Raw genomic sequence first — 57,671 nt, 5'->3', positions numbered from 1 at the left:
CAGATTCAGACCAAGTTTCGCGATGAGATTCGGCCCCGCTTTGGCCTTATGCGCGGCCGCGAGTTCATTATGAAAGACGGCTACTCGTTCCATACCGACGAGAGCAGCCTCAAAGAGACTTACCAGGAAATGTACACCGCCTACAGCAACATTCTGCGCCGCTGTGGCCTGGAGTTTCGGGCGGTGGATGCGGATTCGGGGGCGATCGGTGGGTCGGGCTCGACCGAGTTTATGGTGCTAGCTGAGGCGGGCGAAGACGAAGTGCTCTACACCGAAGACGGCAAGTACGCCGCCAACGTAGAGAAGGCCGTGTCGCGCCCCGTCGATGCAGTGCCTTCAACCTTTACTAAGTTTGAAAAACTCGATACGCCCAATACCCCCACGATTGAGTCGCTGGCCACGTTTCTCAAGTGCTCGCCCACTCAGATCGTGAAGAACGTGCTGTACCAGGCGGTATTTGACAATGGCCGGGTGCTGCTGGTGATCGTCAGCATTCGCGGCGACCAGGATGTCAACGAGGTGAAGCTCACCAATGAGCTAGCCAAATTGGCCACTGACTACGGCGGTACCGCCGTGCTGTCGCTGGCAGTGCCCGACGAGGAGGCCCAGCGCCAGTGGGCGGCCCAGCCCCTGCCCCTGGGCTATATGGCCCCCGACCTGGGCGACGACTATATTAAGGGCGGCAAAGATATTGAGCCTAAGTTTCTGCGACTGTGCGATCGCACCGCTGAACCCCTGAAAAACTTTGTCACCGGCTCCAACGAGTCGGGCTACCACACCGTGGGCGGCAACTGGGGCAAAGACTTTACCCTGCCCAAAATCGTGGTCGATGTGCGCAAGGCGGCGGCGGGCGATCGCGCCCTGCACGACCCCAGCCAAACCCTGCAAACCGCGCGCGGTATCGAGATTGGCCACATTTTTCAGCTGGGTACCAAATACTCCCAGGCGTTGGGGGCCACCTACACCAGCGAAAGCGGCGCTGAGCACCCCCTGGTGATGGGCTGCTACGGGGTGGGGGTGTCGCGCCTGGCCCAGGCGGCGGTGGAGCAGTCCTACGACAAAAACGGCATTGTGTGGCCGGTGGCGATCGCGCCCTACCAGGCGATCGTGGTGATTCCCAACATGGGCGACGACCTGCAGGTCGAAGCCGCCAAGGCGATCTACAAAGAGCTGCTGGCGGTGGGAGTCGAGGCGCTGCTCGACGATCGCGACGAGCGAGCCGGGGTCAAGTTCAAAGACGCTGACCTGATTGGCATTCCCTACCGCATTGTCACCGGGCGCGCCCTGGGCGATGGCAAGGTTGAGGTGGTCGAGCGGTCCACCGGCATTGTGCAAGAAGTAGCCCTGGCCGAGGTCGTGGCCCTGGTCAAGGGCTGGATTGACGACGAACTGCTGGCCAGTCGCTAGCCCCACCTACCTAGGACGGACTATGGAACTGATCACCATAATTCTCTCGGCCCTGCTGGGGGTGGTGGGTAGTGGAGGCGTGGTGGTCGACACCCTGGCCGAGGCTGCCCTGCGCGATCAGCTAGCCGGGGCCGAAACCTTAGAGGTGCGCATCGACAATGTGCCCAACTACCAGCTGGCAGGCGGTCGCATCGACCACACCCGGATCGCCGCCCGGGGGGTCGAAACCCGGCAGCTGCCCGGCCTGCGCATTGACTCTATAGATATAGAAACCGACGCCGTAGATGTCGATCTCGGTCGCCTGCGCCAGGGCGAACTGGTGCTGGATGAACCGGCCCAGGCGGCGCTGCGTCTGCGCCTGAACGACGACGATTTGAATGCCTTCCTTCAGTCGCCCCTAGTGCAGGGCTGGCTCGATACGCTGCAATTTAACCTGCCGGGGGCCGTGGGGGAGCGTGAACAAAACCGCTACGGCCTGGCCAACCCGTCGCTGAAGTTTCTAGAGGGCGATCGCTTTCGTGTTGTGGTCGATCTCCAAGATCGGGTTACCCAGGAAAACATTGCCATTAGCATCGACCTGGGGCTGACTGTTCTCAACGGCCATCGGTTTGCCCTAGTCGACCCCATCATTACCGTAGACGGCGAAGACACCCCGCCCCAGCTGCTCGAATCGTTTGTGCAGGGGGCACAGGAACGCCTTACCCTGCGGCGGCTAGAGGCGCTGGGCGTGGTTGCCCGCGTGATCAACTTCAAAGTGCGTGACAATGAGCTAGATATTGCCATTTTTGCCAGAATAGATCCAACCTCCCCCTTGTTATCTCGACAGCCAGCTCAAGAAGCTGTCCCTCCTCTGCCCTAAGCTCGCTTGGGGTGACCTAGGCTTAGAATGTGACTTCCGTTTGGTAACTCACCATGCACTACAGAAATAAGCTACGGCAAATTCCCCTCGGCATTCTGGCTGGTTTGACCACCCTAGTGCTGGCCTCGGGCGGATCTGTGGCCTGGTTTACCTGGCGTGCCCTCAACCCAACGCCCCCGGTAGCCGAGTTTCCAAATATCGACATCGAGACCGATCCTATGCTGGCGCTGCCAGAGGTTTCGGCCCCATTAACGACCCCCAGCGTTGAAGAAACGGCTCCCAAAGACCCTGTCACCCAGCCCGCCCCAGCCGAAGTGACCGGCCAGGTCTACTGGCTCAAAGACAACGGGACAAGCTTTGAACTGGTGGCTCAGCCTATTACCGTCGCAGCCAGTGCCTCGCCCTCAGAGCAGGTTACCGCAGCCTTTGGCGATCTGCTCTCCAAGTCAGGCGACCCCAGCCAGCAGGCGTTTAGCACCATTCCTGAACAAACCCAGCTGCTTGACGCCTCCGTCGAGGCCGACGGTGTCCACGTCGATTTGTCGAGTGAGTTTGAAACCGGCGGCGGCAGCGCTGCGATGATGGGTCGTTTGGGCCAGGTGATCTACACCGCTACCGCGTTTAACCCCGATGCTCCCGTGTGGATTTCGGTAGACGGCAAACCGCTGACCCTGCTGGGCGGCGAGGGGCTTGAAGTCAGCCAGCCCATGACCCGCAGCGACTTCGACGAGAGCTTTGCGCTGTAGCCCGCTAACTCTGGCTAAGCGAAGTCGAAGCCCGGTAACTGAATGCAGCCAAAGCCTGGTGACTGAGCGAAGTCGAGGCCTAGTGGCTGAATGCAGCCGAAGCCTGGTGGCTGAGCGAAGTCGAAGCCAGCGTGCTCACCTGCGGCGGAACGGTCTACAATGAGTACCCATGTTCCACCCCTAGAGCGCCCTATGGATTTGTTCGCTACGGCCCTGCCCCCCTGTCGCCTTGGCAAAGTGGTGAAGTCTAATTCCCACTGCGACTACGTGGTACAGGTTGACGATGCCCAGGATGTCTGTTCGCCGCCAACGCCGGAAGACTGCGGCTTTGGTCAGTTCGTCAGCTTTGACAACGACAGCCGTCACTGGGCCGTGGGGCTGGTGTACAACTCGCAGTTATTCAATCCGCTATTCTTTAACAGCGGACCTCGGCTCTCTAGCGAACCCGACCCGCTGTTTACCCCCGACCTGGTGCAGGAAACTCGCACCCTGCTGGGGGTAGTGCTGGTGGGTACCCTTGAGGGCGAGGGCAACCAGCGCTACGGCAAACACGGCATTCCTCGGGTGGTGGTGCCAGCCAACACGCCTGTGTACTGCCTATCGCCGGAGCAGGTTCACAGCTTTCACTGCAATCAGGATGGGCAAACGCAGTTCAGCTACTACAGCCACCTGCTTCGGTCAGGGGGTATGTTTGCCGCCCAGCTCGCCCAACAAGTGCTGGCCGAATTGGTAGACAGCGGTCTGTTTACCGGGGCCGACCAAAAGGCGCTGATGGTGCTGGGCAAAGAGCTAAGCTGGAAAAATACGCTGGGGGCCATTCGGTAGATTAAGCCGCCGTTTAGCCCCCGTTTGGTTATCGTATCAGCAGCCTAGAAGCCCAAGGATGCAGACAGATCGGCGATCGCAGCATTAAGCTCAGCTTCCGTTGGCAGCAGGGCCGCCAGGTCAACAGTGCTGCTCGCAATAGTCGATCCCAGCGCTGCCAAGTCCTGCCCCAGCGGCGACATAGACAGAGTGTCTAACAGGTCTCTCAGGTTGTCGATTATCGCTGGCCCGCCGGGAATCCCCTCGGGCAGGGGTAGTTCCACACCGCCATTCCCAGGGTTGGTCAGATCGTCGGGCTTCTCGCCCACCACTGGGTTGGCCATGGCCACGAAACCAAGCAGATTGCCAACGCCACCGCCAAGGGTGCCCAGGCTGGTGGCGGCTCCAGTCTCAAGGTCGATGGCGTAGAGGGTGCTGTCAGACACCGCAAAGGCAGCGTTGTCACCCTCGGCGGTGGAGAAAATATCGAACCCGCCGACCACGTCAAAATCAACTCCTAGATCCCCCACCGTCACCAGGGTGCCGTCGTTCGGGGGGCTTTGCAGCAGCAGCTGGTCGAGCAGCGGATCGATGTTGTACAGCGCCGTGCTGGTGGTGCCAGCAAAGGAATTGGTATAGGCTGCCGCCGTTACGTTAGGGTTAACCCCAGCGTTGGCGTCCTCCATAGCAAAGGCCAAGGTGCCGTCTTCAATCACCGCTCCAGTCTCCACATTGATGCGGAAGTTCTGGTCGTTGTCGCCCACCAGCCGCAGGCGATCGGCTACGGGGTTAAAGTCAAAGCCCGACACCACGCCGCCTTCGAAAGGCACCGACAGGGTGCTAACCAGAGTGGCCACATCATTAGTAGCGGCAAGGTTGCGCACAATGGGGCCATTCTCCCCGGCCATACCCTGGTGCAGGTGAATGGCACTCTGAGGATTGCCCTCACTGTCTGCCCCACCGACAGGCAAGAGAGGGGCACTCAGACCAGCAAAGGTACCCTGCACCCCCAGCTGGCCAGTAGCAACGTCATAAATAGCATCAAAGGAGCCGGTAGCAGGCCCATCGGGTACTGCAGTGCCCACCTGCTGAGCTTCTTCAATCGGCACCCCCAGCTCAACTACATCGCCCTCCACGGCGACAGCGACTTGACCGCGCAGTTCGCCCCCGCCAAAACTGTCGGTGTGGAGATTGACGTATAGAGCCTGATCGAGCAGCAGAGCCTCTTCTTCTTCCGTCAGAGTAAAGGTGCCGCCGAAGCTGCCGTCGTCATTTACGGTAAAGTTGCGCAGAATGGGGCCATTTTCACCCGCTACCCCGCGATGGAGATGAATAGAACTTTGGGGGTTACCTTCGACGTCAGTGTTGCCAACGGGCATGAGCCCTGCGGTTAAATCACTAAAGGTGCCGCTGATCTGCAGGGTGTTGGAAGCGTCGTCATAGACCACGTCGAAACGGCCCATGGCTGGACCATCCGGCGGCGGTGCCATAGCGCCAACTTCCTGGGCTTCCTCTAGGGGCAGGCCAAAGGCAACGATATCGTTTTCGGGTTGAACATTGAGCTGCCCGCGCAGTTCGCCGCCGCCAAAGGCTGCGGTGTGCAGGTTGAGGTAAAAGCCGTCGTCTAGCAGCACGGCGGCTTCGTCTTGAGTTAGCGTGAACAGACCGCTGAAGTCGCCAGAGCTAAACCCATCGGGGTTGAGGGTATAGAGCTGATTGGCTGTAGTGAGACCGTAGATCAACCCGTCGGCTGGGCGGGTGTCAATGCCAATTAGGGTGCCATCAATGCCGGTGACTGGAGTAGACGTTGCTGAGCTGAGATCTTGGGGGTCAATAGAAATCAGCGAGTTGTTGTCAGTCAGAGCAATAAGACGTTGCATAGATGTCCTCGTTTGTAGACGCAGCATCGAAACGTTGATTGGGCTTTCAATTGCCTTGAGCAATCTCGCGGTGCTGTTAGGGCCATAGCCAGCAAAGTTTAAGGAGTGGCGCAAGCTGACCAGCACAACGCCAGGACAACCTACAGCCCAGCTGTTTAAGGCTCAGCCTGACGATGTCACAACCGAACTGAATACTAGGGCCGAGGGGCCGGTAAAGCTCTAAGTCGGCTGCCACAGAGGTATGACCAAAGGCAGCGCCAGAGGACATAACTTTGCTAGGCAATAGGCCAAACCCAGCACCGCCCTCAGTACGAAGAAGGACAGCAATTGGTTTCTCCAGCCAGCGTTTCTCTATCTAGAGAAAGAGAAGGAAGAGTTAGACAGCGCTTTGAGCGATCGCGACAGATCCAGGCTCAAGCCAGCGTAGCCAAGCACAGCAGCAGTGTTTCCGTCCATTCCACCGTGGCCCCGTAGGTATCGCCAGTGTGGCCCCCCAGGCAGCGATCGAGCCAGGCCCCGGTAGCTAGAGCCAGACCCAGACCACCAACTAGGCTAATCCCAACCAGCAGCAGTTGGTCAGGACACCTCCAGGCCCAGATACCGTGAACCGCCAGCGCTAGTCCTAACCCCAACAGCCAGTCCTGGGGCGATCGCAAATGTTCCCGATGCAGCGCCCCCTTGCCTTCGGCTCGCAGGTAGGGGTAGCGGGCGATCGCCACCACCTGCCCCCAGCGACCCCACACCATCGCCGCCACCAGCACCCCGCCGCGCCCAGTGGCTAGCTCGGCCAGGGCCAAAGTTTTAAGGCCGAGAATGGCGATCGCCGCCATCACCCCAAAGGCCCCGCTGTGGCTGTCGGCCATTGCCGCCAGTCGCCGCTCAGGGTCCATGACCGCTAGCCCATCGGCGGTATCCATCGCCCCATCCAGGTGCAGGCCGCCCGTTACCCACACCCCCAGCCCAATTACTAAAGCGCTGCGGGTCAGCGTCGGCATACCCAACTGCCCCAGGGCAAAATCGACGCCCACTAAGCCGAGGCCCAAGGCCAGTCCGACCACCGGAGCCAGCGGGGCGATGCCCTCAAAGCGCGGCTGCCACCCCGACGGCAACGGCAGCTTTGTGTAGAATAAAATGGATCCTCCCAGGCGAGCAAACCAGCCGGGTCGGGGGGAAGTTTCGCCGGGTTTCGCTGGGGGCAATGGAGTCATGGATCCACCTCTGCGCAGGGCAAAACATTTCAGCAAAATTACGCAGACTTCAGCATTCTCGCGGAATGCTTGGCCGTAGGGCTTTTGGCAGAATTAGCTCAGAATTTTCCACAGAGCTGAGCGATCGCCGGACAGATCATTCCCAGCGATATCGAGTATCGTGGATATAGACCCACAGGAGCGATCGCCGCGAGCCTCGCTCCAACCGCCAACGTAGCGTGGTTAAAAACCCATGAATCGCGAGCGTGCCAGCAATTTGAGCATCCCCGCTCCCTGTTTAATCGATAGCGGGGTCGTTGTCAACAAAACCGACATGCTCAGGCTACTGCAAGACCTGGGGCAGGTGCGATACCGGCACCTTCAAGACAGCATTCCGCTCTCTGAGGGCCAGGGGTTGGTCATGGAAGTGTTCGCTGATAGCCAGCAGGCCACACTCGTGGCTAATCATACACTCTATATCAACGTTTACAGCTTCGATTATCTTGAAATTGGTCAAACCGATGCCGATGGCAGCCACTTTGATCTAGTGCAAGACAACCGACGGCTACGCCTCATTCCGCTGTCAGATCCCATGCACGACCACGTTACGCGATCGGTCAACACTGCAGCTCTAGAGGCCATGGTTGCCGACGCGCTCTCCGCCAGTTGGGATGCCTGCCTTGACGACGACCACAACTTTTTAGAGTAATTTGTATCAAGGCCAGCGGTGGAATTTGCCTCATCAGCAAATTCCACCGCTGGCCTTGAATTTGGTTCAACTCAGAAGACTCAGTGCAAAGGGAAACGGCCCCACTTAGCTGAGGCCGTTTCCCTTTAAGGTTGCCTCTGAGCTTACAGCAGCGTTGGCATGGTGTCGTCGTGAGCCGCGTTGGGCTTGTTGGTAATCCAGACCGACTGATAAGGCTTTAGCAAATAGGCCATATCCAGGTCAGGGAATTTGTCACCGCTGATCAAATCGTACCAATCGTCAGTGCTGACCAGGTTGAGATCACTCAGGTGTAACTCCTGGGGCTGATCGCTCAGGTTGTGCACCGAGAAAATGCTCTGATCGCGGGTCAGGCTTTGCCGCCAGAAGGCGAACAGCGCCGGGTTTAGCGGGTGCAGCGTGTACTGGGTAGCGTTGGGGTGAAACGCTGTTTGCTGGCGGCGAATTTTGATCAGGCGTTTGAGTTCGTTGAGCACCCTGGCGTGGGGAGTGGTTGGGTCAGACAGGGCCGTTTCCAACGTTTTTAGATCCCACTTATAGCGGTTGATGGTGCGGTTGTGGCCGGTTTCGTCTACACCTTCGGTGTAGTTGTGGGTGGCCAACAGACTGTGAATGTAAAAGGCCGGAATCCCCTCCAGCGCCATCATGATGGTCTGGGAGCAGAGAAAGCGCTCTACCTGCCACTGGTCTTCGCCCTTGACCGTGCCCTTGAGAGCGTCAAACAGCGAGATGTTGATCTCGTAGGGCGATTCGGTGCCATCGGGGCGACTGCGCATGCTAATTCTGCCGCCAAAATTCCGCATAGCGGCGATTAGCTGCTCGTACTCGTCGGCCGCCAGCAGCCCCTCGGCAGGGCGCATGCCAATACCGTCGTGGGAGGCGGTGAAGTTGAAGTAGGCGCAGCCAATGGGGGCGGGCGGCATGCTCATCATCCAGGTTTTGAGGTGGTCTGAGCGGCCCTGCATAAGCGCATTCAGCAGCAGCGGCGGCAGGCTGAAGTTGTAAATCATGTGAGCTTCGTTGCGGTTGCCGAAGTAGCTCAGGTTCTCCCGGTTGGGCACGTTGGTTTCGGTAATCAGCGAAATGCCGGGGTCAACCAGCTGCAAAATTTCGCGAAACAGACGCACCACGGCATGGGTTTCGGGCAGGTGCATGCAGTTGGTGCCGTGCTTCTTCCACAAAAAGCCTACGGCGTCGAGGCGAATGTAGCGTGCCCCAGCCTCCACGTAGGCCAGGATGATTTTGACGTACTCGATCAGCACGTCAGGGTTCTCAAAGTTGACGTCGACCTGGTCAGCGCTGAAGGTTGTCCAGACATGCTTTTCACCCTCGGTAGTCTCGACCGGGGTCAGCAGCGGCGAACTGCGGGGGCGCACTACCTGCGATAAGTCTTCTTTAGGGTCGGCAGTGATGAAGTAGTTGCGGCCGGGCAACTCGTTTTGCTTAAACTGCTCAAACCACTCGTGCTGGCTGGAGATGTGGTTAATAACCAGGTCGGCCATCAGGTTAAAGTTGGTGGCAATGCGCTTGATATCGGCCCAGCTGCCCAGCTCGGGGTTGACTTTGAGGTAGTCGATAATGGCAAAGCCATCGTCAGAGCTGTAGGGGAAGAAGGGCAGAATGTGGACGCCTGTAATCGTGTCGTAGAGGTGGGTTTCGAGAAACTCGGCCAGTACTGACAGAGGAGGGCGATCGCCGTCACAGATGGTGTCGCCGTAGGTAATCAGCAGAACGTTGTTGTGGTTCCACTTTTTAAGATCTTCGCGGCCAGAGGGGCACAGCGTGTCTTTGATCAAAGCAAAAATTTCTGTGGTCAACCGTTCGGCGGTGTCGGGAGGGTAAACCCTCTCTAGCAGAGGTTTGATGTTGTTGGTCACGCGACAAAAGGGGGGGCTATCTACGGCGATATCTAGCTTATTTATAGAGTAATTTGAAGCAGTCGTTTGACCCGCGAACTCCGGGTGCTGCCCAGATGCAGATTGCTTAGTACGGTTTTTAGCTACGGTCATATCAACCTACAGTTTTCGATAATTGTTTACGGTAGTCTGGGCATCAAAAAGTAGCCGCCGGTAGAAACCTCTACCCAACAGCAGCTTTTGATGCCTCTGGATTAATAGGGACGATTGTTTTCCGGCTGGTAAAGCCGGCTGAACCAGGATTTTTGTAACCATTGACCTTGGGCAGCATGGAGGCTGTTTAATCACCTATCTGTGCCCTTGGCAGGCAAAGGCACAAATGATGCTTAAAAGGTTCCCGCTAGCTTTAGCCCAAGAGACTTAGGTGAATGACTAATGGTGAGCCCTGGAGCAGGCCCTGAAACTCATGGCCCAAACTCCACAGACGCCGCATAACTTTAGTCAACCCCCTGGCAACAGGTCTAGATAGGTGCGAGGGCGAAGGTAGGCAGTGACTACGATCGCGTTGCGTTCCCTGCGATAGTTCTGATGGTGGCATAGGCAAACAGCGAACATCAGGGGTAGCCTGCGAAGTTCATCGCTTTTTAGGTATTTCCCCGATGTCTTCACAAAGGCTTAAGCACAGGTTCTCTAGCCTCTTAGACGTATAGCAACGGCTAAGGTCTGGCGATCGCGCCTGTCCCATCTTTAAGCCAAGCAAAACTGACCTCCTGCAGGTTGACTGCTGCTGCACTGGACAAGCGGCACTGGTCCCGTTCGAGCCAGTTTAGCCAGGGGCAACCGATCGCACCAGGGCAGTTCTGTCAGATAGGTGAGGCTATGGCTAGAGTGCGACCGTCTTTAAAGCCAAAATTAAGCGCCTGTTACGGAGCTAACGTTACAGCAATTATGAATGCAGCAGAGCGTTGTGATCGCACCCAAGCATCTAGCAGCGATGCCCTCCGAAACAGGAGGTTTCAGCAACCTCTCCTAAAGAAATCACCTATGGCATGCAGCCATTCATGCCACCTAACCACGCTTTTACCCGCTGCCAAAACCAATTCTTGTTGTCGCCGCAAAAGTTTAGCAGTACACTGAGAGCAACTTAGCTAAGGCCTTGACCTACGGTCTTTGAGCATAGTGTAAAGCGTGTATGAAGTTGATATATGTTCGTTTCAACTTTCAATAAATCATACTTCTACGCCAACATTTATCAGCCGCCGCTGAAAGGGCTACGACTGGCTCGTTTAAGCCTGGTACGGCTGCCTGTCTCAACGGTTAGATTCGCAGGCGGCTTGACTCCCCCATAACCCAGTCACAACGTGCTAAGCGCTTTGCCAGCCAGAGTTGACGTCGTGCAGAGCTTCTTAGCAGCTTGAGCCCTTCAGATTAAACCCATTCAGCAATCGGGATAAGTTAAGCCGAGTTGTATCGGTTCTTTCCTTCACAGCTGCTTTTTTCTTTGGCTTTAAGCTGCTAGCACTCTAGAGCAATAATCTATAGCTATTGCACAGGTTTTTTGTCGCTAAGGGCAGAAAATACTACCGCTTTGTCACAAGAGCAGCAGTAGATCTAAATGTGCATGACAAGGATTGTTGGGTGTGAGGATAGGATGCCAACCTCAGCTCGGAAGCTAGGGTTTTTCCGCAGGTAAAACTTCGCTTCTGAACGTAGCTTTGGTTTAACAAACTTGAACCAAAGCTACTGCTGTCTTCGCTCAAGTCATAGTCAGCCTAGATTCAGAAGTTGATATTGGCAGGCCAAATTGCGTATTTAGAACAGAACTCTACTTGATTGGTCAGGTTTTGCTTATGCAATTCCTACTTACCAGACTCGTTCCAATTTAGTTTTGAGAAACGGCTTTTTTGTGAGGTAGCGCTGCCCACAACTCAGTTTAGCCAGAGTTTATTGAATTCTAGGAGTTGCTGAAATGACTGTTCAAGAAAAAGCGACGATTGAAAACCCTAAGCAGCAGCCAGTAAAAGTTTTATCCAAACAATCGCCAAAAGGTTCGTTAGGGAGACTAGCGTTCCTGCTGCTTGAGCCGATCCCTCGTCCGTTAGGGACGGCGCTAAGAAAGTTTACTTACCCCCTTCTATCGGGGGAATGGGGTAAAAATCCTTACATTCAGGCTTGGGTTGAAATTCTGGGTGCTGATAATATTGCTGTCGGTGACAACGTTAGAATCCTCAGGAATTCTATTTTAAACTGCAATTTTGAGAATAGCCTGCTTAGGTTAGGCAACAACGTCTCCCTCGATCGAGGTGTTAGCATTCGGTCAGGCGATAACTGTACTATTGATATTGGGGATGATACCTACATAGGCCCTTACTCCTGTTTATCTGGACCCGGCCACGTCAAGATTGGTCGTGACTGCATGATTGCATCTATGGTTGGCATCTATGCCAATCAGCACCACCATGTTGGCTCTAGTGAAAAGGGCATCACTATCGAAGATAAGTGTTGGATTGGCAGCGGTGCCAAGGTTTTAGACGGTGTCACGATCGGCTACGGCAGCGCTGTTGGTGCTGGGGCCGTAGTCACTAAAGATATTCCTCCCTACTCTGTAGCTGTAGGTGTGCCTGCTAAGGTTTTGGAAAACCGGAAAACCCACCCTGACGACTAGCGTAAATTGCTATTGCGTTGGGGTTGCTGAATGCAGGTTGAACCAGAAGTTCAATGCCTCTCGTAGGGGCAAATGACCGTTTGCCCTTACCCAAATTTATGCCTCAGTTTAGCAACCCCATTGCGTTAGTTCAGTGAATAGGAAGGCGTGATTAAATTGAAACCTTCGTAGGATAAGCAAAGCAGCGCGTGCCTATCCTACGTTTAATTGCAATTGCTGATTTAGTTGATCAGTCGAAGCAGTCAGCTTTGGTGAAGCATCTACAGAAATGCCTCCTGCTGAGCTGCTAGCAGTTGTTTCACGCCCAGTTCTCCTACCTCTAGAATTTGATTCATCTGCTGACGGCTAAAGCTGCCTTCTTCAGCAGTGCCCTGCACTTCAATAATATTAAGGCTCTCGTTAAGCACTAGGTTGAAGTCTACGGCGGCAGCCACATCTTCGTCGTACTGCAAATCGAGAAAAACGTCATCTTCAATCAACCCCACCGATACGGCGGCGACGCTGTGTACCAGGGGCGATCGCGCCAGCATTCCCTGCGCTACTAGACTTTGCACCGCGTCCACAAGGGCCACATAGCTACCTGTAATCGAGGCTGTGCGAGTGCCTGCATCGGCTTGAATCACGTCGGCATCTACTAGCAGAGTGCGCTCACCCAACCGCTCAAAATCTAGGGTCGATCGCAGGCTACGCCCAATCAGGCGCTGAATTTCTTGGGTGCGGCCCGACAGCTTCATAATCTCGCGAGGCTGTCGCTGGGGAGTAGCCCCAGGCAGCATGCGATACTCCGCCGTTAGCCAGCCCCGGCCCGACCCCTGCAAAAACCGGGGCACGCCCTCTTCGACTGAGACGGTACAAAGCACCTGGGTATTGCCGCACCGAGTCAGCACAGACCCCGCTGAAAAGGTCGTAAACTGGCGCTCAAAGCTGACAGGACGCAGCTGATGGGGTTGTCGCCCGTCTGGACGTTGCCAAACCATACAAGATGCCTCAGGTGATGCCGATTTGCCCTACCTAGAATACAGCACCCGATCGCGGTCGGCCCGGTTTTTCAGCTTCCTTCTAGATTGGCCCCAGACCGTGGCAGCGCGGGCCTCGGCTCCCTGTAGTGCGCTTGCACCAATGAATACATATAGAGTAATTCGTCGATTCATTTGGGGGAAATCACGCTATATTTAGCCCAGCCATCAGGCCTACCCAAAAGTCGGTAGCTTACTCCAGGCTGCTCTACCCTTGGTGTAGGTGATGGCACCCCCTTTCGTTGCCTCTGCTGTAATTGCCCATGGTCTCTCAGCTCCAGCCGCTTTCCCTGAGCCCATCTCCTACCTCTATCGTTCGGCATCCGCTTTTGCAAACGGTAGAGGGCACGGTGCAGGTCTTCACCGCCGTACACCGCAATTTCTTTACCAATGTTATGGTGCAGGCGATGCGCAGCGCCGATCAGGGAAAGGCCGTGCTCATTGTGCAGTTTCTTAAGGGTGGCATTCACCAGGGGCCGACTCAGCCTATGCAGTTTGGCCAAAACCTCGACTGGGTTCGCGCCGATATGCCCCGCTGCATTCACGGCCCTGAGGTCAGCCCCAGCGAACGGGATGCGATTAAAGACCTGTGGGCTCAGACCAAGGCCGCGATCGCTAGGGGCCGCTATGGCCTTGTTGTGTTGGACGAACTCAGTCTAGCCGTCAACTATGGTCTGATTCCCACTCAGGATGTGGTGGATTTTCTGCAGCAGCGCCCGCCCCAGGTCGATGTTATTTTGACTGGCCCCGATATGCCAGCACCGCTGCTCAACATCGCCGACCAGGTGACAGAATTTCGTCGTAATATTTTGCCCTAACCCCTCAAGCACCCATTGCCATGATTAAAAACGACGCCTGGATTGCCAAAATGGCCAATGAGGGCATGATTGACCCCTTTCAGCCCTCCCTGGTACGGCAGCTAGATCAAACTGACAAAAGCTTGGGGCAACCCGTGATTAGCTATGGCTTATCGTCCTACGGCTATGACATTCGCCTTTCTCCAGCTGAGTTTAGAATCTTTCGCCACATTCCTGGCACCGTGGTTGATCCGAAAAACTTTAGCCCTGCTAACCTGGAGCCCACTGAACTAAAAACTGACGCCAGCGGTAGCTACTTTATTCTGCCTGCCCATTCCTACGGGCTAGGGGTGGCCCTCGAAAAAATCTCTGTTCCCAATAACATCAGCGTTATTTGCATTGGTAAGTCAACCTATGCCCGCTGCGGCATCATTGCTAACCTCACGCCCGCCGAGGCCGGTTGGCGAGGTCACCTCACCCTTGAGTTTTCGAATTCCTCCAGCGCCGACTGCCGAATCTACGCCAGCGAGGGAGTAGTCCAGCTTATCTTCTTTGAGGGTGAACCCTGTCAGGTCAGCTATGAAACCCGCCGGGGTAAATATCAAGACCAGGCCGAACAGGTTACCCTGGCGCGAGTTTAGGCACCTCGGTTCAACTTGCTAGCTCAGCATTTTAGAGACGTTAGGGGTTCACGTCGCGATCGCTCTGGCTGAGATAGAGCAGCACAAATCCGACGCAGCCAATAAAGCGAAAGGCGGGCTGCTGCCCATTCCAGTCGACAGACTGCCACATCGTAAACCACTCTCCAGCCACCACCATAAAGCCCACAAACCAAAATAAGAAGGCCAGGGTGAGGCCATAGAGCGCTAGAGTCTTGGCCTGGTCAAAATCTATGCCACGGCTAGGTACGGCCTGGGCCAGCCTTACGGCCCCCGCTAGGCAAAGGACTGCAATGGTGGTTTCTGTAGCAATAATGACTCCGTAGAAAGCCTTTTGCAGCCCTGGAGACGCGATCGCCCGCCAGGTCAACTGGCTGTCTGGAAAGACCGTGTCCATACTCAGCACGTGCTGAATATATTTGAAGTTGGCGTTATAGTCGGTCAGATTGTTGATCACAATGACCAAAGCGAGCAGGCCAATAGCCGCAACCAGAAGGGTTTTCGAGATCCGTACCGCCATAAAATTAGACAACCTAGTTTAAAGCTCAGGTCAGCACTACCGTAGGAGCACTCTTGCCATTGAAGACCATTTTTGAAACTTTGCAGGGCGGCTTGGTGGTATCGTGCCAGGCCCCAGTTGACTCGCCGCTGCACAACGCTTCGGTCATTGCCGCAATGGCCGAGGCCGCCCTCAAGCGCGGAGCTGTTGGGGTTCGCATTGACACCCCCGCTCATATTCAAGCTGTGCGATCGCGTTGCGACAGCCCCATCATCGGCCTGTGGAAGCAGGTCATACCTCCCTCGGCGGTCTACATCACCCCGCAGTTTCACCACGCCGAGGCTGTAGCCCAGGCCGGTAGCGACATCATTGCCATCGATGCTACCCAGCGCCCCCGTCCTTACGGTGAGACCCTGGCCCAAATTATTCAGCGTATCCATGACCACCTAGGTAAAGCCGTCATGGCCGATGTTGACACCCTTGATAACGCCCTCAGGGCGGTAGAAGCGGGGGCAGACTGCGTTGGCACGACCCTCTACGGCTATACCGAAGATACCCAGCACCACACGCCGCCAGGGTTTGATTTGCTGAGCACAATGGTTGCCCAATGCCCTGTCCCGGTCATTTGTGAAGGGGGCATCGCTTCTCCAACTCAAGCCCGTCAGGCCTTGGAACTGGGTGCTTTCGCTGTTGTCGTTGGTACCGCTATCACCGGGGTCGATAATTTGGTAACGAGCTACCTCCAAGGTATCGGTCATATTTAAAAAGCTGGGGCGAACAAGACAAAACCTGTTCACCCCAGCTTTTTTACCCCTTGAAGAGGGTTTGAAAAGGGCTACATGGCCGAGCCTACACCAGCATAGGCACCATAGAAAAATAGACCAACCACTACCAGCACACCCGTGCCGGCAACGGTTGCCACAATCCACAACGGAATCCGTCCACTCTGAAGCATAACCTCGACCTCCTACTGATTTTGTAAAAACATCAACACAGCTTAAGCAAACGGCTAACGCCGCATCAGCAAAAAGCCTAGCCTAGTTAAAGAAGTAGCTAGAAAATAGCAGACCTAGCACAAAAACCATCAGCAGGCCCAAAAATAGGGAGGTGCGGTTTAGTTCTACCGGTTGCTTATTAGGATTTGGAGTACGGTCCATGGGTTTCTCTTATCGTTGAATAAACTGCATTGCCGCGATCGCTCCCAGAAAAAACACACTGGGCACCCCTAGGGTATGAACAGCTAGCCAGCGCACGGTGAAGATCGGGTAAGTAATCTGCTCGTTAGGAGAATTGGTTTGCATAGGTTCAATCAAACGTTGGAATAACTAAAGTGTTATCGATTCGAGAACATGTCGATCTGATCCTTCGCCTCAAAGCGATCGGTCACAATCGGCAGCTGCATCTGGTTATCCGGATAATAATCGTTGGGTCGGGGGGTGCCAAAGGCATCGTAGGCCAAGCCAGTGCTGACAAATAGCCAGCCCGCAATAAACAGCATAGGGATAGTAATGCTGTGAATAATCCAGTAGCGAACACTGGTAACGATATCGCCAAAGGGGCGCTCCCCTGTAGAACCTGCCATATCAACGTCTCCTCTCTGAACACGAAGAATCTAATCTAATCATAGAGAACCCCGGAAACCCTAACAAGCTATTTCAGCTAAGATCTCCGAATTTTTCCTAAACGGTCTCAGGGCGATACCTGAGAATAGTGCCTTGCTGTCCCAAAATGAAGCCCATCTCAGGTCCCACAAACTTCACCCTGTAGAAGTTTGATGGCACATCTTCCACCGACTTGTCCTTGTACCAAGTTTGACCACCGTCAAAACTGCACAGCAGGTTGCCACCGCCTCCCGTCACCCAAACTTCACTAGCGGTACGAAAGGCCATATCAAGTAGCCCCCAGCTCGTTCCAAACTCAGGGCTAATCGCGTCAGTAAAGTCGTCGGAAGCACGAGAGTTAGAAAACCTTACCTGGCCACCCCGGGCAATGACCCAGAGCTTGCCGTCTTTGTCAAAGCCCATATTCTGCAAGCGCCTAGAATTCTGACGGTTGTGGGGAATCCACTGGTCCTGCCCCATTGCCCAGGTTGAGTAAAAGTTGCCCCGCGAAGATACCGCTACGTAGCGACCATCCTCAGAGCGCACCATGTTGCGCACAACCCCAACTGCGCCTTGAACCAACGCTTTCCAGGTGCGTCCACCGTCTTCAGTACGATAGATGGCACCAATATCGGTAGCCAGTTCAGCTGACTTAGGCCCAACCGCTGTAATCAGAAAAGGTGTGCCTGGCAACTCTTTGCTCAAAGGCACATTCTCCCAGGTCTTGCCGCCGTCGCCCGTATGCAAGAGCACCGACGGAATACCCGTTACCCAACCTTCGTTCCCTGCAAAGTCAATGGAAGTAAACGTGTAGGGCTGATCTCCCAGCGCTAGCTCTCGCACCTGCCAAGTATTGCCGCCGTCCTGACTTTCCAGCAGCGTGTTGCGACTGCCCACAATCCAGCCGTGGCTGGGGTCCTGGGTAAACGCCACATCCGATAGGGTAGAGTCAACCGGCACCTGAATCGCTTCCCAGGGATGCACATCTGCGTCCGCTAAAAAATAACCAGAACAGCCAGTTGCCAGGGCCACAGCCACTAGCATGACCAGCCCTCGTTTTAACCAGTTAAACGCAGCGTGCATAAGTAACTTGTATCCGTACTTGCTAAACAACACTCAAATCACAATACGTCGGTTGGTGTACACCGACAGCTGCTCCTCGCCACAGCAACGTCCTGCTGTTAACCCGGCTAGAACGCTCGTTACGCTACTTCAAGCCGTAGAGACTGATAAAAAACAAGAAGCCCATAGCCAGAGCGCTAAAAATTAGAATGTTCTTCTGCCCAGGCGTCAAGCGATTGACCCCCAGGCCGTAGTTCAAATTTTCCTTGAAGCCAGACGGCGAGCCAGCCGGGCCAATATTGCTGAACTGTTTCTTCGGGGCACTACACACCGGACAACGCCAGTTCAAAGGTAAATCTTCAAAGGCCACGCCCACAGGAACCTTAGCCTGACTGTCTCCCTTCGTCGGCTCATACGAATAGCCACAGGCTCGGCACTCGTAACGATCCATGTCTTGAGGAGAAAGAGCAACTGCCCTAGCAGCATCTCCCTTGGAGATTTCTGATCCTTCAGGCATTTCTACATCCACTGATTCTGGTGAATTAGCTGTAGGCTCAGATTCAGTACTCATAAGACTCAGGCACCTTAAATCCAACAAGAGCAAGCTGGGGCGATCGCCGCACCCTCTAGTTCACCGACATACCACTAGCCCACAGGCAGTAGAACGTTCGTTGTAAACAATTATGACATAGTCAGGTCATCACTCTCATTTTGCCTGGCGTCTCATTGGCACAATGCTTGGCGGAATGGTTTCCTGGCTGCGTGCTAATTACTCCCCTTGTACGGGCTTTTCCGTTAAAGTGTCTTAAGATGACATCTGAGCCTGTGGGCTGTTGAGATCTAAACTCAGGCTATACGCTTGAGTGCTAGCCTTTCGCAGTGGTGAACTCGTGTTCGTTTTATCCGGCTACGAATACTTCCTGGTCTTTCTCTTGGTGTCTTGTCTGGTGCCCGTAGCGGCTCTAACGGCATCAAGGCTCCTGCGCCCTGTCAGTCGTGGGCCAGCGCGCAGAACTACCTACGAATCTGGCATGGAGCCCATCGGCGGAGCCTGGATTCAGTTCAACATTCGCTATTACATGTTTGCTCTAGTCTTCGTCATTTTCGACGTAGAGACTGTGTTCTTGTACCCCTGGGCCGTAGCTTTCAATCAGCTGGGCCTACTAGCCTTCATCGAGGCACTTGTTTTCATTGCTATTTTAGTTGTTGGTCTTGTGTACGCCTGGCGTAAAGGAGCCCTGGAATGGTCTTAAACTCCGCTGCAGCTAGCGATAAGGTTTCCCTGGCCCCCGGAGAGAGCCTGATTAACCCCTCAGCCCCTCCTGCAATCACCCATGGGCTGTCGGAAAACGTCATTCTGACGACAGTCGATGACTTATATAACTGGTGTCGGCTGTCCAGCTTGTTCCCGTTGTTGTACGGCACAGCCTGTTGTTTCATCGAGTTCGCCGCCCTGATCGGCTCTCGATTCGACTTTGATCGCTTTGGGTTGCTGCCTAGGGCTAGTCCTAGGCAGGCAGATCTAATCATTACGGCTGGCACCATCAACATGAAGATGGCTCCAGCCCTGGTCAGGCTTTATGAGCAAATGCCTGATCCAAAGTACGTTATTGCTATGGGTGCTTGTACTATCACCGGCGGTATGTTTAGCAGTGACTCTACCACTGCGGTGCGTGGTGTCGACAAGCTAATTCCCGTAGATGTTTACATCCCTGGTTGTCCACCTCGACCTGAAGCCATCATTGACGCCATCATTAAGTTGCGCAAGAAGGTGGCTACCGAGTCGATGCAGGATAGGGCGTACACTCTGCAGACCCACCGTTTCTATGAGCGCAGCCATGCTCTTAAGCCAGTACCTCCGATCCTGACGGGCCAATACCTACAGACTGGTACTCATGCGATGCCTCCGAAAGAGCTTATGGAGGCGATGGGCATGCCAATACCCGAGGCAATTGCCGAGTTTGCTCCTGAAGAGAAGGAAAGTTAAATGGCTGAAGCAGAATCTCAAGCATCCCCACCTGAGCAATCATCTACACCCGGTTCAGAAGCCGGGGCTCCCCTGGCTGAAGCTGGTGCTGTTTCAAGCTGGTTGACAGAAAATGGATTTGACCACGGGCTAGCCCCAAGAGATCACTTGGGTATAGAAGTGATCTCTGTGTCTCCTCAGTTTCTTATTCCAATTTGCACCGCGCTGTACGCCTACGGCTTTAATTATCTTCAGTGTCAAGGGGCCTACGATGATGGTCCTGGTAAAGAGCTGGTGAGTTTTTACCATCTCATCAAGCTGGACGATAATGCCGACCAGCCAGAGGAGGTTAGGGTAAAAGTGTCTTTGCCCCGCGATAATCCTCGAGTGCCTTCTGTTTACTGGATCTGGAAAGCAGCCGACTGGCAGGAGCGCGAGAGCTACGACATGTACGGCATCGTTTATGAGGGACATCCTAACCTTAAGCGGTTACTCATGCCTGAAGACTGGGTTGGTTGGCCGCTTCGCAAAGACTACATTTCTCCCGACTTCTACGAACTTCAAGACGCCTATTGATGCGAATCTGAATCTGATTTAGGCTGAAAGCCAACCTAATGAGTCAACCGTGTAAACTGACTCGCTAGGTTGGCTTTTCCCTTAAAATCAGGTGCTTGTCTGAGGTGAACTGTCGGTATGGTATCTGGAAAGCTGCTTTTGGGCGCTGTGATAGCTGCTTCCCCTACTTGGGTACCCTAGTGTTTTAAGAGCGATTCTCTCTAGCATTACAGAATCGTCATCATTATTAAGACAAGGCTAGGTGATTCTACCAACCGCCCCCGCTCTCGCCTTCTTAGGATATGCTGACTCAAAGGGTTGTGCGTCTATATTAAATTAGATAGGTAGTTATACGAGTTCTTGACTCATATTTAAGCTCTACCAGCTGTTCACCTATTCACAATTGGGAAACCTTGACCACATACCGCTGGCTCATGCTCTTAATCGAGGTTTTGGGTTCTGCTAGGGTATCTCGGCCAAGGCAACCTCTCCCTAACCGCTTCCGTGAGTAGACAGACCGTTTTCAGACGTATTTCATTTCTATCCGTCTATGACTAGTAAGACCTACCAAGATTACGTTGAAGAAATTGACCTGCAACGCTATTGGCTTGTGCTCAAACGGCGATGGCTTCCAGCAACTCTTGTGCTAGGCACTTGTGTAGCAGGTTCGGTATTTGTTGCCCTGACGCGAGAACCGGCCTACAGCGCGGAGGGCACCATACTAGTAAGACCAGACCTGACGCCGACACTGACTGGAGTCGGGAGAGATCTGCGTGAACTACCTATTTCTATAAACAACCTACAAAATCAAAGTTCTGTTCTATTGTCGACTGCAGTCATGCAGTCTGTTATTGACAACTTAGATCTTACAGATGATGAGGGCTTGCCTCTAAAGCCAACAGCCCTGAGTAGCAAAATAGAAGTAGAGTCCGCCGAACAGGCAGATATTCTACAGGTTTCCTATAACGCGGATGATCCAGAGGAAGCTGCTGCGGTCGTCAACGCGGTGATGGATGCTTATCTAGCCAGAGATGTTCTCAGCAATCGTCTAAAAGCCGCTACAGCTCGCGAATTCATCGAACGACAACTTCCAATTGCTGAAGCTGATCTTGATCGCGCCGCCGCTGCACTACAGCAGTTCAAAGATGCTAATGGAATTGTTGTACTCGAAGATGAGGCTACTGTCGCAGTCACTGAGATTGCGCGGTTAGATACCCAAATTCGTGATGTGTCCTCTACGCTCGCCAGCGCTAATACCCAGGCCAGCGAGCTACAAGAGCAACTGTCTATTCCCCTTGCACAGGCCAAGCAAATTGAAACTCTAAGCCAGTCGACGGCTGTTCAGCAGGCATTAGAAGACTTGCAATTAGCCCAAGCTGAGCTAGCTAGCCAGCGCAGCTTGTACCGAGACACACACCCTACAATCATCAATTTGGAGCGCCGAGTTGCGTCGCTGCAAAGCCTTTTGAGCGATCGAGTCGAAGAGATTGTTGGCACAACGTCTCTCTCTGGTCTTGGCAATTTGCAAATGAGTCCCCTAGATCAGCAGCTCACTACAGACTTGGCTACAGCAGAAGTCAATCGCTCTAGTTTGGCTAGTCAGCTTCAAAGCTTAGTCGAATCCCGCAATCGCTATGCTGAGCGAATTCAGGCCTTTCCTGCCCTTGAAAAGCGCCAGCTCGAGTTAACCCAGCGTTTGCAAGCAGCCCAGCTGAACTATGAAAATCTTTTGGCTGCTTTTCAGCAGACGCAGCTAGCTGAAAACCAAACCGTTGGTAGTGCCGAGATTTTAGAAAGAGCAGAACCTGCCGAGGGAGCCGGCAGCTTACTTATTCCTGCTTTGGTGGCTGGAACTTTCGTTGGTAGTTTGTTGGGTGTTGCTTGTGCGTTCTTCTTAGATTTGGTCGATAAATCAGTCAAGACCGCTAAAGACGGGGAAATGCTGCTTGGCTACACCTTGCTAGGTTTGGTGCCTAAGTTTCGCTCCAGAGGTAGCGATGGCTCAACGACTTACTTGGCAAGTAGGCTAGGTACATCAGGTCTCTCTGCCTATATTCCGGCTTTAGATCGAGACCAGCCAATGGTTTCCGCCGCCTTTCAAATGCTGCAGGCAAATCTAAAGTTTACTAGTTCAGACACGTCTCATCGCATCATTACCATTACCAGTTCAGTTTCTGAAGAAGGTAAGTCTGAGGTTTCGGCTAACCTGGCGGCAACTTTAGCCCATTCAGGCAAGCAAGTTTTGCTGATTGATGCCGATCTACGATCGCCTTCCCAGCACCACATCTGGGATGTCGTTAACCGAGCTGGACTGAGCCAAGTACTGATTAGAGAAGAAACTCAGCAGGATGTGACCCATCAAGTCTTTGAAAATCTTACCCTAATGACAGCAGGGGCTCTTCCTCCCAATCCCTTGGCTATACTAGATTCTGAACGGATGGCAGACTTACTGCAGCAGTTAAAGCGCCAGTACGATTACATCCTGATTGATACCCCTCCCCTGCTAGGAGCAGCAGATGCTGCCGTAATGGGGCGGATGTCAGATGGTGTTTTGCTCGTTCTAAGGCCTAGAAAGGTCGACTCTGCCAATGCTCTAGCGGCTAAATCCTTCTTGGAGCGCTCTCAAGCCAATGTCTTGGGTGTAGTCGCTAATGGAGTAGATATCAACAACGAGCATGGCGACTACGTGTCTCGTATTAGAGCCGGCGAATACGGCAAAGTACCTCTCTCAGAAATGCAAACAACGGTTCGTTAGACTTATTTCTAAGACTATGAAACTAGATAAACGTTCTATTGCACTACTTTCGCTCTCAGCTGCACTAGCTCACAGCTGTCTATGGAATGTGGGACCAGTCAAGGCTCAGCAATCCACAGAGTTTAACCCTTCGGCTATTGAGCTACCAGACTCCCAAGACATTAATACTCCAGTTATTAATCTGCCGGGTTCCGAAGCGCCTGGAAACTACGTTCTGGGCTCTGGAGATCAAATTGCAATTGAAGTGTTCGGATACGAGGAATTTACCGGCTCACGGGTAGTTTTACCCGACGGTACCATGCCTTTCCCATTTCTGGGATCTATTCAGGCCGGAGGGAAAACCGTTGACGCTTTGTCTGAGGAAATTACACAAGGGCTCAATGCCTATCTGGTAAACCCAGTCGTCAATGTTAGCCTAACAGCCCTGCGCCCAGTGGTGGTTGATGTCGCTGGTGAAGTTTATCGCCCTGGCCCTGTACAACTGAGTAGTTTGACGACCGCTCAAACACAGCTAGATGTAAACGCACGAATTACCGCAGCTACTACTACACCTACTCTATCCTCAGCTCTGGTATCTGCAGGAGGCATACGTCGCACCGCAGATATTCGTTCAGTTATTGTGCGACGACGGCTACCCAATGGTGGAGCACAAGACATCTCTGTAAACCTGTGGAACGCAATTTCGAGTGGCGGACCAGGGGACAATTTGGTGCTCAGGGATGGTGACTCTATCTTTGTCCCAAGAGCACAACTTGGGGCAGAGATAGACCCGGCATTGGTAGCCAGTTCGAGTATTGCCCCAGATAATGTCCGGGTGCGAGTAATTGGGGATGGTGTTGTTCGTCCAGGGGAAGTGCAGGTGCAGCCAAATAGCTCTGTAGCTGGCGCGATCGCTGCGGCAGGAGGGCCAAATTCCGATGCTGCCCTCCGCGAAGTTCGGCTCGTGCGGCTTTCAGAAACCGGTCAAGTTGAAGATCAAAAAGTCGATCTTTCTAGTTTGGTGGATAACTACCAAATTCAGGATGGAGATGTAATTCTGGTACCCAAAAAAGGTTACTTGGTTGGCATCGACAATGTTGGCCGTGCTCTATCACCGCTCCTTGGTCCGCTTGGAGCCGTTTTAAACATTTTCAACCTGTTTAACGACGACTAGTAGATTTTTGGTCTGCGCTGTCCTTGAAAGTTTGGAAAAGCAATCTAAAACAAATAGCTAAATACGACTTCTTTTTGTCAACTAGGTGATACTAGAACAAGGAAATAATTAATGTAGAGCTTCAACTACTTCACAGCTGAAACTAACGTCCAAAGTTAAATAGAAATTTGCGAGCCAGTTTGACGACTCTTACATCAATCAAGAACAGTAAACATAATAGAGGATGAAAAAGCCCAAAAGCTTAGCAGAGGAAATTCATGAAATATAGTAGGGCTGAATACAATCTTCCCTATCCTGTTACATTTGTACTTAAGTATCCTGAGAGATGGCCTGAGTTATTTTCTGAATCATCAACTCTTGATCCTGCTTCACTACATGCGCGAATTAAGACTAACGAGGATTGCTGGATTGTCACCACTTATTTATATCTAAAGAGTAAAGAACTTGATGTACTAATATCTGACAAATTTACGCCTGGTCAGATCAATGTAGTTAGTTCCTTAGACTACAGTGCGAAAGATCTGGCTTTCAACTCTTTTGTCGTTGGAACTCGCAGTGATGGGTTCAAGCCATCCCTCTGTGACTTCGTTATAGTGCAGAACAGGTTTCAATTAGACTCCGAAACGGATGCATTTATTCCCCACTGGCCCCAACCAGGCCTAATCCCTAGGTCTCAAAAGAGGGGAAATATGATAGAAAATCTTACCTTTAAAGGCAATGCAAGAAATTTATACGAGCCATTTCATTCTTCTGAATTTAAACGAGAGTTAGAGAAACTTGGCTTAGATTTTAGAATTAATGTTGGTTCTGCGCAAGGAACCGTTTCATGGCATGACTACAGTACTGACGACTTAGTTTTGGCTGTTCGGGATCTTACTGAAAGCGACGTCTTAGTTAAACCTGCGAGCAAACTAGTCAATGCTTGGATCGCTGGGGTGCCAGCTTTACTTGGCCCTGAACCAGCTTTCCAAGACTTTAAACAGTCAACTTTTGACTACATTGAGATTAAGTCAACACAAGAGGCGCTTGAAGCAATCCAAAAGCTCAAGTCAAATCCTGATTTGTATCGCAGAATGGTAGCCAACGGGTTGAAACGGGCTGAGGAATTCACAGTAGAGAATATGATTAGGAAATGGGTTGAAGTGCTGTCAGGGCCCATAGCTAATCAGTATAGACAGTGGAGAAAAAAAACAAAGTTAGAACGAATGACCAATTTTTTATTGAGATTTCCTCAACACAAATTTTCTATGAGAGAGGCGACCTACCATCGCTCCCATGGAAAATACATTATTTCGGGTCGTTACGTATAGCCATGTATCAGAGGCGGCATTAGAAGTATTGAATGGAACTGTAGGTTACTTCTTGTCAATCTCCCTGAAGATAACGCAACAATGCTCAATGAGGTACTCAACTAATTGGTGAGGGATCTTCTAACCGTCTAATCCTTAGTTTGTAGCCGTATAAGCCACGTCGACCTTTTACCGGTTAAGACTACAACTGTTTTGCTAATCCCTAAACGGCTTATTACAATTAGCCAACTTACCTTAGCCCTATGGAAGCTCAGAATCCCAGTTTTGGTTTGGATAAAATCTCATCGCAAAATAGGCTGGATTTTGCAGAGAAAGCATTCACAGTTTTCTCTTTGCTCTTTTTTATGGGGGTGTTTGGCTTTGGGCCTGACGACTCTGAAACAGGTGTTATTCCTAGTTCAATAATAACCCTAATTAGATATAGCACTTACGCAGTTACCTTACTGTTGTTAGCATTTCGCATCAATAATACGCTAAAGACTGCTCTCAGCAATAAATGGGTTTTGTGCCTAGTCTTTTTTATTAGTATTTCTTTTTTGTGGTCTCAAGATCCATCCACAACAGTGAATGTTGTTTGGAAAGAATTGATTCCAATGTTTTTGCTAAGCCTCTACATGGCATCTAGATTTACAATCGAGCAGCAGTTCAGTTTAGCCATCCAAGCTTTATTGATAGCATTCTTTTTTAGTATTCTTTTGGCAGTTGCCATGCCAAGTATAGGTATTCATCAAACTGGCGCGTATGCAGGAAGTTTGAGAGGAGCTTTTGGCGATAAAAATAGGTTTGGGGCAACTGCTGCCACATTGTTGGTAACACTATTTATGTTGACAAATTATGCAGAAAAAAAGCAGAGATGGACTTTTGCACTGTTGATTTTCTGCTTTGCCATTCTCATGATCAGCAGTTCTCTTACTGCCCTAGTTTTATCTGTGGTAAGCTTGCTTTTGGTGTCACTCTATCAAAAGTTCAGGTGGATAGGAAAGAAGTCTGTACTTTTGGTTAATCTTTCTACTTTATTTTCAATAAGTTTTTTCTACGTGATTGTGTCTAGCTGGATTGAAATCCTTACCTTTTTCGGCAGGGATCCAACACTTTCCGCACGTACCCTAATTTGGAATTATGTTATAACCACTAAAATTCCACCTCACCCGTATCTTGGTTATGGAAAAGGAGCTTTTTGGAGTTCGGAAAGGCTAATATCCGGTTTTGAGTATGCGGCGTTTCATATTCCAGCACATTCACACAATGGCTTTTTAGATTTAATCCTAGAGGCTGGTTTGATTGGCTTTGCGCTATTCCTCATAACATGGTTCATAGCTTACATAAGAGCTATTAGGCTGGCATATAACTTTAAAAAAGCATCCTACCTATGGCCGGCCATCTTTTTGTCAATGATGATTCTGTTCAATCTCTTCGAAAGTTATCTGATCCTATTTCCCAACATAAATTGGGTACTATTTATTGCAATAGCCTTGTCACTAAGTCAAAAGCCGTTTTGTCTAAGGGCATCAAATTAACTGTCCATTTCGTGTTGACTAAAGCCTAAGATCGAGTTTGTTATTTTGCCTTTATGGATCCATGCTCAACTTCTTGGAGGCTTTTTAAGTATTTTGAAGTATCAGGAAAAGCTGACTTTGTCTGCTAGTAGTTTTGAGGAATAAATTGTGGCTCTCTTTCAAAAATTCTTATACGTTTTTTCTGGGAATCGTCGTCAACTCCTTTTTCTGATTCTCATATTCCTGCTTACGTCGATTTTGGAAGCTTTCGGCATAGGCTTACTTGGACCTTTTCTAAATTTAGCTGGGGATCCATCGAAGGTCGTTCAGGACAGTCGTATTTTTACATGGGCTTATCAGGCTTTTGAACTTTCGGAACCCTCTGATTTGGTGGTTCGGTTCGGTTTCTTTATAATTGTTGTATTTATACTTAAAAGCATCATTTATTTCTTAAGTAAGCGTTACTCGTACAAGATCCTTTTTTACCAAGTAGCTGTTATTCAAGAGCGTCTGTTTGATACGTATATTCTTGCTCCTTACGACTTTCACTTAACTCGAAATACAGCAGACTATACAAACAAGATAGCTGGTGAAGCACAAAGATTTGGGTTTATGTTTGCCCTGCCAATGGTGGAGTCGTTTTCTCACATAATTTTAATTGTGACGCTCCTAGCACTAATGGCAAGAACCAATATTTTGCTTTTAGTCACTTCATTGGTCTCTCTTCTGCCTGCGTTCTTGGCTCTTTCCTTTTTAATGAAGCGGCTAAAGACTTGGGGCCGCCTATCTACTATTGCCCGTGAAGAAACCATCAAAGCCGTTAATCATGGATTGGGAGGTATCAAGGAAACTCGGGTTTTTGGCTGCGAAGATTACTTTCGCAAGGATCTTAAACAGCATGTGTATCAAGAAGCTAAACTCCAAGTCCTATTTCAAAGTGCTCAATATATTCCTAGGATAATGATTGAGGCTCTCTTGGTAATTGCCATCGTCGGGTTCATATGTGCTTCACAGCTATCGGCAGACCAAGATTTTCAGTCTACTCTCTCTAGCATGGGCGTTTTTGCTGTTGCATCATTACGTTTAATTCCTGTTGCTAGTAACTTGGCCCAGTGCATTGGTAGTCTACGTAACTCCTCACATACTCTTGATGTTGTTTACTTGGATTTAAAGGATATTGAAGACGAAGGTTGGAAAGTGCAAACAACTTCTCTTCAGACAATTGATACTAACAAGGCTTCAAAGTCAAAGCCGACACCAAGCTACTCTACAGACTTGAAGATCACTGATGTCATTTATCAATACCCTAGCTCCACTAAGCCTTCTTTAACTGGTATCTCTTTGGAAATTAAGAAAGGCGAGTCTATAGGTTTAATTGGAAAGTCTGGAGCAGGAAAAACAACTCTGGTTGACGTAATACTTGGTCTTCTAACCCCGCAGCAGGGAGATATCTTAGTCGATGGACAGTCCATCTACAAAAATTTGCCAGAATGGCGAAATTTGGTGGGTTACATTCCTCAGTCTATCTTCTTGACTGATGACACCATCGAAAAAAACATTGCCTTTGGGGTTCCAAGTAATCAGATTGACCAAAGCCAGTTGTGGTACGCAATCAAAGCAGCTCAGCTAGACTCCTTTATTGCAGACCTGCCTGATGGAATCGATACTTCTGTCGGGGAGCGAGGTGTAAGGCTCTCAGGTGGTCAACGTCAGCGCATTGGAATTGCTCGGGCTTTATATCATCAAAGAGAAATTTTGGTGCTAGATGAGGCCACGTCTGCTTTGGATAATGAGACTGAGCAGTTAATCAGTAATTCGATTAGGGCTTTGGCTGGGTCTAAAACCTTAATTATTATTGCTCACCGCCTATCTACTATCGAACATTGCGATCGCATTTACGTACTTGAGAAGGGCACCGTAGCTCGCTCTGGAACTTACGCTGATGTCGTTCTTGCTCCTCAAGCCTAACTGGCTATTTAGAGGATTTGGGTATCGCTTTTTGCTGACAAAAAATGGCCGAAGGTTGTGATGCTTCAGACGTCCAACCTTCGGCTAAAACTAGTTTTAGAACAGCTTCAGTACTTGCGGCCCATTGCCATAAGCAGCTTATTCTACTGGTGCTGCAGGCTGGGCTGGTTCGGCTGTACGGGACTGTAGCAAAGCCTCACGGCTTATACAATCCTGGTTGTTGTAATCGACTTCTACAACAACCTCATACCGAGTGTTGATGGCTATCGGCTTTTCGTCTTCTGCACCTGCCCGTTGTTGAAGGTCTTGCAGAGCCTGTTCAGCAGCCTGATTTAGGAAGGGATAGCCCGTGCTTTTAAGGACTGTGGTCCAGAGCTTGAGACCATCAGCTTCATCAGGTATACCGACGACTCCTAACAGTCCATCGGTAGGCTCAGGCTCTAGGCACAGCCGACCGCTGTAGGGCACTTCAATCGTTAGAGGTTCAGGGGCTTCAGCAACGCTGTCGCCTAGTTTGTCCTTGACCGCTTGTAGCCAGGCTGCTTTGGCAGTTTCGACCTCTGCTGCGCTGGTTTGCTCAGCGCTGAATTCAACCCGAGCCAGCAGGTCGCTGGTCTGCTCAGCACTGTTTGAAGGGTTGAGGGCAGAGGAATTGGTTGAGGTCGAAGGCTCGTTGTTAGCGGTGTTCCCCTGGTTATCGCCCTGACCCAGCTCTAAATCAGCAGCTCTGGGCGGGTTAGCGCCTTCTGAAGCCGCAGCCGTAGGCGTTGAAGCTTGGGGTGTAGACCCCTGAGTCGGTGTTTCGGGTCGGCGTCCTAAAGTAGTGCTGTTGGGAATGGAGGGTAGGGTAGACCGACGGGGAGATAGCCTAATTGTAGAACGTCCGGGTGAGGTATAGGGAGAAATCCCGGTTGGGAAGGACGTAGAGGGCCGCTGGGGCGCTGGTATCCTTATGGATGCACCAAAGTCTGAACCGGGCTCGAGGGGCAAGCTATCGCCCGAGGGCGGAAAGAGGCTAAATAAATCGTCGTTGCTGCTCGGAAATAGCTGGGACTGGGCAGAAAAGTCTGGGAGGCGGCTCTGTTCCTCAGCCGTAAGCTCAATTAACGGCACTCGACGCTCTTCCAGCTCTGGATTGCTGTTTCCTAGGGCGGTCATGTTTAGGCTAGAAAAGGAGGGGCCAGCCGCAAATAACACGCCGTGGAACCCCAGCGACGCAATGGCGGCAATCCATTGAGGTTGGCGAATAGTGGTAAGTAACTGGCTGAGCCTGGGTGCAGTAAATGGATTCATGCCGGTTGCGCGCCTGCTGTGGACGTAATGTGTTGACTTGACCCTGTAGGCTTGGGTTCCTGTTCCTTTCTAGGGTAGCGGATTTGCCCCTGACCTAATGACCATTAAGGAGAAGTAGGGTAAATCGAGATCAGGGTAAGGCGTGAGCGGGCGATAGATGGCTTGATTGGGCTGGGTGGCGTTGACGATAACCCAGCTTTGCTCCAGCAGCTGCCGCTGTTTCAGCAGCTTCCAAGCTTCGGCATATACCGACCCTACTTTGAGTAGCACTACCACATCAGCCCAGCCCAGAGCGGACTCGAGGTCGGCAAGCGCGTAGAGGGCCGGCAGCACTACAAGCTTGTCGGCCTGCACGGTAAGGGGAATGCCCAAGGCACTGACCGCCGCCATGGGGGAACAAATGCCCGGAACTCGGTAAACTCTGGCTGTCGGGTAGCGCCGTTCTAGATCGAGAGCCAAATAGTTAAAGGTGCCGTAGAAGCTCAGATCTCCTTCGCAGGCAAACACTACATTTTGACCCTGGCTGAGGCACTGCCAGATGCGATCGCCTGCCTGCTGCCAAGCATTAGAAAGCTGGTGTTGGTCGAGGACGTAGGGAAAATTTAGAGGCAGCAGCAGCTGCTGGCCTAAGTGCGGCGCGATAATGCGCTGCGCTAATCCTGGCTGGCCGTTGCGCCCCTGGGGAAAGGCCACTACGTCAGCATGCTGCAGGCACTTTAGGGCCTTGATCGTAAGTAGGTCAGGGTCGCCTGGGCCAACGCCAATACCGGTGAGGGTACCTGACTTAGAGGAATGAGCAGAAGTAGACACCATGCGCGTGACTATACGGGGACAAGACTACGCTGCCAGCACAGCTGTGGCTAGGCCGCTAACTTAGCTGCAAAGGGGAAATGCCGAGCATTTACTCTAGCGATCACAAATTATTGATTTAAAACGTCAGCTAACGTCAGCTGCCGCTGTAGACCCATCATTGGGTCTGTTCGTGGCCGACCCGGTCGATTCTGCTGGAGCAGAGCCATTGGGAGAAGCCGCCACGCTGTCAGGAAAAACCGCCGCCAGAGCCTCAGCCTTAGGTAGCGGTTGAGGCAGTTCGCGAGGAACCGCCTCAACCGCCGGTACCGTTTCTAGGGTGAGTCGGCTGGGTTGAATACCGCCAGCTAGCTGCTTTAGCAACTTGGGTTTAGAGTCGTGCCACAGATAAATAACGCGATCGCCTACTTCCCAAGCATCCTGTCCTAGCGTCACCCGTAGCGCATCACCTCGCTCAACCAGCAGCGGCACCATACTGCCACCCTGCACGAGGGTGGCTAAATGAGCCTTTTGAAGGTCAAATTTCTCTTGCCGCAGCTGAGTTTCACCCAGGCGTACCTCGCCATCGTTGAGATAGGTGTTCCACTGCTTTAAAGATACATAGGGGGTTTGAGCCCCCTTGAGCTGTCCCTTGTTGGGCAGGTCGCCCCCACTTTTGTCCTGGGGTACTACGGCGATCACTCGAGCGGGCTGAAACTCCTCTAGCGCCCGTTGGGCTACCACTGCATTCACTTCACCATTTTTGGTCATCGCCAAAAAGGTACCGGCTTTACCTAGCCCAGCTTTGTCGAGGGCATCGTGATCGAGGGCACTGCTGATCAATAGCTCAATACCCTCCTTCTCAGCGTCCGCGCAAGAGGATTCATTGGTGTCGATCATGACCACCGGGTCACCATATTCTTTGATAAGGCGGGCCATGAGCAGGCTCAGGGGGCTACATCCTACGATCACCGCGCCCACCGCATCAGCTTTAGTAATACCAAGCCAGCGCGCTACTAGCCGTGCCGTCAGTCCCTGTACCAGCACGGTCAAAATAATGGTGAGAAACACCAGCGCCTTAATGGCGTCGCCACCGCTAATGCTGCGTTCGGTAAGCAAAATGGCGAATAGAGACGCCACCGAAGCCGAGACAATGCCACGCGGGGCTACCCAGCTCAAAAACAGTTTCTGCCGCCAATTCAAGTCGCTGGAGCGAGTACACAGCCAAATATTAATTGGACGTACTACCACCATTAGCACCAGTACCGTCAAGACGGCCCCTCGGCCCAGGGCGAACACACTGGCGATCGACAAATCAGCCGCCAACAAAATAAACAGCACCGATACCGCCAGCACGGTCAGCTGTCCTTTGAACCGACGCAGCAGGCGCTCGTCGGGCACCGACAGCCAACGCACCATCATGCCCGCCACCACTGTGGCCATCAGACCTGACTCACTACGAATGCTCTGAGCCAGCCCAAACAGCCCCCATAGCCCCGCCAACACCACCAGATTGCGCAGATCTTCACCTAAGAAGTTGGCTCGCTTGAGCAAAAGCCCAATCAGACCGCCACCCACTACCCCAATCAACGTGCCGATGCCCAGCCGCAGGATTAGCCCACCGACCACCGTAGTTGGATCGGCGTCGCCATTGAGAATGATGTCTAGCACCACCACGGCTAGAATGGCACCGACGGGGTCAATCAGCACCCCTTCCCCTTCCAGCAGGGTGGCGACCTTGCGATCGACCTCCACCTGACGCAGCAGAGGGCTAATCACTGTGGGGCCCGTAACGACCACTAAAGAGGCGTAGAGAAAGGCAAGAGGCCAGGGAAATTCCCCCAGCCAATGGGCCGCCATGCCGCCGCCGATGAGGGTAACAAAAATGCCGATGGTAACTAGATTGCGCAGGCTGTTTGACACCTGGCCCAGTTCACTGAGCTCCAGGCTTAGGCCGCCCTCAAACAAAATGAGCGCTACACTGAGGGCCACAATGACCTCTAGCCCCACCCCTAAATCCTGGGGATGGAGCAGCCCAACGCCGTCTGGCCCCAGGCCAATGCCAAACAGCAGCAGGAAAATAATGCTGGGAACCCTAGCGATTTCTCCAATGACCTGTGCGGTGACTCCGGCCAACACCGTGAGCACGATTTGTAGGGTGAGGGCAAAGGAAGTATCCATAGGCGTATAGGGTAACACCCCTACTGTGGCAGACCAGGGGAATTATCGCCACGTTGGGGGTGGGCACTCAAGGCCGCAACAGTAGGTAATACAAGCGGCCTGAGGTGTTTATGCGCCCGGCTAGTTCTCCGGCTTGGGGGCCAGTTCCCACGAATAGGTCAACTCGCCCTGGTCCCAGGATAGCGCCCCCGGTGTCTTGATCGAGCACCAGGCGCGTGGTGAGCTGGCGGCTCCAGGTGCCCTCGACGGTTTGCTGAGGCAACGGTACCTGAATAGCCGCGATCGCCCCCGGTGGCAGTAGCGCCTTGTCGGTGGCGATGGAGTACCCCGCTGTGACCGGTACACTGAGGCTGCCCGTAGGTGGCCCACCGCCACCCTCACGAAAGAAAATAAACCGCTCGTTCTGGGGCAAATATCGGTCTAGGTCTTCGGGATGGGCTTCAAAATAGGCGATGAGATTGGGCAGCGACAGGTTGTCTGGATCGATTTTGCCGTCGTTGACCAGAGCCCGACCAATGCTGGTGTAGGGGTAATCGGTGCGGCCCGCGTAGCCCACTGACATGCTCTGCCCGTTGGTGAGCTGAAGCTGAGCCGAGCCCTGCACCTGCACTAAAAATGCCTCCAGGCGGCTGGCCAGCCACACCAACTCCAGCCCGGCTAGGGGCCCTTCGCTAGCGGCCAAACCGTCTGCCCCCTCCAACTCCAGGCGGGTGGGGTGGGGCTGCGGCCAGGTTTCTATCGTGGGGGGACGGCGGTAGAGGGGGTAGCGGTATTCAGCGGTGGGTACGGTACTGGCCCGGTACTGCGGCTCAAAGTAGCCGGTGTAGGCCACGGTGCCATTCCCGTCAGAGCCAATGGAGGCATAGAGGTCAAAGTCTCGCCGCAGGGCAGTCTGGAAAGCCCGGTTGTTGGGGCTATTGACCACCAGCTGACGCAGGCGCTGCAAACTGTGCCAGACGCGATCGCGCGTAATTCCTGGTACCGGATGCTGTTGGTAATCTTCTCGGGCTTTAGGCGTGGCTAGGTACGTAAAGCTGTGGTTAATGGCCTGCAGCAACGCCTGGCGATCGTCGGGTAGGGTTAGGGTAGGCCATACCGCCTCTGCTTCCGCCGCTGATAGAAGGCGTAGCGGTAGTTCGGCTGGGGCCTCAGCGTCGGGGGCCAGCTCCGCCACCAGCTCCCCTCGATCCTCGCTCACCTCAGCCACTGCTATCGAGGGCAGAGCCAGATCGAACATAGCTAAGGGTGCCAGCATTCCGAGGCCAGCCACCAGCTGCCCGATAGTTGCGCTAAACCTAAACTGACCACCCATTAAAACCGTTCAACACTAGAGCTAAAGACTGGCTCAACCCGAATGGCGCTGAGGCGAGAGGGGCGAATGACCATGTATTCGCCGGGGTTTACTTTGGGCAAGGGCACCGTAATAAATTCCTCGGAGGTGGCTTTGGGCATCAACTCGCCGCTGTACCACTTCTGAAAATCCTGAATGGAGGAAAAACGCACCTCTTCGTGGTGGCCGCCATCAAGCAGCATGTGAACGATGTACTCACTGGGCGTTCTTGGCATGGGAGATTGCTGTCCTTCAGTTCACCGCCCCTATTATGGGCTGTTCGGCCCCAAAAACTACCATTGCTCAAGGGATTTTTCTGTTTGCCACCTGGCCAATTTCTTGTCGATGGCTTAGGGAATTGGGGTGCTATCTAGCAGGTCGGCCACCAGGCGCTGGGGCCGATGGTGCCCGGCAGGGATGAGGCGGTGGGCCAGGACGTGCGGCGCGAGCTGCTTCACGTCGTCAGGGATGGCGTAGCTGCGCCCCTCCAGATACGCGAGAGCCTGAATTGCCCGATGGAAGGCTACGGCCCCCCGTGGGCTGACCCCCAGGGTAATCTCGCTGTGGCTGCGGGTTGCTCTAACCAGGTCTAGAATATAGCGCTGTAATGACTCCTCCACTGTTACCTGGGCGCAGGCTTGTCGCAGCGCCATCACCTCATCAAGGGTGATACAGGGCTGAATGTCGTGGGGAGACAGGCGGCCCCCTAGCCGCTGCAGCATGTTGAGCTCTTCATCGGCGGTGGGGTAGCCGAGGCTAAAGGACAACGCGAAGCGATCCATCTGGGCCTCAGGGAGCGGAAAGGTGCCCTGGTATTCCACTGGGTTTTGGGTGGCGATCACAAAAAATGGGTCGGGCACCGGGCGCGATCGCCCGTCTAGGGTGACCTGGTGCTCCTCCATCACCTCTAGCAGGGCAGACTGGGTGCGAGGGGTCGCCCGATTAATTTCGTCGGCCAGCAGAATATTGGCAAAGACTGGCCCCGGCATAAACTGAAACTCGCCGCTGCTAGGGTTCCAGATGTTGGTGCCGGTAACATCGGTGGGCAGCAGATCGGGGGTGCACTGAATCCGCTGAAACTTGCCGTCGATGCAGCGGGCCAAGGACTTAGCCAGCAGCGTTTTGCCGACCCCCGGCACGTCTTCAAGCAGGGCGTGTCCGCCCGAAAAAAGCGCCACCAGCACGAGCCGAATCGAGTCTGATTTGCCAACAATGGTCTTGTTTAAGTTTTGAACGAGTGTCTCAATGCGATCGCGCATGCGGTGAACCCCTGCTGTAGCCAAGTTCAGATTAAGGTTTTCGGCTGAACTTAGACGTAATGTATGTAGGCCTATGATGCCCCGATCGCACCCCAACTGCCTACTAGCAAGGGTCGATGACAGCCCCCATACCGAGTCCAGCTCAGGGTTTTGACTTTTCCCACCGGCAAAACCCCAGTTCTGGACATGAATTGGGGTTAGTAGGGCGATCGCGCCAATTCCCCCAGCGCCTGTTGACAATCACGCTGAATCTGAGCTTTGAGGTCGTCGAGGGAATCGAATTTTTGCTCCGGCCGCAGGAAGCTATGCAGATGCACGTCTAGGGTTTTGCCGTAGAGATTGCCCGTCCAGTTCAGCAAATGCACCTCGACGGTAAGGGCCAACCCCTTTACGGTTGGACGGGTGCCCAGGTTCATGACGGCAGGCACTAAAGGATAAGGGGTTTGGGTAGCTCCCTGTACCCAAACGCTGTAAACCCCGGTTTGGGGCAGGAATTTGTCGACTGGCAGCAGCAGATTCGCGGTCGGGAAGCCCAGAGTGCGCCCCAGCTGCTGGCCCTGCACAACCCGACCGGTGAGGCTATAGGGCCTGCCCAACAGCGCCCTAACCGTTTCTAAATCGGCTGTTGCTAGGGCCTGACGAATGCGCGAGCTGCTAATGCGCTCGGTACCCAAACAGGTCAACGGCGCAATGTGCACCTGCACGCCGTGGCGAGCCGCCAGGGTCTTCAGGTCGTCGACGCTGCCCTGACGCCGTTTACCAAAGCAAAAATCCTTGCCAACGCTAATGCTGGTGACCCGCAGCTGGTTGATCAGCAGCGATTCGACAAAGTCTTCGGGCGAGAGATTGGCGAGGTGCTGATCAAAAGGCAAAAGCACCAGTTGCTCAATGCCCAAACGGCTAATTTGGGCCGCTTTTTCGGGTAAAGGCGTGAGCAGCGGCCGGGCCTGGCCCGAAAAAAACTCCTGGGGGTGAGGCAAAAATGTCATTACCGTGGGGACGGGCGTTACCAGTGCCCCCGTAGCCTCGGCAGGGCTGATGCTGGTCTGTACTCGCTGGCGATTGCTCAGGCCCCGCAGGGCAGCCCCAGGCTGGTCGGAACTAATGCTAGACGGTGGCGCTGCTTTGCCTGCGATCGGTACAACTGCGCCAATCACCGCCTGGTGGCCCAAGTGCACGCCATCAAAGTTCCCCAGGGCAATGGCCGTGGGGGTAATAGCTGTCGTAAGAGAAGACGTAATCCACACGCTTTACATTTTTACACAGACTGCTGCCCCCGAGTGGACGTCAGGCTTGTCGATTGCCCAGAACCTGAGCTTGACCAATTGCCCTGGCGGCGTCCCTGCCCCCACTCACTTGGCCAACCTAAATTTAGCGAAGGTCGCGCTAAGCGCTGGTCACTGAGGTCGGTACTGAAACGGCGGCAGAGGCGGTGAGGTTTAAGACCAGGCCTTCGCGAGCAACTACCGCCCCAGGGAACATGGCTTTGGTTTGAGCCGCTACCTGATCCATAAATTCGTCGTCGTGGGCTGGGTCATGGTGAAAGATCACCAGCGTTTTTACGCCGGCAGCCTTGGCTACTTTGACCGCCTCCTGCCAGGTGGAGTGTCCCCAGCCCACCTTGCTAGATTTGGGATCGTGGTACTCGTCGTCGGTGTAGGTGGAATCGTAGATCATGACGTCTGCATCTCGAGCGAGCCACAGGACGTTTTCATCTAGCCGATCTGGGTAATGTTCGGTGTCGGTGACGTAGGCGGCCACTTGATTTTGCCAGGTCACCCGATAGCCTACGGCCTCGCCGGGATGGTTGAGCAGAGCATTTTCAACGGTAATGTCGCCAATGCGGAGGGTCTCACCGACGTCGATGTCGCAAAATTTGAGGTCGGCCCCCATCACCTGTAGCGGTACCGGAAAATTGGGGTGCAGCATTTGGTCATTGAGGCGCTGCTCAATGGTGGAGCCGTTAGGGGCGACCGCACCATAAATGTTGAACCGATTACCCCGCACAAAGGCCGGTACAAAGAAGGGAAACCCCTGGATGTGATCCCAGTGGGAGTGGGTAAAGAAGAGATTGGCCTCGACCGGCATTTCGCTCAGCAGGGTTAGACCCAGCTCGCGCAAGCCAGTGCCGCCGTCAAAAATGAGCCGGTGGCCGCCCACCTGCATCTCAACACAGGAAGTGTTACCGCCGTAGCGTACTGTAGACGCCCCTGGGCAGGCGATGCTCCCACGCACGCCCCAAAACCGGACTAAAAATTGCTCGGTCAGCTCAGCCATGGATCTCTCGGAGTTGGGAAAGCATGGAACATCAGGCTAGAAAGTATAGATGCGCCTTTGGGTAGAGCATTTACCTGAGATTCCTCTAATAGTAATGAACTCTGTTCAAAATGGTCAGGGTGGGTTTAGCCACCTTACTCAAGAAACGCAAGGTGCTGCGGGTTGTTTGTCTCTAGTTTGCCCGGAAGCGCGGCGAGATCCCACGGTGCGTACATTAATTGTTCCCGACGGGCTTACGTTGGCAGCAGGAGCCGTCGCCCCTCGGCCAAATCTAACAGATCACCCACGGCGGTCAAGTTGTACTGCAGCGGTGTAACTGAAATGTAGCGATCGCGAATGGCCTCTACATCGGTGGGGATAGCCGCCAGCGACTGCTTCAAATCGGGGGGCCAGCCCTGGTTAGGGAGCGGGTCTTCGACCTCAGCGATCGCCTCCCCGGCCAGCCAATAGTAGGTTTTGCCACGAGGGTCAAGGCGTTTTTCAAACTGGTCGAAATAGCGGCGAATGCCCTGGCGAGTGATTTTGGCTCCTCTGATGTCGGCGGCAGCTACCGCTGGCACATTGATGTTGAGCAACAGCGGGGCGGCTGGAGAGAAGCGATCGCGATCGGCCAGCAGGTCGCGAATAAAGTCGGCGGCTGGGGCAAAGCTGCCCTGGGTGAAACTGGTCAGGCTAACGGCGAGCGCAGGGATCCCTTCCATCACCCCTTCCATCGCTGCCGATACCGTGCCCGAATAGACTACATCGGTACCCAGATTAGCCCCGTGGTTAATGCCTGAAACCACCACGTCGGGTAGGGTCGTCATCAGCGCCCCCAGGGCGAGCTTGACACAGTCGGCCGGAGTGCCCGAGCAGCTCCAGGCATGAATGTCTTGGTCAAACACCGACTCGATGACCTCGGCTCGAATCGGCTTGTGCATTGTCAAGCCGTGGCCAGTGGCCGATCGCTCGCGATCGGGGCATACCACTGTGACCTGGTGCCCTGCTGCCGCCAGGGTCGTTGCCAGAGTCCGCATGCCCAGGGCAAAAATACCGTCGTCGTTACTAATCAGAATGTTCATGACTGTTCCCCCGCCACACTAAAATAATCAAAGCTTGGGGATACCAAGTTGGGCCTGGCCCCATTGTTGTTGCACGATACACCCAGAATGACTTCCGCACCCACCCAGCTAGAAGCTGACCTGATCGCCATGAAGCAGGCCGCCCAAAAGGCGATCGCCGCTGCCGCCACCTTAGACGAGCTAGAGCAGCTACGGATTGGCTACCTGGGCAAAAAGGGCCAGCTCTCCAAAGTTTTGGGAGGCATGGGTAAGCTTTCTGCGGAAGAACGCCCCCGCATAGGTGGCTTGGCCAATGAAGTCAAAGAGCTGATTCAGACTCAGCTCGATCACGGTAAAACCACCCTAGAAGCGGCTCGCATTGAGGCTCAGCTCGCCACCGAAACCCTCGATGTGACCATGCCGGGTATTTTTCACCCCCAGGGCCGCATTCACCCCATTAACAGCATCATCGATCGCATTGTCGATATTTTTGTGGGTCTGGGCTACACCGTAGCCGATGGGCCCGAAATCGAGACCGACTATTACAACTTTGAAGCCCTCAACTTTTTACCTGATCACCCGGCCCGCGACATGCAGGATACCCTCTACCTGCCCAACGGCCACCTGATGCGCACCCATACGTCTAATACACAAATTCGCTATATGCAGGCCAACGAGCCTCCGCTGCGAGCCGTAGCTATTGGTCGTTGCTACCGCCGTGATACGGTCGATGCGACCCACGCCGCCGTATTTCACCAGATTGAATTTTTTGCCGTCGATACCGACATCACCTTCACTGACCTGCGGGGCACCATCAAGGTCTTTCTCGAGGCCCTCTACGGCGATATTCCGGTGCGGTTTCGCCCCAGCTATTTCCCGTTTACAGAGCCTTCCGCTGAGGTGGATGTGCAGTGGCAGGGCAAGTGGCTAGAGGTGCTGGGCTGCGGCATGATCGATCCTAACGTGCTGAAATCCGTCGGCTACGACCCCGAAGTTTACAGCGGTTTTGCCGCTGGGCTGGGGGTCGAGCGCCTGGCTATGGTGCAGCACCAGATTGACGACATTCGCCGCCTCTACACTAGCGACCTCCGGTTTTTGAGGCAATTTTAGGGCCCGACTGCTGGGGCACGACTTGTTAGCACAGGTTGAGCAGACTTTCAACCGCAGGAATAGCGTGGGCCCAGACCAGCTCATAGCTAAACTCGAATAGCGGCTCTTGCCGCAAAATCGACACCCCTGGGTAGCGCAGCCCCGGCACCACGGGCGCATTGCCCACGCCCACGCCGCCCGCCACCATCGCCAGCGCGTCGGCCATGGTGGATACATCTACCGCAATCTGCGGTTCAAAGCCTGCCTCGGCAGTGTAGCGCTTGTAGTGGTCGTAGATAATCGGCTGGCGATCGCGATCGGGCAGAATGATTGGATAGCCCGCCAGGTCGGCCCAGGTGACCGGCTCTTTTTTCTCTAGCTCGTGGCCTGACTGCACCATCACCGCCAGGGGCACCTTGCCCAGGGAGCGATGGTGTAGACCAGCGGGAATCGCCACATCCCAGGCGATCGCCACATCAATATGGCCATCGGTCAGCGCCGCGCCAATGTCGCGCTCATCGATGCGGCGCAGGGCCACTCGGGTTTCGGGGTGGGCGCGTTTAAACTCAGCAATTAGCTTGCCCACCAGGGGCTGCTCGGTGCCGATCACCATGCCCACGGTCAGCGAGTCGATGCCATCTACCGCTCCAGCTTGCGCTGCCCGCACCGCCATATCGGCGTAGGCTACTGCCTTGCGGGCCGAGTCGAGGAAGCCCCGCCCGGCGCTGGTCAGCGACACCTCGCGGGAGGTGCGGTGCAGCAGCTTGACGCCGATATCTGCCTCTAGCTCGCTCAGCAGGCGGCTGATGGCTGGTTGCGAGATGCCGCAGCGCTGGGCGGCGCGGCCAAAGTGCAGCTCCTCCGCCAGGGCAATGAAGGCCGTTAGGGTTTTTAGATTCATCAATACCAAAACGGATATAAATCAATCAAAAACTGATATTTGTTTTCTTATTAATATCATGTTACATATTGATTGGTTCGATTTTAATACAGATTTTTATATGTTCGATTGTCCCTAGAAGCTTGAGTTCTAGGGAAGACAACTCTCTGGGGAAGTAGGCTCACTATTTCCCCTCGCAGCGCCAGCATTGTCGGTTTGAATCCATTTTCTGCCCTGCTAATGCCCATGACGGATCTCAATTTCACCCCCAAAACCTTTGAACTGCTTGAAGGGCTGGCGGCTAACAACGAAAAAGCCTGGTACGACGATCACCGCGACGAGTTTGATGCCTACGTTCGCCAGCCCTTTGCGATGATGTTAGAGCTGGCAACCGATTGCTTGACGGGCGCTCCGGTGCCCTTGGCGGGCGGCTCAAAAACCATGTTTCGCCAAAACCGCGACGTACGCTTTTCTAAGGACAAATCGCCCTACAGCACCCACGTCAGCGGCGTGCTTACCCCCTCGGGCACCAAGGCCGAGAAAGAAGGGTTGGTCTACGTGCAGCTAGAGTCATCCGGCGGAATGATCGCCTGCGGGTACTACAAACTCAGCCCCGCCGCCCTCGGCCCCATTCGCGACAAAATTGTCGACGAACCCGAGGAGTTTGCCACCGTGCTGAAGGACTTAGAGTCAGCGGGATTGTCCTTTAGCGACGAGGACAAACTGACTAAAATGCCGCGCGGTTACGACGCATATTCTGAACATGAATACGCTGATTATCTGAAGCTAAAAAGTTTTGTCACCATGGTTCACCTCGGTCGCGGGGCCTGGCTCGACGGCGACATTGTTGACTGCATTGTGGACTACGCCAAAAGCTGCGCTTCTCTACTAAAATTTGGCCGCATTGTCGACACTGATTAGATGTGCCTAATAGAACAGGGCGCTAAATCTTCCTCGTCTACCCCCAATTCTGAAGGGTGAATGCGATAGAGCGCTGCTCGGCTACGCCTATTTCTCTGAGGTTTGGCTTTTTATGAGTCGGGGTTGTGTGATTCGAATTGGGAATGAAACGCCATACAGTTCAACAAAAGTTTTGCCATGATCAAAACCGAAAATTTTGAGCAGGTAGAGGTGACTTCAGCCCAGCAGTTGCGGCGGTGGCTAGAGGAAAACTACACCCAAACAGACAGCATTTGGCTGGTGACTTACAAGAAGCACACGGGCGAAAAATACGTCTCGGTTCAGGCCATTCTTGATGAGGTGCTTTGCTTTGGCTGGGTTGACGGCATTCGTCGCCAGCTCGACGACGATCGCACCATGCAGATGATCTCGCCGCGCCAGGTGCAGCACTGGGCGAAAAGCTATAAAGACAGAGCCGAAAAACTGATCAAAGCAGGAAAGATGCACCCGGCTGGACTGGAGGCGATCGCGCAATCTAAGCGCAATGGTCTATGGAATTTCATGGACGACGTCGATGCTTTGATCATGCCCGATGACCTGGTAGCAGCGCTAGAGTCACACCCACCTGCCAAGGAAAACTTTGAGAACTTTGCGAAGTCTAATCGCCGCAATGTGTTGCGCTGGATCAAGCTAGCCAAGACACCTGAAACCCGCGCCAAACGTATTGAAAAAACGGCGGTTTTAGCCGCTCAAAACAAAAAAGTTCCCCAAACATAAATGTTTTTTGAACCCCGTAGGGTAGGCGCTGCCCACCATTGCCTGAAGCCCTGATATTCCAGTCCACTCGATTGCTTAATTTCCGCAACGCTTAACCCATCTCTCGGAGAAATCCCGATGTCTGACTGCTCCCTGCCCGAGAACACCCAGTCTCAGGAAACTCTCTCTGTAGTTCACACCAGTGCCCCAGCTCGGCCCAATCGATACCTAAATCGTCGCTGGCTATTGGGCCTTGGGGCCACCGGGCTGCTGCTGGCGGTGGGTATCCCCCTGCTACAAAGTCGCTTGGTAGCTCAGGATTCACAATCGGAAGCCAGCTCCGTCAACGTCCTGGCGGTGGAAACCCTGACGGTGGATACCGTCAGCAGCTACGAGGTGGCCCGCGCCTACACCGGGGAAATTGCTGCCCTGCGCAGCAGCGACCTGGGTTTCACTCGCAGCGGTGAGCTGGTGCAGGTGCTGGTGGCCGAGGGCGATCGCGTCTCATCGGGTCAGGCCCTGGCTCAGCTCGATACTCAGAGCCTGCTCACCCAGCGCCGCCAGCTCGAAGCCCAGCTGGCCCAGGCCCAGGCCCAGCTGCTAGAGCTACAGCGGGGGGCAAGGCAGGAGGCGATCGCCGCCGCCCAGGCCCAGGTGCGCGATGTGGACAACCAGCTGGCCCTGCAACGCCAGCAGCGGGAGCGGCGGGAATTTCTCTACGAGCGGGGGGCGATTTCTAAGGAGCAGCTTGACGAGTTTAGCTTTGGGGCCGATGCTCTGGCCGCTCGCCGCGATAGCGCTCAGAGCAGCCTGGATGAACTACTCAACGGCACCCGCCCGGAGCAGGTGGCGGCCCAGCAGGCGGTGGTGCAACAGCTCGAAGCCAGCATCGCCAGCATCGACGTAGACCTCAACCAGAGCACCCTGCGGGCACCCTTCGACGGCATTGTCGCCGTTCGGCAGGTGGATGAGGGCGTGGTCGTCGCGGCTGGGCAGACGGTGGTACGCCTCGTGGAAAGCGTTGCCCCCGAGGCCCGCATCGGTATGCCCACCCGCGCCGCCAGCCGCCTGCGGACCGGGGAAGCGGTGACGGTAAATGCTGATACCGAGAGCTTCCCTGCCACGATCAAAGCGGTGCTGCCGGAGGTCAACGGCACCACCCGCACCCAGGTGGTGGTCCTTCAGCTAGAGCCCGCCGCCCTGACCCGCGTCAGCCCCGGCCAGACCGTTCGAGTCGAGCTGAATGAAACGGTTCCCACCAGCGGCCTGTGGCTACCGATTGAAGCGCTAACCCAAGATATTCGCGGCCTGTGGAGCGCCTACGCCGTGGTGCCCATGGAGACGGAGTTTGGTGACACCGCTTACCAGGTGCAGCCCAAAGCGGTCGAGATTTTGCACCAGGAGAGCGACCGGGTGCTGGTGCAGGGGACGTTGCAAGGAGGCGATCGCATTGTTGCTAGCGGCATCCATCGGCTGGTGCCAGGGCAACAGGTCAGGCCGCTCGGTGACTAGATCCAGAGTTAGATCCCAGGGTTCTTCTGGGCGATCTGCCGGGCTTTAGTTCCAGCACCAGCACCCTGGGATTTGGTCTTCTCCACCGACAACCCAGGGTTGTTCCAGGCGATCTGATCAAGCCCCAGAGCTATTGGTGGGCAGTGCCCAACCTACGYYWKAYCSASANCCWYCYGCCMRCKSMKCCAACCCCCCTACCCCCATGGTTCGCCCCTTCTTCACCAACGTTCGCCTGCTCATCCTCACCATCATTCTCATCGTCGCTGGGGGGCTGTCGGCCTACCAATCGCTGCCGCGCCAGGAAGACCCGGAGCTGGTGTCGCGGGTGGCMGTGATTACCACCGCTTTCCCTGGGGCCAGTGCCGAGCGGGTGGAGGCGCTGGTGACCCGCGTGCTGGAGGAGGAATTGGCGGCGATCGAAGAAATCGACGTGCTCGAATCGGACTCGCGGGTGGGCTTTTCGTCGGTGACTGTGGAGCTGGTAGACTCGGTGACCAACACGGCCCCAGTGTGGTCGCGGGTGCGCGACGAGATGGATGAGGCGGCTACCCGGTTTCCGGCGGGGACGACGGCCCCTGACCTGTCGGAGGTGTTGGTCAAGGCCTACACCGTGGTGGCGGCGCTGACCTGGGATTTGCCGCAGGAGCCGAACTACGCCCTGCTGCGCCGCTACGCCGAAGAGCTGGGGGTGGCCCTGCGAGGCATCGACGGCACCGAGGATGTGGACTTCTTTGGCCGTCCCGAGGAAGAAATTTTGGTAGAAATCAATGCGCCGGAGCTGGTGGCGGTGGGGCTGTCGGCCCAGGAGCTGGCCGACCAGGTAGCCCTGAGTGATGCCAAAACCAGCGCCGGGCAGCTGCGATCGCCGGATCAAACCCTGGCCATCGAGGTGGACAGCGGCCTGGAGAGCACCGAACAGATTCGCCAGATCCCGATTCGCACCGAGGCAGGGCAGTTTACCCGTTTGGGCGACATTGCCCAGGTGCGCCGGGGGGTGCGCGATCCGCTGACCAGTCTGGCCCTGATAGGGGGCAAGCCCGCCGTGGTGGTAGGGGCGATGATGCAGTCGGGGCAGCGCATTGACCAGTGGGGGGCCAGCGCCCAAACTACCCTGGATGACTTTCGCGATCGCCTCTCCGACGGCATTGTCCTGGAGGTGATTTTTGACCAGAGCGGCTATGTGGAGACCCGCATTAGTACGCTGATGGTGAACCTGCTGCTGGGGGCAGCGCTGGTGGTGGGGGTGACGCTGCTGACCATGGGTTGGCGATCGGCGCTGGTGGTGGGCACGGCGCTACCCTTTACGGTGTTTGCGGTGTTTGTGTGGATGACGGTGCTGGGGGTGCCGATTCACCAGATGTCGGTGACGGGGCTGATCATCGCCCTGGGTCTGCTGATCGACAATGCGATTGTGGTGGTGGATGAGATTCAGGCCGATATTCAGCAGGGAGCCGACCCGCTCCACGCCGCTATGGCCACGGTACGACGCCTGCAGGTGCCGCTGCTGGCCTCGACGGCGACTACGGTGCTGACGTTTTTGCCCATTTACCTGCTGCCGGGGGCGGCTGGGGAATTTGTCGGCACCATTGCCCTGGGGGTGATCTTGGCGCTAATTTCGTCGCTGGCGATTTCGCTGACGCTGATTGCGGCTCTGGCGGCGCGAGTGCTGGGCCGCCGCGATCAGCCGCGATCGCAGCGAAGAACCTTCTGCTTTCTAGACAGACCAGAGGCCTGGTGGAACGAGGGGTTGTCACTACCGGGGGCATCGCGGGTCTACCATTGGTCGATCGCCCGTATGACCGCCCGACCGCTAACGGCGATCGCCCTCACCCTCGCCATTCCCCTGGCGGGCTTCATCGCGGCGGGCACCCTGACCAGTCAGTTCTTTCCCCAGATCGACCGCGACCAGTTCCAGATTGAGATTGAGTTTGCCCCCCAGACCGCCATTGGGCAGACGCGCGATCGCGCGCTCCAAGCCCGCCAGGTGATTTTGGCCCACGAGAATGTGGCCGATGTCCACTGGTTTGTGGGAGAAAGCGCGCCGCGGGTCTACTACAACATCCAGGGGGCACGCCAAAACCAGCCCTACTACGCCCAGGCGATCGTGCAGCTCAAGTCTGCCGCTGCCATTGACCCGCTGGTGCAAAGCCTCCAGGCCGAGCTGAGCGATTTGTTTCCTGCCGCCCGCATCATCGCCCAAAAATTTCAGCAGGGGCCACCCTTCGATGCTCCAGTGGAGCTGCGCCTCTACGGTCCCAACCTTGACGAGCTACGCCGCCTGGGTCTGGAAGTGCGCGGCCTGCTGACTACGATCCCCAATGTGGTGCAGGTGCGCGACAGCCTCAGCGAGAACCGGCCCCAGCTGGCGCTCGCCCTCGACCCCGAGCAGGTGCGCCAGGCGGGGCTGACCAATGGGGCGATCGCCCAGCAGCTCGACGCCTACTCCGAAGGAGTGACCGGCGGCGCAATTTTAGAAGCTACCGAAAACCTGCCGGTGCGGGTGCGGCTGGGCAACGGCGATCGCAGCCGCCTCAATACCCTGGCCAGCGTAGACTTGCAGTCGCCCCAGTCTGCCACTGCCCGCCCCGCCTCGGCCCTGGGCGAGTTTCGGCTGGTGCCGCAGCTGGCCCGCATCGCCCGCCGCCACGAGCAGCGGGTCAATACTGTACAGGCATTCATCACCGCTGGCACTTTACCCAGCACGGTGCTGACCGAGCTTCAGCAGCGGCTAGAGGAGACTAACTTTGAGCTGCCCCCCGGCTACCGCTACGAGTTTGGCGGCGAGGTCGAACAGCAGGACACCGCCATGGGCAATCTGGCCCTGTTTCTGCCGATTTTGCTGCTGGGTATGGTGGCGGCGCTGGTGCTGTCGCTGGGGTCGTTTCGCCAGGCGGCGATTATGGGCGTGGTGGCGGTGGGCTCCATTGGCATGGCGCTGCTGTCGCTAAAGCTGTTTGGGGCGGTGCTGGGCTTTATGGCGATCGTCGGTACCATGGGCTTGATCGGTGTCGCCCTCAACGACTCGATTGTGGTGCTCACCGCCCTCAACGAAGACCCGGAAGCTAGCCAGGGCAGCCCTAAAGCGGTGCAACAGGTGCTACTCCGGGCCACCCGCCACGTGCTTACCACCACCGCCACCACCATCGTCGGCTTTGTGCCGCTGCTGCTGGAGAATGATCCCTTTTGGCGTCCCCTAGCGATCGCCATTGCCAGCGGCATCTCTGGGGCCACCCTGCTGGCGCTGTACTTTGTGCCCGCCGCCTTTTTACTGACCAAGCGCGGGCAGCGGGCGGGGGGCCTCCCTGTCGCCGCCCCTAACCGACCTCTGCTAGAGCAGACCCATGGTTAAACCGGGTTGGATCTCCATCATCAGGGCCGCTAAGTTGGGTTTACTGAATGAGAGGGCCGCTCTCAACCGCACAAAATTAACCCAATTAAACGCTGGCAACCCCTGGCGTCAAAAAGTTCTCATCGAGCAGAGCCCTGCCGAGTTTCTGTATACAATGGACTGTATACAGAGGCATCACGGTTTATGATGTTCCATAACGTTTTCTGGAGTCAACGTTTCATCTCTTCACTGTACTCCTTCTAACTTAAGCACCTATGGCCCTCCTACAAACCCTTAGTGTTAACGGCAAGCGCCTTAACCAGTGCATCGACGACTTGGCTCAGATCGGGCAGCTTGAAAACGGTGGTATTTGTCGGTTAGCCTTTAGTCCAGAAGATTTTCAGGGCCGTGAGCTGGTGCGGCGGTGGATGGTAGAGGCGGGCCTGAGTACCTGTCTTGACACCGCTGGCAACCTGATTGGTCGCCGCCCTGGCCGCACCAACGCCCCGGCTATTGCCACCGGCTCCCACATCGACACCGTGCCCTGCGGCGGCAAGTTTGACGGCAACCTGGGGGTGCTGGCAGGTATTGAAGTCGCTCGCATTCTCCACGAAAACAATATTGAGCTCGACCACCCCTTTGAGGTGATTGTCTTTGCCGATGAAGAAGACACCATGATTGGCGGTCGTGCTATGGCTGGTACCGCCTCCCTCAACGCTGCTGACTATTGCCGCAAAGATGGTCGCCCCATTGACGAATGCGTTAATGCCGCTGGCGGCAACTGGGATCAGCTGGCTTTGGCTAAACGCACCCGCGACGATGTCTGCGCCTTTGTCGAACTTCACGTTGAACAAGGTGGAGTACTGGAAACTGCCCAGAAGCAGATTGGCGTAGTGCAGGGCATCGTTGGCATGCAGCGCTACCAGATTCAGATCACTGGCCGGCCCAACCACGCCGGCACCACGCCCATGGGGCAGCGGCAGGATGCTTTGGTGGCGGCGGCGCAGGTAGTGCTGGCGGTCAACCGCTTAGGCACCCGACCCCCCGGACAGCAGGTCGCCACCGTAGGTGCCCTGCAGGTGTGGCCAAATGCCGCCAATATTGTGCCGGGTCAAGTGCAGTGCAGCCTCGATGTCCGCGACCTCAACCAAGACGTGATCAATGATTTAGTGAGCGACCTTAGGGAAGAGCTAGTGCTCATTGCTCGGGGCACCGATACCACCATTGAAATTGTGCCTCAGCTGAATGTGGCTCCCAGCCCTGCTGCCGATCACATTCAGGCGATCATTGCCGAGGTGAGCGATCGCTTTGGCCTGAGCCACATGCCCATGCCGAGCCGCGCGGGCCACGATGCCCTCGAAATGGGCCGCTTTACCGATATGGGCATGATCTTTGTGCCCAGTGAGGGCGGCTTTAGCCACTCAGAAGTGGAGTACACGACCCCCGAGGAGTGCGTTAACGGGGCCAACGTATTGCTAGAAACTTTGCTGCGCCTCGATCGCCACTACCACTGAGCAGGGATATCCCTACCGGAGATGGTCAAGTTGTTGACGCTATAGTTTAACTACTGCTCCTATACGTATTGCAATCATTCCTATGGCTTTCTTTGGTTTAGGCAAAGGCAAAAAGTCTGAAATGCCCGCTGCTAATGAGGCACTTCCGGGTCGGTCTGCGACCATGCCCGTGCCCGACAAGCACTATGTCAACGGCAATCCCCTCAGTTCCCCTTTTCCCGCTGGTATGGAGCTAGCTCTCTTTGGCATGGGCTGCTTTTGGGGAGCTGAGCGCAAGTTTTGGCAGCTAGAGGGCGTGTATTCTACTGCTGTAGGTTATGCCGCTGGCTATACCCCTAACCCCACTTATCAAGAGGTATGCTCTGGGCTAACGGGCCATAACGAAGTCGTGCTCGTCGTCTTTGACCCAGCGGTCATTACCTACGAACAAATTCTCAAAACCTTTTGGGAAAACCATAACCCTACCCAGGGTATGCGCCAGGGCAACGATGTCGGTACTCAGTACCGCTCGGGTATTTATGTCTACTCTGAGGCCCAGCGCCAGCTGGCGGAAACGTCTCGTCAGGCCTACCAAGACGCTCTTACTCGTTCTGGCTATGGCTCTATTACAACCGAAATTTTGGAGGCCCCAGAGTTTTACTACGCTGAAGCCTACCACCAGCAGTACCTAGCCAAAAATCCAGGCGGCTACTGTGGCCTGGGCGGCACTAATGTGGCCTGCCCAGTGGGGGTAGCCGTCGAGAGCTAGAACGACAGCTCCAATCCTTGGGTTGATACATGTCTGGTCATGCGCTGCTTCAAGAAAACCGTGAGGCGTGCATGACCAGTTTTTTTGCTGCACAGGTCTGATTAAAGCAATGCAGGTGACATTAGCTGAAGCCTAAACGCGGGTATCTTGGGGAAAGCAGCCAGTTCACCTCGCTCGACAATTCGCTTAGATTCAATTCTTTTCTATTTAATAGTTTCAGGTGGGCTAGGAACAGAAAGTGGTAAAAATACTCGAATAGCAGCATGACACTATCTTTAGGAAGATTTTTGAATTCTTAATCTACTGCTTTCTAAGCTGTTCTGTATAAAATACAGCCGTGTTCTCAATCACAACTGTTGATGAAGTATTGGTGAAATCTGGAATGATCTTGCCAAAGTTTAGGCCTTAATCCTGTATTTTCAAGTTGAGCTGTAGTCCCTAATTCTTTTTTTAGCATGCATCAGATCGGCGTCGTGACTATTGGCCGCAATGAGGGGGAGCGTCTGATTCGCTGTCTCACGTCTCTGCAGGCCAATGTGCCTACTGGCAGCCCCATTGTCTATGTAGATTCTGGCTCTACTGACGGCAGTGTGGCTAAGGCACAAGCGATGGGAATTAACGTTGTTGAACTCGATATGACCGTGCCCTTCACCATGGCTCGCGGGCGCAACGCTGGATTTCAGTACTTAGTCGACAACTTTCCCGAGCTGAGCTATGTACAGTTTATTGACGGCGACTGCGAGCTGCTGCCTAGCTGGATCGATCGGGCCGTCATGGCTTTAGGTCAAGCAGATAACTTAGCCATCGTCTGTGGTCGGCGGCGAGAGCGGTTTCCTGATGCGTCTCCGTACAATCGCCTGGCTGACATGGAGTGGAATACTCCCGTAGGGGAAGCTAAGGCCTGCGGAGGCGACATGTTGGCCCGAGTTGAGGCGATCAAAGTCGTGGGTGGCTACAACCCCAAAATGATCTGTGGGGAAGAGCCAGAGATGTGTATTCGGCTGCGCCAAAAGGGATGGAGAGTGCAGCGCATTGATGCTGACATGACCCTGCACGATGCTGCTATGACCCGTTTTGGTCAATGGTGGAAGCGCTCGATTCGAGGGGGATGGGCGGTCGCAGAGGGCAAAGCTATGTACGGTGAGTCTTCCGAGGCTTACATGGTGAAGGAGAATAAGAGCGGCTGGCTCTGGGGGGCAATTATACCTGCGGTAGCGTTGGCGTTAGCTTGGCCGACTCGGGGGCTAAGCCTGCTGCTTTTGCTGGGCTACCTAGTTCTAGGATGGCGAATTTATAAGTACCGTCAAGGCCAGGGCGACTCACCTGCGCACGCGCGTATCTATGCTTTTTTCTGCACGCTTTCAAAGTTTCCCCAGGCGCTTGGGCAGGGCCGATACTGGCTCAATCGCTGGCGCAATAAGCCTGCAACGCTGATTGAATACAAGTCGGCTCCGATGGTTAGTTCGGAGTCTTAGTTTCTAGCCTGGCGCGGCCGCGTTGACGACCTCTGGTAGCACCATGCGATAGCCCATGCCGCGCACGGTTTCGATGCAGTCGCTGCCCAGTTTCTTGCGCAGGTAGCCCACGTAGACATCGACGATGTTTGAGCCAGGATCGTAGCCATAACCCCAGGCGAGATCGAGCAGCTGCTCGCGACTGAGCACCTGCCCGGCGTGGCGCATAAACGTTTCGGTGAGAATGAATTCTCGCGCCGACAGTTCGACCACTTGGCCGCCCACCTGCACCTGGCGAGCCATCAGGTCGAGCACTACGGAGCCAACGGACAGCGTGGTTTTGGCCAGGTCGGGACTGGTTTGCAGCGATCGCAGGCGGGCTCGAATGCGGGCCAGCAGTTCTTCGAAGCGAAAGGGCTTGGTGACGTAGTCGTCGGCCCCAGCCTCTAGCCCGGTTACCTTGTCGTAGAGGTCGTCGCGGGCGGTGAGCAAAATAATGGGTTTGGCAAAACCCTGGCCGCGCAGGGCCTCTAGCACCGTCATGCCGTCGCGATCGGGCAAACCCAGATCGAGGATGAGTAGATCGAACTCGCCGTCTAGGGCCAGGGCAATACCGCCGTCACCATCCTCAGAGTGGGTGGTGGTAAAGCCGTGGGCCTGCAGCCCCTTCTCTAGAAAGGAGGCAATGCGAGGCTCATCTTCGACGATCAGGATCCGATTCATAAATGGAGCTCCTAGAGCGGTTTGAGGGGTAGAACCAAGGTAAATGTCGCGCCCTGATCGGGCTGGCTAGCAAGCTGAATGCTGCCGCCGTGGGCCTGCACGATGGCCTGCACAATGGCTAGCCCCAGGCCCGAACCATCGGAGCGGCCATAGCGACTCTTGCCGCGAACAAAGCGCTGAAAAATGCGGGTTTGGTCGGCTGGATCAATGCCTTCGCCGGTATCGCGTACCCAAAGGTGGATCTGGTCGTTGTGGCAACTAGACCCCAACGCAATGGTGTCACCTGAGCGGGTGTGCTGGGTAGCATTTTGGGCCAGATTGACGATCGCCTCCGTCAGGCGCTGGCGATCGCCCACTAGCTGCCCGGCGGCGATCGCCTCTAGCTGCCAGCGACGATCGCCCAGAGCGGTAATTTTGGCGTATAGCTCCTCGGTAAACGCCGTCAGGTCGATGGGTTCTGGGAATAGAAAATCGGGCCGTTCGGCCTTGGCCAGCAGCATTAATTCATCAATGAAGCGGCTCATGCGATCGAGTTCGTCAATGACGATATCGAGGGTTTCCTGCTGCTCCTGGGGGGTGGTGCCCATCAGTTCTAAATGGCCGCGAATGATGGTGATCGGGGTGCGCAGCTCGTGGCCGACATCGTTGAGCAGCTGCCGCTGACTGTTGAAGGTGGCCTCAATGCGGTCGAGCATGTCGTTAAACGTGCGGGTTAGCTCGGCAATGTCCCCCGTGGCCCGCTCTAGGGGAATGCGCTCGGTTAGGTTTGACTCGGTGATCAACCGGGCGGTTTGGCTCAGCAGCCGCAGCGGGGCGAGCACTCGGCCCGCCGCAAACCAGGCCAGTGCCGATGCGATCGCCAGCACCACCAGCGACACCTGGGCAATAATCAGCACCGACTCGGTGACCTCGGCGCGATCGCGGCTAACCATGTGGGCGACGACAAACACCCCCCTCACCTGTCCTGCCGCCGTGATTGGCTCAGCCAGATAGAGCACGGTGCCCGAGAGGGTCGCTTCGCCGTCCTGCCGGGGCTGGGTTAAGGCTGCCCACTCCTGCATCAGAACGCTATCGGGCCGCAGCGCCATGGGCAGGGCCAGTGAGCTGGCCTTATAGAATTCGCCGTCTACGATGGCTAGCAGGTACTCGTTGTCTTCGGGAATATTGCGCGACAGAAACACGTCAAAAATCGCTTTGATATCCTGGTCAAAGGGCTGACCGGTTTCAGGATTTCTGCCGTTGCGCAGCTGGCGAAATTCTTCAACCTCCTGGTACAGCGACTGCTCGACCCGTTCGTCTAGGCGAACAAACAAAAGTTGTCGCACCGTCAGTACCGATGCCACGCTCGACAGCGACATCAGCAGCAGGTACCAGATCAAAATTCGGCTGCGGGCTTCGCCCAGTATTTGCCGCCAACCGCTCAGCGGCAGCAGGGACAGAGTGAACTTGGACTGCGCAAGACGTGCCAAAGGGGTAATAACAGGGACGATTGGTCTGGCGCGGCGCGGCGGTCAGCGTTTGCGGGACCAGACGAACAGAGATAGATAGAGTTAATTTTGAAGGGTTTTGGCTCCAAAAGTTCCTCATCTCAGCCCAGGCACGTCAATTATTCAGCTTGGGCCGCAGATCTTTATGCTCTGTTTAAGTTGGCTCAGGTGGGTTTCGCACAGTTCCAACAGTTGCTCGGTGTAGGGGCGACGGCTGGGTATGCGGGTGCTGATGTGAAGATGCCGCACCAGGGTTAGCACGGTGTATAGCTCTATCTCTCGCTGCAGGCCAGTGGCCGCTTCAGAAACCCCCGTAGCCCCATCGACTGCGCTGAGGTAAGCCGTTTGGAGGGCGGTTTCGCGATCGCGCAACGCTTCAGCATTGCCCAGTTCTCGCAGGCTTTGCTCGGTTATGTGGGCGGTAAAGTTGCCAATATCTACCGCTGGCGATCCCTGGCAGCAAAGGTCGAGGTCCACCAGCCACAGGCGATCGCCGTCGACGAGGATCTGATCGGCGTAGAAGTCGCGGTGGATAGTGGAGTGAGGGGTGGGAGGGTGGATGGGTGGGAGGGTAGATGGGTGGAAGGGTGGATGGGTGGCCTTAGCGCTGGGATCGGAAAAACGGGTGGCGAGGCGATCGCAGGCCTTGAGCACACGATCGATCCGTGCCGACCACTGGGGGTGTTGTGCGGCGACTATGGGGAGGCGATCGCGGAGAATGCTCAGCTCGTCGGCCAGGGTGTGGGTCTTGGCGGTGGATATCGGGGTGCGGTGGAGCTTGTGGGCCAGGGCGGCGATGCGCTGGGCCAGGGAAATGCCTTGCTCGGTGGGCAGCAGCTGGGTGGCGGGGGTGCCGGGCACTTTGCGCTGGAGCATCATGTGCCAATCGGGCACCAGCCCCAACGGTTCTGGGACACAGAGGCGATCGCGGCTGTGGGCATCCCACCCGGTTTTCCACAGATCTTGCTGGACCTGATGGCTGGCGCGATCGGTACCCCTGGCGCGAATCTTGCCCAGCACAGCGGTAGTTCCCGCCGCCGTGTCGAGGTGGTATTCAACTAGGGCGCGGCGACCGGCCTTGTGGCGTACCAGGGTAGCCGTGGTGACCCGGCGTAGTTTGGGCACTACCGCCCGCAGCTGGCTTTGGGCCTGCAGTGGGTCGAGGGCGTTTTCCAACCATGAAATTTTAGGATCGAGCACCGTTTACCCCCTTTACCTCGACACCACAGAGGGCTCCTCGCGCAGGGCCGACCGCAGGCGAAAGAGGGCGGCGTAGGGGCCGTTTTGGGCCAGCAGCTCGCCGTGGGTGCCCTGCTCGATTACCCGCCCCTGCTCCAGGTAGAGAACATGGTCTACCTGGGGAACCAGCGATAGATCGTGGGTGATCAAGAACGTGGTGCGCCCCTGGGCCAGCTGCCTGAGCGCGTCGACTACCGCCTGTTCGCTGGCGCGATCGAGGCCGGTGGTGGGCTCATCTAAAATCAAAATCGGGGTTTGGCGAATGGCGGCACGGGCGATCGCGATCCGCTGCCGCTGCCCCCCCGAGAGAGTCGTCCCGCGCTCGCCCACCGGGGTGTCGTAGCCCTGGGGCAGAGCGGCAATAAAGTCGTGGGCGTTGGCTAGGCGAGCCGCAGCTTCGATCTCAGCCTGGCTAACGCCAGCCACCCCGTAGGCGATGTTTTCGCGAATGCTGGCGGCAAACAGCAGACTCTCTTGCAGCACCACGCTGATCTGGGGCCGCAGGCTGTCGAGGGTGAAGTCGCGAATATCTTGTCCGTCGATGCGTACCCGCCCAGCGGTAGGGTCGTAGAGGCGCAGCAGCAGGCTCATCAGGGTAGACTTGCCGCTGCCCGAGGGGCCGACGATCGCCACCTGCTGCCCCGGCTGCACCGAGAGATTTAGTCCCTTGAGCACGGGGTGGCCGGGTTCGTAGGCAAACCAGAGATCCTCAAGGCGCAGGGCACCGGCAAGGATAGGGGCGGGGCGGGCGGTGGGGCGATCGCGCACCTCCGGCTGGGTCTCCATCACATTCAAAATGCGCTCTCCGGAGGCGGCGGCTTTGGCCAGTCGCCCGGTGTACTTGGCAAAGTTTTGCACCGGCTTAAAGGCGTTTTTGAGATAGCTCAAAAACACCAGCACATCCCCCGGTGTCAGAGCATCGCGAATTACCAGCTGCGCCCCGGCCCACAGCACCAGGGCCGTGCCCAGGGCAATCACCACATCCACCGTGCGCTCCAGGTGGGCGGCCAGGCGCTTGGTTTCGACCACATCGCTGAGGCTGCGCTGGTTTTGCTTGGCAAAGGTGTCGGCAAAGGCATTCTCTAGCGACAGCGCCTGCACCAGCTTAATCGCCGCCAGCGATTCGGCTGCCGTGGCCGCCACTGCCCCCTCCCGCTTGCGCTGCTGCAGCGAGGCACTGCGAATGCGCTGGCTAAACCGGGTCGCCGCCAGCCAAAACAACGGGAATGTGACGGTGGAAAGCAGCGCCAGCCGCCAGTCGAGCCAGATCATTACCACCACCATGCCCACCAGGGTCAGCAGGCTCGACACCAGGGGCAGTGCTGCGGTAATCAGCACCTCCTGCAGGCGGCTGGCATCGCCGCTGACCCGCACGATCAAGTCGCCACTGCGGGCTCGGGTGTGGTAGCCCAGCGAAAGCCGCTGCAGGTGCCGGTAGAGCTGGTTTCGTACCTGGGTCATCACCCGGCTGCTGGCGATCGCCAGACTGACCGTATTCCAGTAGGTTGCCACCGCTCGCAGCCCGGTCAGCGCCACCATCGCCACCACTGCCCCCGTCAATAGCAGCGCCGGATCCCATGCGCCCAAGGGTGCTAACCGGGCAGAGCTATCGCCCCGCGCCGGTACCAGCACGTAGTCAAAGATCACTTTCATGGGCCAGGGCTCTAGCACCCGCAGCCCCACATCGGCCAGCAGGGCCAGGGTAGACACTGCCAGCAACGGCCACTGGGGACGAATGATCGGCCAAAAATAGCGGCCAAATTGCCAAAGGCCAGGAACAGTTTGGGTGAGGGAGGCAGCGCGATCCATAGGGGCAATAACAAACTGAGTATTGAAGGAGACCTGGTAAAAGCTTGGTTTGACGGTGGGCATTGCCCACCCTACGGCAGAGGGCTGCAACACCAAGTGCCGCCCACAGGCCCATCGGCAGCACGGAGGTTTAAACCGATGATCAATACCTCCTCTCCGTGAGGTGCAGAACGACGGAACGGCCTGCTCAACGGGGTCCGGGGCCAGCGAAATGGCCCCGGCAGCAGATCTGGCTTCCCACCAGATCAGTGGTGCATTGCTTCGCGAATGCACCCTACGGGTTGGGGGTGGGTGGCGGAATCGTGATGAGCGATCGCCAAAATTTGCTCAGCCACTCCATCCCAGGTGTGGTGGGCCAGAATGTGCTGCCGGGCGGCGCGACCGAGGGCAGCGCGGCGATCGGGCGATCGCCAAAGTTCCTCTAGCGCTCCTGCCAACGCGCGCTCATCCCCAGGTGGGCACAACATCCCTGTAACGTTATTCACCACCAGGTGTCGCAACTGGCCGATGTCGCTCACCACCACCGGCAGCCCCGCCGCCATGTATTCCACCACCTTCAGCGGCGAAAAGTAGAAGTTGGTGCTGGCCGGGTAGGGGGCCACTGCCACATCCATCTGGCTGAGCAGTGCAGGAATCTGCTCCGGGGGAACCGCTCCGGCCAACCGGGTGACCGCCTGAAGCTGCCGCCGGGCCAGGTCAGCTTCTAATGCCTCCCGCTCTGGCCCATCCCCAACCACCAGCAGTCGCGCCTGGGGCACCCGCTGGTGCAGGCGCTCAAAGGCGGCGACCAGGTGGGTCAGCCCGTGCCAGGGCTTAAGCGACCCTACAAAACCAACGGTGAAGGCCTGATTCGAGTTCACTGACGGCCAAGCATCGGCAAAGCGACGGTGGTTTACTCCGTTGGGAATGACCCGCACTTGCTCGCCGCTCACCCACTGGGTGAGGTACTGCTTCACCTCCTCAGATACCGCGACAATTGCCCCCGCCGCCGCAAAGGCCCGTTTCGCTACCTGCCTCGCCCCATCGCGATGCACCAGCCCCCGGTGCTGGGCCTGCTCCTCAATCAGGGGTGCATTCACCTCAAGCAGCCCCAAA

Annotated in this window: 51 protein-coding genes (2 of these 51 cut by a window edge); 25 read left to right on the top strand and 26 right to left on the bottom strand. The window is 55.3% G+C overall.

Features of this window, described 5'->3' with window-relative positions:
- The 4 genes from proS to IQ265_RS12200 form a co-directional block, all read left to right on the top strand.
- Window positions 1–1,407, top strand: partial view of a proline--tRNA ligase gene (gene proS / locus IQ265_RS12215; protein WP_194053829.1) — the 3' portion only. Its footprint begins 408 nt before the window's first position; 1,407 of the gene's 1,815 nt are visible here — the last part of the coding sequence; its start codon lies off the left edge, out of view; the stop codon is at window positions 1,405–1,407.
- A gap of 22 nt (window positions 1,408–1,429) precedes the next feature.
- The gene (locus IQ265_RS12210) at window positions 1,430–2,266 is read left to right on the top strand and encodes a DUF2993 domain-containing protein (RefSeq protein ID WP_194053827.1); all 837 of its coding nucleotides are present in this window, start codon (window positions 1,430–1,432) and stop codon (window positions 2,264–2,266) included.
- Between the two features lie 53 nt (window positions 2,267–2,319).
- Window positions 2,320–3,012 carry a GerMN domain-containing protein gene (locus tag IQ265_RS12205; protein ID WP_194053825.1) on the top strand — a complete coding sequence of 231 codons (693 nt, stop codon included), beginning with the start codon at window positions 2,320–2,322 and terminating at the stop codon, window positions 3,010–3,012.
- 192 nt (window positions 3,013–3,204) lie between these two features.
- The gene (locus tag IQ265_RS12200) at window positions 3,205–3,837 is read left to right on the top strand and encodes a hypothetical protein (protein ID WP_194053933.1); all 633 of its coding nucleotides are present in this window, start codon (window positions 3,205–3,207) and stop codon (window positions 3,835–3,837) included.
- Between the two features lie 44 nt (window positions 3,838–3,881).
- Here IQ265_RS12200 and IQ265_RS28780 read toward each other — a convergent pair whose 3' ends face one another.
- Together IQ265_RS28780 and cobS are read right to left on the bottom strand one after the other, a co-directional pair.
- On the bottom strand, window positions 3,882–5,696 hold the full coding sequence (locus IQ265_RS28780; protein WP_228037831.1) for a DUF4394 domain-containing protein: 1,815 nt from the start codon (window positions 5,694–5,696) through the stop codon (window positions 3,882–3,884).
- Window positions 5,697–6,109: 413 nt separating this feature from the next.
- Complete coding sequence (cobS, locus tag IQ265_RS12180; protein WP_194053823.1) at window positions 6,110–6,904, bottom strand: adenosylcobinamide-GDP ribazoletransferase; 795 nt, start codon at window positions 6,902–6,904, stop codon at window positions 6,110–6,112.
- Window positions 6,905–7,136: 232 nt separating this feature from the next.
- Here cobS and IQ265_RS12175 point away from each other — a divergent pair, with 232 nt between their 5' ends.
- The gene (locus tag IQ265_RS12175; protein ID WP_194053821.1) at window positions 7,137–7,592 is read left to right on the top strand and encodes a hypothetical protein; all 456 of its coding nucleotides are present in this window, start codon (window positions 7,137–7,139) and stop codon (window positions 7,590–7,592) included.
- Between the two features lie 143 nt (window positions 7,593–7,735).
- Here IQ265_RS12175 and IQ265_RS12170 read toward each other — a convergent pair whose 3' ends face one another.
- A complete protein-coding gene (locus tag IQ265_RS12170; protein WP_194053819.1) occupies window positions 7,736–9,487 on the bottom strand; it encodes an alpha-amylase family glycosyl hydrolase in 1,752 nt (583 codons plus the stop codon).
- A 1,948-nt stretch (window positions 9,488–11,435) separates the two neighbouring features.
- Here IQ265_RS12170 and IQ265_RS12165 point away from each other — a divergent pair.
- Window positions 11,436–12,131 (top strand): acyltransferase, encoded by a 696-nt coding sequence (locus IQ265_RS12165; protein WP_194053818.1) that lies wholly within the window; start codon window positions 11,436–11,438, stop codon window positions 12,129–12,131.
- A 260-nt stretch (window positions 12,132–12,391) separates the two neighbouring features.
- On the opposite strand, the gene rph is transcribed toward IQ265_RS12165, so the two are convergent.
- Window positions 12,392–13,108, bottom strand: a complete 717-nt coding sequence (rph, locus tag IQ265_RS12160; protein ID WP_194053815.1) for a ribonuclease PH — start codon at window positions 13,106–13,108, stop codon at window positions 12,392–12,394.
- A 302-nt stretch (window positions 13,109–13,410) separates the two neighbouring features.
- On the opposite strand from rph, the gene IQ265_RS12155 reads away from it, so the two are divergent.
- Window positions 13,411–13,965 (top strand): P-loop NTPase family protein, encoded by a 555-nt coding sequence (locus tag IQ265_RS12155; protein ID WP_194053813.1) that lies wholly within the window; start codon window positions 13,411–13,413, stop codon window positions 13,963–13,965.
- A gap of 20 nt (window positions 13,966–13,985) precedes the next feature.
- Window positions 13,986–14,585: a dCTP deaminase gene (dcd, locus tag IQ265_RS12150; RefSeq protein WP_194053811.1), complete on the top strand. Its 600-nt coding sequence runs from the start codon at window positions 13,986–13,988 to the stop codon at window positions 14,583–14,585.
- A gap of 40 nt (window positions 14,586–14,625) precedes the next feature.
- On the opposite strand, the gene IQ265_RS12145 is transcribed toward dcd, so the two are convergent.
- Window positions 14,626–15,123: a DUF2165 domain-containing protein gene (locus IQ265_RS12145; RefSeq protein WP_194053809.1), complete on the bottom strand. Its 498-nt coding sequence runs from the start codon at window positions 15,121–15,123 to the stop codon at window positions 14,626–14,628.
- Window positions 15,124–15,182: 59 nt separating this feature from the next.
- Between IQ265_RS12145 and IQ265_RS12140 the strand changes: the two genes are divergently transcribed.
- Window positions 15,183–15,866: an N-acetylmannosamine-6-phosphate 2-epimerase gene (locus IQ265_RS12140; protein WP_228037830.1), complete on the top strand. Its 684-nt coding sequence runs from the start codon at window positions 15,183–15,185 to the stop codon at window positions 15,864–15,866.
- 71 nt (window positions 15,867–15,937) lie between these two features.
- On the opposite strand, the gene IQ265_RS12135 is transcribed toward IQ265_RS12140, so the two are convergent.
- The 6 genes from IQ265_RS12135 to IQ265_RS12110 all read right to left on the bottom strand — a co-directional run bounded on the left by IQ265_RS12135 (window position 15,938) and on the right by IQ265_RS12110 (window position 18,336).
- The gene (locus IQ265_RS12135) at window positions 15,938–16,057 is read right to left on the bottom strand and encodes a photosystem II reaction center protein J (protein ID WP_071527210.1); all 120 of its coding nucleotides are present in this window, start codon (window positions 16,055–16,057) and stop codon (window positions 15,938–15,940) included.
- A gap of 82 nt (window positions 16,058–16,139) precedes the next feature.
- Complete coding sequence (locus IQ265_RS12130; protein WP_106867133.1) at window positions 16,140–16,259, bottom strand: photosystem II reaction center protein L; 120 nt, start codon at window positions 16,257–16,259, stop codon at window positions 16,140–16,142.
- Window positions 16,260–16,268: 9 nt separating this feature from the next.
- Window positions 16,269–16,403, bottom strand: coding sequence for a cytochrome b559 subunit beta (psbF, locus tag IQ265_RS12125; RefSeq protein ID WP_194053805.1), 135 nt, complete (start codon window positions 16,401–16,403; stop codon window positions 16,269–16,271).
- 32 nt (window positions 16,404–16,435) lie between these two features.
- A complete protein-coding gene (gene psbE, locus IQ265_RS12120; protein ID WP_106867131.1) occupies window positions 16,436–16,684 on the bottom strand; it encodes a cytochrome b559 subunit alpha in 249 nt (82 codons plus the stop codon).
- A gap of 97 nt (window positions 16,685–16,781) precedes the next feature.
- Window positions 16,782–17,786: a photosynthesis system II assembly factor Ycf48 gene (locus IQ265_RS12115; protein WP_194053803.1), complete on the bottom strand. Its 1,005-nt coding sequence runs from the start codon at window positions 17,784–17,786 to the stop codon at window positions 16,782–16,784.
- A 124-nt stretch (window positions 17,787–17,910) separates the two neighbouring features.
- The gene (locus IQ265_RS12110; RefSeq protein ID WP_194053801.1) at window positions 17,911–18,336 is read right to left on the bottom strand and encodes a rubredoxin; all 426 of its coding nucleotides are present in this window, start codon (window positions 18,334–18,336) and stop codon (window positions 17,911–17,913) included.
- 319 nt (window positions 18,337–18,655) lie between these two features.
- On the opposite strand from IQ265_RS12110, the gene ndhC reads away from it, so the two are divergent.
- From ndhC to IQ265_RS12070, 8 genes are all read left to right on the top strand, one after another.
- Window positions 18,656–19,018 carry a photosynthetic/respiratory NAD(P)H-quinone oxidoreductase subunit C gene (gene ndhC, locus IQ265_RS12105; protein ID WP_194053799.1) on the top strand — a complete coding sequence of 121 codons (363 nt, stop codon included), beginning with the start codon at window positions 18,656–18,658 and terminating at the stop codon, window positions 19,016–19,018.
- Window positions 19,009–19,752, top strand: a complete 744-nt coding sequence (gene nuoB / locus IQ265_RS12100; RefSeq protein ID WP_194053790.1) for an NADH-quinone oxidoreductase subunit NuoB — start codon at window positions 19,009–19,011, stop codon at window positions 19,750–19,752. Before ndhC ends, nuoB begins: the two co-directional genes overlap by 10 nt.
- Complete coding sequence (locus tag IQ265_RS12095) at window positions 19,753–20,307, top strand: NAD(P)H-quinone oxidoreductase subunit J (protein WP_194053788.1); 555 nt, start codon at window positions 19,753–19,755, stop codon at window positions 20,305–20,307.
- Between the two features lie 529 nt (window positions 20,308–20,836).
- A complete protein-coding gene (locus IQ265_RS12090; protein WP_194053786.1) occupies window positions 20,837–23,041 on the top strand; it encodes a polysaccharide biosynthesis tyrosine autokinase in 2,205 nt (734 codons plus the stop codon).
- A gap of 16 nt (window positions 23,042–23,057) precedes the next feature.
- Window positions 23,058–24,194 (top strand): polysaccharide biosynthesis/export family protein, encoded by a 1,137-nt coding sequence (locus tag IQ265_RS12085; protein ID WP_194053774.1) that lies wholly within the window; start codon window positions 23,058–23,060, stop codon window positions 24,192–24,194.
- A 257-nt stretch (window positions 24,195–24,451) separates the two neighbouring features.
- Complete coding sequence (locus IQ265_RS12080) at window positions 24,452–25,504, top strand: glycosyltransferase (RefSeq protein WP_194053772.1); 1,053 nt, start codon at window positions 24,452–24,454, stop codon at window positions 25,502–25,504.
- A gap of 242 nt (window positions 25,505–25,746) precedes the next feature.
- Window positions 25,747–27,021 (top strand): O-antigen ligase family protein, encoded by a 1,275-nt coding sequence (locus IQ265_RS12075; RefSeq protein ID WP_194053770.1) that lies wholly within the window; start codon window positions 25,747–25,749, stop codon window positions 27,019–27,021.
- 147 nt (window positions 27,022–27,168) lie between these two features.
- The gene (locus tag IQ265_RS12070) at window positions 27,169–28,968 is read left to right on the top strand and encodes an ABC transporter ATP-binding protein (protein ID WP_347404954.1); all 1,800 of its coding nucleotides are present in this window, start codon (window positions 27,169–27,171) and stop codon (window positions 28,966–28,968) included.
- A 138-nt stretch (window positions 28,969–29,106) separates the two neighbouring features.
- Here IQ265_RS12070 and IQ265_RS12065 read toward each other — a convergent pair whose 3' ends face one another.
- The 9 genes from IQ265_RS12065 to surE form a co-directional block, all read right to left on the bottom strand.
- Window positions 29,107–30,261, bottom strand: a complete 1,155-nt coding sequence (locus IQ265_RS12065; protein WP_194053768.1) for a hypothetical protein — start codon at window positions 30,259–30,261, stop codon at window positions 29,107–29,109.
- A 69-nt stretch (window positions 30,262–30,330) separates the two neighbouring features.
- Entirely contained in the window at window positions 30,331–31,074 is a 744-nt protein-coding gene (locus IQ265_RS12060) for a precorrin-2 C(20)-methyltransferase (protein WP_194053766.1), read from the bottom strand.
- 123 nt (window positions 31,075–31,197) lie between these two features.
- The gene (locus tag IQ265_RS12055; RefSeq protein WP_194053764.1) at window positions 31,198–33,231 is read right to left on the bottom strand and encodes a sodium:proton antiporter; all 2,034 of its coding nucleotides are present in this window, start codon (window positions 33,229–33,231) and stop codon (window positions 31,198–31,200) included.
- Window positions 33,232–33,298: 67 nt separating this feature from the next.
- Window positions 33,299–34,468: an MltA domain-containing protein gene (locus IQ265_RS12050; protein ID WP_194053754.1), complete on the bottom strand. Its 1,170-nt coding sequence runs from the start codon at window positions 34,466–34,468 to the stop codon at window positions 33,299–33,301.
- Window positions 34,469–34,542: 74 nt separating this feature from the next.
- Window positions 34,543–34,797, bottom strand: a complete 255-nt coding sequence (locus IQ265_RS12045; protein WP_194026098.1) for a hypothetical protein — start codon at window positions 34,795–34,797, stop codon at window positions 34,543–34,545.
- 114 nt (window positions 34,798–34,911) lie between these two features.
- The gene (locus IQ265_RS12040) at window positions 34,912–35,820 is read right to left on the bottom strand and encodes a MoxR family ATPase (protein WP_194053752.1); all 909 of its coding nucleotides are present in this window, start codon (window positions 35,818–35,820) and stop codon (window positions 34,912–34,914) included.
- A gap of 197 nt (window positions 35,821–36,017) precedes the next feature.
- Complete coding sequence (locus tag IQ265_RS12035; RefSeq protein ID WP_194053750.1) at window positions 36,018–37,067, bottom strand: bifunctional riboflavin kinase/FAD synthetase; 1,050 nt, start codon at window positions 37,065–37,067, stop codon at window positions 36,018–36,020.
- Between the two features lie 139 nt (window positions 37,068–37,206).
- A complete protein-coding gene (locus tag IQ265_RS12030) occupies window positions 37,207–38,097 on the bottom strand; it encodes an MBL fold metallo-hydrolase (RefSeq protein WP_194053748.1) in 891 nt (296 codons plus the stop codon).
- A gap of 233 nt (window positions 38,098–38,330) precedes the next feature.
- Complete coding sequence (gene surE / locus IQ265_RS12025) at window positions 38,331–39,158, bottom strand: 5'/3'-nucleotidase SurE (protein WP_194053746.1); 828 nt, start codon at window positions 39,156–39,158, stop codon at window positions 38,331–38,333.
- An 87-nt stretch (window positions 39,159–39,245) separates the two neighbouring features.
- Between surE and pheS the strand changes: the two genes are divergently transcribed.
- Window positions 39,246–40,247 carry a phenylalanine--tRNA ligase subunit alpha gene (gene pheS, locus IQ265_RS12020; protein WP_194053744.1) on the top strand — a complete coding sequence of 334 codons (1,002 nt, stop codon included), beginning with the start codon at window positions 39,246–39,248 and terminating at the stop codon, window positions 40,245–40,247.
- Window positions 40,248–40,272: 25 nt separating this feature from the next.
- Here the strand turns inward: pheS and IQ265_RS12015 are convergent, their stop codons facing one another.
- Window positions 40,273–41,127, bottom strand: a complete 855-nt coding sequence (locus tag IQ265_RS12015) for a LysR family transcriptional regulator (protein WP_194053742.1) — start codon at window positions 41,125–41,127, stop codon at window positions 40,273–40,275.
- A gap of 225 nt (window positions 41,128–41,352) precedes the next feature.
- On the opposite strand from IQ265_RS12015, the gene IQ265_RS12010 reads away from it, so the two are divergent.
- From IQ265_RS12010 to IQ265_RS11980, 7 genes are all read left to right on the top strand, one after another.
- Window positions 41,353–42,027: a DUF2461 domain-containing protein gene (locus tag IQ265_RS12010; RefSeq protein ID WP_194053740.1), complete on the top strand. Its 675-nt coding sequence runs from the start codon at window positions 41,353–41,355 to the stop codon at window positions 42,025–42,027.
- A gap of 177 nt (window positions 42,028–42,204) precedes the next feature.
- Complete coding sequence (locus tag IQ265_RS12005; protein ID WP_194053738.1) at window positions 42,205–42,783, top strand: YdeI/OmpD-associated family protein; 579 nt, start codon at window positions 42,205–42,207, stop codon at window positions 42,781–42,783.
- Window positions 42,784–42,900: 117 nt separating this feature from the next.
- Window positions 42,901–44,274: an efflux RND transporter periplasmic adaptor subunit gene (locus IQ265_RS12000; protein WP_194053728.1), complete on the top strand. Its 1,374-nt coding sequence runs from the start codon at window positions 42,901–42,903 to the stop codon at window positions 44,272–44,274.
- Between the two features lie 202 nt (window positions 44,275–44,476).
- A complete protein-coding gene (locus IQ265_RS11995) occupies window positions 44,477–47,623 on the top strand; it encodes an efflux RND transporter permease subunit (RefSeq protein WP_194053726.1) in 3,147 nt (1,048 codons plus the stop codon).
- 254 nt (window positions 47,624–47,877) lie between these two features.
- A complete protein-coding gene (locus IQ265_RS11990) occupies window positions 47,878–49,116 on the top strand; it encodes a Zn-dependent hydrolase (protein WP_194053724.1) in 1,239 nt (412 codons plus the stop codon).
- Window positions 49,117–49,198: 82 nt separating this feature from the next.
- Window positions 49,199–49,864, top strand: a complete 666-nt coding sequence (gene msrA / locus IQ265_RS11985; protein ID WP_194053722.1) for a peptide-methionine (S)-S-oxide reductase MsrA — start codon at window positions 49,199–49,201, stop codon at window positions 49,862–49,864.
- 455 nt (window positions 49,865–50,319) lie between these two features.
- Entirely contained in the window at window positions 50,320–51,339 is a 1,020-nt protein-coding gene (locus tag IQ265_RS11980) for a glycosyltransferase (RefSeq protein WP_194053720.1), read from the top strand.
- Between the two features lie 3 nt (window positions 51,340–51,342).
- On the opposite strand, the gene IQ265_RS11975 is transcribed toward IQ265_RS11980, so the two are convergent.
- The 5 genes from IQ265_RS11975 to IQ265_RS11955 all read right to left on the bottom strand — a co-directional run.
- The gene (locus IQ265_RS11975) at window positions 51,343–52,041 is read right to left on the bottom strand and encodes a response regulator transcription factor (protein ID WP_194053718.1); all 699 of its coding nucleotides are present in this window, start codon (window positions 52,039–52,041) and stop codon (window positions 51,343–51,345) included.
- Window positions 52,042–52,052: 11 nt separating this feature from the next.
- Window positions 52,053–53,510 carry a HAMP domain-containing sensor histidine kinase gene (locus IQ265_RS11970; protein WP_228037829.1) on the bottom strand — a complete coding sequence of 486 codons (1,458 nt, stop codon included), beginning with the start codon at window positions 53,508–53,510 and terminating at the stop codon, window positions 52,053–52,055.
- 141 nt (window positions 53,511–53,651) lie between these two features.
- Complete coding sequence (locus IQ265_RS11965) at window positions 53,652–54,728, bottom strand: phosphotransferase (RefSeq protein WP_194053716.1); 1,077 nt, start codon at window positions 54,726–54,728, stop codon at window positions 53,652–53,654.
- A 12-nt stretch (window positions 54,729–54,740) separates the two neighbouring features.
- Window positions 54,741–56,576, bottom strand: a complete 1,836-nt coding sequence (locus IQ265_RS11960) for an ABC transporter ATP-binding protein (protein ID WP_194053929.1) — start codon at window positions 56,574–56,576, stop codon at window positions 54,741–54,743.
- A 245-nt stretch (window positions 56,577–56,821) separates the two neighbouring features.
- Window positions 56,822–57,671 carry the 3' portion of a glycosyltransferase family 4 protein gene (locus IQ265_RS11955; RefSeq protein ID WP_194053706.1) on the bottom strand. 347 nt of this gene lie beyond the right edge of the window, so only the last 850 of its 1,197 coding nucleotides appear in the window; its start codon lies beyond the right edge, outside the window; the stop codon is at window positions 56,822–56,824.

It is taken from the genome of Nodosilinea sp. LEGE 06152, from assembly GCF_015207525.1.
Lineage (GTDB): Bacteria > Cyanobacteriota > Cyanobacteriia > Phormidesmidales > Phormidesmidaceae > Nodosilinea.
The sequence above is the reverse complement of the archived record's forward strand: the minus strand, read 5'-3'. Positions and strand labels throughout refer to the sequence as shown.

What these genes read in the sequence shown, in the direction of transcription:
- IQ265_RS12080 (WP_194053772.1), top strand. Translation starts at nt 24,452, where the DNA reads ATGAAATATAGTAGGGCTGAATACAATCTTCCCTATCCTGTTACATTT.
- msrA (WP_194053722.1), top strand. Translation starts at nt 49,199, where the DNA reads ATGGCTTTCTTTGGTTTAGGCAAAGGCAAAAAGTCTGAAATGCCCGCT.
- rph (WP_194053815.1), bottom strand. Translation starts at nt 13,108, where the DNA reads ATGGTTTGGCAACGTCCAGACGGGCGACAACCCCATCAGCTGCGTCCT.
- IQ265_RS12065 (WP_194053768.1), bottom strand. Translation starts at nt 30,261, where the DNA reads ATGAATCCATTTACTGCACCCAGGCTCAGCCAGTTACTTACCACTATT.
- IQ265_RS12165 (WP_194053818.1), top strand. Translation starts at nt 11,436, where the DNA reads ATGACTGTTCAAGAAAAAGCGACGATTGAAAACCCTAAGCAGCAGCCA.
- IQ265_RS12040 (WP_194053752.1), bottom strand. Translation starts at nt 35,820, where the DNA reads ATGCGCGATCGCATTGAGACACTCGTTCAAAACTTAAACAAGACCATT.
- IQ265_RS12115 (WP_194053803.1), bottom strand. Translation starts at nt 17,786, where the DNA reads ATGCACGCTGCGTTTAACTGGTTAAAACGAGGGCTGGTCATGCTAGTG.
- surE (WP_194053746.1), bottom strand. Translation starts at nt 39,158, where the DNA reads ATGAACATTCTGATTAGTAACGACGACGGTATTTTTGCCCTGGGCATG.
- dcd (WP_194053811.1), top strand. Translation starts at nt 13,986, where the DNA reads ATGATTAAAAACGACGCCTGGATTGCCAAAATGGCCAATGAGGGCATG.
- IQ265_RS12090 (WP_194053786.1), top strand. Translation starts at nt 20,837, where the DNA reads ATGACTAGTAAGACCTACCAAGATTACGTTGAAGAAATTGACCTGCAA.
- IQ265_RS12145 (WP_194053809.1), bottom strand. Translation starts at nt 15,123, where the DNA reads ATGGCGGTACGGATCTCGAAAACCCTTCTGGTTGCGGCTATTGGCCTG.
- nuoB (WP_194053790.1), top strand. Translation starts at nt 19,009, where the DNA reads ATGGTCTTAAACTCCGCTGCAGCTAGCGATAAGGTTTCCCTGGCCCCC.
- IQ265_RS11990 (WP_194053724.1), top strand. Translation starts at nt 47,878, where the DNA reads ATGGCCCTCCTACAAACCCTTAGTGTTAACGGCAAGCGCCTTAACCAG.
- psbE (WP_106867131.1), bottom strand. Translation starts at nt 16,684, where the DNA reads ATGGCAGGTTCTACAGGGGAGCGCCCCTTTGGCGATATCGTTACCAGT.
- IQ265_RS12005 (WP_194053738.1), top strand. Translation starts at nt 42,205, where the DNA reads ATGATCAAAACCGAAAATTTTGAGCAGGTAGAGGTGACTTCAGCCCAG.
- IQ265_RS11975 (WP_194053718.1), bottom strand. Translation starts at nt 52,041, where the DNA reads ATGAATCGGATCCTGATCGTCGAAGATGAGCCTCGCATTGCCTCCTTT.
- IQ265_RS12210 (WP_194053827.1), top strand. Translation starts at nt 1,430, where the DNA reads ATGGAACTGATCACCATAATTCTCTCGGCCCTGCTGGGGGTGGTGGGT.
- IQ265_RS12135 (WP_071527210.1), bottom strand. Translation starts at nt 16,057, where the DNA reads ATGCTTCAGAGTGGACGGATTCCGTTGTGGATTGTGGCAACCGTTGCC.
- IQ265_RS12060 (WP_194053766.1), bottom strand. Translation starts at nt 31,074, where the DNA reads ATGGTGTCTACTTCTGCTCATTCCTCTAAGTCAGGTACCCTCACCGGT.
- IQ265_RS12015 (WP_194053742.1), bottom strand. Translation starts at nt 41,127, where the DNA reads ATGAATCTAAAAACCCTAACGGCCTTCATTGCCCTGGCGGAGGAGCTG.
- IQ265_RS12085 (WP_194053774.1), top strand. Translation starts at nt 23,058, where the DNA reads ATGAAACTAGATAAACGTTCTATTGCACTACTTTCGCTCTCAGCTGCA.
- IQ265_RS12130 (WP_106867133.1), bottom strand. Translation starts at nt 16,259, where the DNA reads ATGGACCGTACTCCAAATCCTAATAAGCAACCGGTAGAACTAAACCGC.
- IQ265_RS12155 (WP_194053813.1), top strand. Translation starts at nt 13,411, where the DNA reads ATGGTCTCTCAGCTCCAGCCGCTTTCCCTGAGCCCATCTCCTACCTCT.
- cobS (WP_194053823.1), bottom strand. Translation starts at nt 6,904, where the DNA reads ATGACTCCATTGCCCCCAGCGAAACCCGGCGAAACTTCCCCCCGACCC.
- IQ265_RS11960 (WP_194053929.1), bottom strand. Translation starts at nt 56,576, where the DNA reads ATGGATCGCGCTGCCTCCCTCACCCAAACTGTTCCTGGCCTTTGGCAA.
- IQ265_RS12000 (WP_194053728.1), top strand. Translation starts at nt 42,901, where the DNA reads ATGTCTGACTGCTCCCTGCCCGAGAACACCCAGTCTCAGGAAACTCTC.
- IQ265_RS12175 (WP_194053821.1), top strand. Translation starts at nt 7,137, where the DNA reads ATGAATCGCGAGCGTGCCAGCAATTTGAGCATCCCCGCTCCCTGTTTA.
- IQ265_RS12055 (WP_194053764.1), bottom strand. Translation starts at nt 33,231, where the DNA reads ATGGATACTTCCTTTGCCCTCACCCTACAAATCGTGCTCACGGTGTTG.
- IQ265_RS12095 (WP_194053788.1), top strand. Translation starts at nt 19,753, where the DNA reads ATGGCTGAAGCAGAATCTCAAGCATCCCCACCTGAGCAATCATCTACA.
- IQ265_RS12045 (WP_194026098.1), bottom strand. Translation starts at nt 34,797, where the DNA reads ATGCCAAGAACGCCCAGTGAGTACATCGTTCACATGCTGCTTGATGGC.
- IQ265_RS12050 (WP_194053754.1), bottom strand. Translation starts at nt 34,468, where the DNA reads ATGTTCGATCTGGCTCTGCCCTCGATAGCAGTGGCTGAGGTGAGCGAG.
- IQ265_RS11980 (WP_194053720.1), top strand. Translation starts at nt 50,320, where the DNA reads ATGCATCAGATCGGCGTCGTGACTATTGGCCGCAATGAGGGGGAGCGT.
- IQ265_RS12110 (WP_194053801.1), bottom strand. Translation starts at nt 18,336, where the DNA reads ATGAGTACTGAATCTGAGCCTACAGCTAATTCACCAGAATCAGTGGAT.
- IQ265_RS12010 (WP_194053740.1), top strand. Translation starts at nt 41,353, where the DNA reads ATGACGGATCTCAATTTCACCCCCAAAACCTTTGAACTGCTTGAAGGG.
- IQ265_RS28780 (WP_228037831.1), bottom strand. Translation starts at nt 5,696, where the DNA reads ATGCAACGTCTTATTGCTCTGACTGACAACAACTCGCTGATTTCTATT.
- IQ265_RS12075 (WP_194053770.1), top strand. Translation starts at nt 25,747, where the DNA reads ATGGAAGCTCAGAATCCCAGTTTTGGTTTGGATAAAATCTCATCGCAA.
- IQ265_RS12205 (WP_194053825.1), top strand. Translation starts at nt 2,320, where the DNA reads ATGCACTACAGAAATAAGCTACGGCAAATTCCCCTCGGCATTCTGGCT.
- pheS (WP_194053744.1), top strand. Translation starts at nt 39,246, where the DNA reads ATGACTTCCGCACCCACCCAGCTAGAAGCTGACCTGATCGCCATGAAG.
- IQ265_RS12030 (WP_194053748.1), bottom strand. Translation starts at nt 38,097, where the DNA reads ATGGCTGAGCTGACCGAGCAATTTTTAGTCCGGTTTTGGGGCGTGCGT.
- psbF (WP_194053805.1), bottom strand. Translation starts at nt 16,403, where the DNA reads ATGCAAACCAATTCTCCTAACGAGCAGATTACTTACCCGATCTTCACC.
- IQ265_RS12200 (WP_194053933.1), top strand. Translation starts at nt 3,205, where the DNA reads ATGGATTTGTTCGCTACGGCCCTGCCCCCCTGTCGCCTTGGCAAAGTG.